Source organism: Streptomyces sp. CB01373, assembly GCF_002803075.1.
Taxonomy (GTDB): Bacteria; Actinomycetota; Actinomycetes; order Streptomycetales; family Streptomycetaceae; genus Streptomyces.
On record NZ_NNBK01000004.1, the window covers coordinates 172,012 to 228,485 of the forward strand.

53 protein-coding genes and 1 pseudogene (2 of these 54 only partly in view) are annotated in these 56,474 nt (G+C 72.9%); 34 read left to right on the forward strand and 20 right to left on the reverse strand.

All coding sequences use genetic code 11. The features are described 5' to 3' along the window. Both CG719_RS07780 and CG719_RS07785 read left to right on the forward strand, forming a co-directional pair. A protein-coding gene (locus CG719_RS07780; protein ID WP_100567775.1) for an ATP-binding cassette domain-containing protein crosses the window boundary here: on the forward strand, window positions 1-656 show its 3' portion. Its footprint begins 373 nt before the window's first position; the window shows 656 of its 1,029 coding nt (coding positions 374-1,029); its start codon lies beyond the left edge, outside the window; the stop codon is at window positions 654-656. Continuing rightward, window positions 653-1,429 (forward strand): ABC transporter permease, encoded by a 777-nt coding sequence (locus CG719_RS07785; protein ID WP_100567776.1) that lies wholly within the window; start codon window positions 653-655, stop codon window positions 1,427-1,429. Before CG719_RS07780 ends, CG719_RS07785 begins: the two co-directional genes overlap by 4 nt. 56 nt (window positions 1,430-1,485) lie before the next feature. On the opposite strand, the gene CG719_RS07790 is transcribed toward CG719_RS07785, so the two are convergent. Next, window positions 1,486-2,331: a siderophore-interacting protein gene (locus CG719_RS07790; RefSeq protein ID WP_100567777.1), complete on the reverse strand. Its 846-nt coding sequence runs from the start codon at window positions 2,329-2,331 to the stop codon at window positions 1,486-1,488. Between the two features lie 104 nt (window positions 2,332-2,435). Next, on the reverse strand, window positions 2,436-3,365 hold the full coding sequence (locus CG719_RS07795) for a 5'-3' exonuclease (RefSeq protein ID WP_234375489.1): 930 nt from the start codon (window positions 3,363-3,365) through the stop codon (window positions 2,436-2,438). Between the two features lie 204 nt (window positions 3,366-3,569). Here CG719_RS07795 and CG719_RS07800 point away from each other — a divergent pair, with 204 nt between their 5' ends. The 4 genes from CG719_RS07800 to CG719_RS07815 all read left to right on the forward strand — a co-directional run bounded on the left by CG719_RS07800 (window position 3,570) and on the right by CG719_RS07815 (window position 8,845). Then, a complete protein-coding gene (locus CG719_RS07800; protein ID WP_100567778.1) occupies window positions 3,570-4,658 on the forward strand; it encodes a quaternary amine ABC transporter ATP-binding protein in 1,089 nt (362 codons plus the stop codon). Continuing rightward, complete coding sequence (locus CG719_RS07805; RefSeq protein ID WP_100567779.1) at window positions 4,651-7,266, forward strand: ABC transporter permease/substrate binding protein; 2,616 nt, start codon at window positions 4,651-4,653, stop codon at window positions 7,264-7,266. Before CG719_RS07800 ends, CG719_RS07805 begins: the two co-directional genes overlap by 8 nt. Window positions 7,267-7,559: 293 nt before the next feature. Next, the gene (locus CG719_RS07810; RefSeq protein WP_100567780.1) at window positions 7,560-8,126 is read left to right on the forward strand and encodes a helix-turn-helix domain-containing protein; all 567 of its coding nucleotides are present in this window, start codon (window positions 7,560-7,562) and stop codon (window positions 8,124-8,126) included. Further along, the gene (locus tag CG719_RS07815; protein WP_100567781.1) at window positions 8,126-8,845 is read left to right on the forward strand and encodes a helical backbone metal receptor; all 720 of its coding nucleotides are present in this window, start codon (window positions 8,126-8,128) and stop codon (window positions 8,843-8,845) included. The genes CG719_RS07810 and CG719_RS07815 overlap by 1 nt, the downstream gene beginning before the upstream one ends. Here the strand turns inward: CG719_RS07815 and CG719_RS07820 are convergent. Further along, a complete protein-coding gene (locus tag CG719_RS07820; protein ID WP_100567782.1) occupies window positions 8,757-9,929 on the reverse strand; it encodes a TDT family transporter in 1,173 nt (390 codons plus the stop codon). The genes CG719_RS07815 and CG719_RS07820 overlap by 89 nt on opposite strands. Window positions 9,930-9,999: 70 nt before the next feature. Between CG719_RS07820 and CG719_RS07825 the strand changes: the two genes are divergently transcribed. Continuing rightward, the gene (locus CG719_RS07825) at window positions 10,000-10,959 is read left to right on the forward strand and encodes a LysR family transcriptional regulator (RefSeq protein WP_234375483.1); all 960 of its coding nucleotides are present in this window, start codon (window positions 10,000-10,002) and stop codon (window positions 10,957-10,959) included. Between the two features lie 116 nt (window positions 10,960-11,075). Here CG719_RS07825 and CG719_RS07830 read toward each other — a convergent pair whose 3' ends face one another. Continuing rightward, on the reverse strand, window positions 11,076-12,278 hold the full coding sequence (locus tag CG719_RS07830) for an amino acid deaminase/aldolase (RefSeq protein ID WP_100567783.1): 1,203 nt from the start codon (window positions 12,276-12,278) through the stop codon (window positions 11,076-11,078). A gap of 1,382 nt (window positions 12,279-13,660) precedes the next feature. On the opposite strand from CG719_RS07830, the gene CG719_RS07835 reads away from it, so the two are divergent. Both CG719_RS07835 and mycP read left to right on the forward strand, forming a co-directional pair. Next, complete coding sequence (locus tag CG719_RS07835) at window positions 13,661-14,491, forward strand: hypothetical protein (protein ID WP_234375484.1); 831 nt, start codon at window positions 13,661-13,663, stop codon at window positions 14,489-14,491. After that, window positions 14,488-15,699, forward strand: a complete 1,212-nt coding sequence (gene mycP, locus CG719_RS07840; protein ID WP_100567784.1) for a type VII secretion-associated serine protease mycosin — start codon at window positions 14,488-14,490, stop codon at window positions 15,697-15,699. Before CG719_RS07835 ends, mycP begins: the two co-directional genes overlap by 4 nt. Window positions 15,700-15,728: 29 nt before the next feature. Here mycP and CG719_RS07845 read toward each other — a convergent pair whose 3' ends face one another. Continuing rightward, window positions 15,729-16,430 carry a hypothetical protein gene (locus tag CG719_RS07845; RefSeq protein ID WP_100567785.1) on the reverse strand — a complete coding sequence of 234 codons (702 nt, stop codon included), beginning with the start codon at window positions 16,428-16,430 and terminating at the stop codon, window positions 15,729-15,731. 168 nt (window positions 16,431-16,598) lie between these two features. On the opposite strand from CG719_RS07845, the gene CG719_RS07850 reads away from it, so the two are divergent. Further along, window positions 16,599-17,351 carry an SseB family protein gene (locus tag CG719_RS07850; RefSeq protein ID WP_100567786.1) on the forward strand — a complete coding sequence of 251 codons (753 nt, stop codon included), beginning with the start codon at window positions 16,599-16,601 and terminating at the stop codon, window positions 17,349-17,351. Window positions 17,352-17,398: 47 nt separating this feature from the next. On the opposite strand, the gene CG719_RS07855 is transcribed toward CG719_RS07850, so the two are convergent. After that, entirely contained in the window at window positions 17,399-17,767 is a 369-nt protein-coding gene (locus CG719_RS07855) for a DUF1844 domain-containing protein (RefSeq protein WP_100567787.1), read from the reverse strand. 379 nt (window positions 17,768-18,146) lie between these two features. Here CG719_RS07855 and infC point away from each other — a divergent pair. The 9 genes and pseudogenes from infC (at window position 18,147) to CG719_RS07900 (ending at window position 27,997) form a co-directional block, all read left to right on the forward strand. After that, window positions 18,147-18,864, forward strand: a pseudogene (gene infC / locus CG719_RS07860) (translation initiation factor IF-3). A 108-nt stretch (window positions 18,865-18,972) separates the two neighbouring features. Beyond that, a complete protein-coding gene (gene rpmI, locus CG719_RS07865) occupies window positions 18,973-19,167 on the forward strand; it encodes a 50S ribosomal protein L35 (protein WP_007829094.1) in 195 nt (64 codons plus the stop codon). Window positions 19,168-19,281: 114 nt separating this feature from the next. Beyond that, complete coding sequence (rplT, locus tag CG719_RS07870) at window positions 19,282-19,665, forward strand: 50S ribosomal protein L20 (protein ID WP_004002577.1); 384 nt, start codon at window positions 19,282-19,284, stop codon at window positions 19,663-19,665. A 162-nt stretch (window positions 19,666-19,827) separates the two neighbouring features. Beyond that, on the forward strand, window positions 19,828-20,691 hold the full coding sequence (locus tag CG719_RS07875; RefSeq protein WP_100567789.1) for a TrmH family RNA methyltransferase: 864 nt from the start codon (window positions 19,828-19,830) through the stop codon (window positions 20,689-20,691). 50 nt (window positions 20,692-20,741) lie between these two features. After that, window positions 20,742-21,887, forward strand: coding sequence for a sensor histidine kinase (locus CG719_RS07880; RefSeq protein ID WP_100567790.1), 1,146 nt, complete (start codon window positions 20,742-20,744; stop codon window positions 21,885-21,887). A 158-nt stretch (window positions 21,888-22,045) separates the two neighbouring features. After that, window positions 22,046-23,167: a phenylalanine--tRNA ligase subunit alpha gene (gene pheS, locus CG719_RS07885; RefSeq protein WP_100567791.1), complete on the forward strand. Its 1,122-nt coding sequence runs from the start codon at window positions 22,046-22,048 to the stop codon at window positions 23,165-23,167. Then, complete coding sequence (pheT, locus tag CG719_RS07890; protein ID WP_100567792.1) at window positions 23,167-25,680, forward strand: phenylalanine--tRNA ligase subunit beta; 2,514 nt, start codon at window positions 23,167-23,169, stop codon at window positions 25,678-25,680. The genes pheS and pheT overlap by 1 nt, the downstream gene beginning before the upstream one ends. A gap of 335 nt (window positions 25,681-26,015) precedes the next feature. Next, complete coding sequence (locus tag CG719_RS07895) at window positions 26,016-27,356, forward strand: transcriptional regulator (RefSeq protein WP_100567793.1); 1,341 nt, start codon at window positions 26,016-26,018, stop codon at window positions 27,354-27,356. Between the two features lie 95 nt (window positions 27,357-27,451). Next, window positions 27,452-27,997, forward strand: coding sequence for an NUDIX domain-containing protein (locus CG719_RS07900; protein WP_100567794.1), 546 nt, complete (start codon window positions 27,452-27,454; stop codon window positions 27,995-27,997). An 18-nt stretch (window positions 27,998-28,015) separates the two neighbouring features. Here CG719_RS07900 and CG719_RS07905 read toward each other — a convergent pair whose 3' ends face one another. Beyond that, entirely contained in the window at window positions 28,016-28,273 is a 258-nt protein-coding gene (locus CG719_RS07905) for a hypothetical protein (RefSeq protein WP_100567795.1), read from the reverse strand. A gap of 182 nt (window positions 28,274-28,455) precedes the next feature. Further along, the gene (locus CG719_RS07910; RefSeq protein WP_100567796.1) at window positions 28,456-29,328 is read right to left on the reverse strand and encodes a 3-hydroxybutyryl-CoA dehydrogenase; all 873 of its coding nucleotides are present in this window, start codon (window positions 29,326-29,328) and stop codon (window positions 28,456-28,458) included. A 171-nt stretch (window positions 29,329-29,499) separates the two neighbouring features. On the opposite strand from CG719_RS07910, the gene CG719_RS07915 reads away from it, so the two are divergent. Continuing rightward, window positions 29,500-30,744 carry a glycoside hydrolase family 10 protein gene (locus CG719_RS07915; protein WP_100567797.1) on the forward strand — a complete coding sequence of 415 codons (1,245 nt, stop codon included), beginning with the start codon at window positions 29,500-29,502 and terminating at the stop codon, window positions 30,742-30,744. A gap of 1 nt (window position 30,745) precedes the next feature. Here CG719_RS07915 and CG719_RS07920 read toward each other — a convergent pair whose 3' ends face one another. Together CG719_RS07920 and CG719_RS07925 are read right to left on the reverse strand one after the other, a co-directional pair. Continuing rightward, window positions 30,746-30,946, reverse strand: coding sequence for a DUF1918 domain-containing protein (locus CG719_RS07920; RefSeq protein ID WP_100567798.1), 201 nt, complete (start codon window positions 30,944-30,946; stop codon window positions 30,746-30,748). A gap of 143 nt (window positions 30,947-31,089) precedes the next feature. Then, on the reverse strand, window positions 31,090-32,004 hold the full coding sequence (locus tag CG719_RS07925) for a DMT family transporter (RefSeq protein ID WP_100567799.1): 915 nt from the start codon (window positions 32,002-32,004) through the stop codon (window positions 31,090-31,092). On the opposite strand from CG719_RS07925, the gene CG719_RS07930 reads away from it, so the two are divergent. Further along, window positions 32,003-33,448: an aminotransferase-like domain-containing protein gene (locus CG719_RS07930; protein WP_100567800.1), complete on the forward strand. Its 1,446-nt coding sequence runs from the start codon at window positions 32,003-32,005 to the stop codon at window positions 33,446-33,448. The two genes, CG719_RS07925 and CG719_RS07930, sit on opposite strands and share 2 nt — an antisense overlap. A 43-nt stretch (window positions 33,449-33,491) precedes the next feature. Here the strand turns inward: CG719_RS07930 and CG719_RS07935 are convergent, their stop codons facing one another. Then, entirely contained in the window at window positions 33,492-33,953 is a 462-nt protein-coding gene (locus tag CG719_RS07935; RefSeq protein ID WP_100567801.1) for a DUF6314 family protein, read from the reverse strand. A gap of 91 nt (window positions 33,954-34,044) precedes the next feature. Here CG719_RS07935 and argC point away from each other — a divergent pair, with 91 nt between their 5' ends. Genes argC through CG719_RS07960 form a run of 5 tightly spaced genes read left to right on the forward strand, consistent with a single transcriptional unit; the run spans window position 34,045 to window position 38,890 of the window. Beyond that, window positions 34,045-35,073 (forward strand): N-acetyl-gamma-glutamyl-phosphate reductase, encoded by a 1,029-nt coding sequence (gene argC / locus CG719_RS07940; protein WP_100567802.1) that lies wholly within the window; start codon window positions 34,045-34,047, stop codon window positions 35,071-35,073. Then, window positions 35,070-36,221: a bifunctional glutamate N-acetyltransferase/amino-acid acetyltransferase ArgJ gene (gene argJ, locus CG719_RS07945; protein ID WP_100567803.1), complete on the forward strand. Its 1,152-nt coding sequence runs from the start codon at window positions 35,070-35,072 to the stop codon at window positions 36,219-36,221. Before argC ends, argJ begins: the two co-directional genes overlap by 4 nt. Further along, entirely contained in the window at window positions 36,218-37,126 is a 909-nt protein-coding gene (argB, locus tag CG719_RS07950; protein ID WP_100567804.1) for an acetylglutamate kinase, read from the forward strand. Before argJ ends, argB begins: the two co-directional genes overlap by 4 nt. Before the next feature lie 20 nt (window positions 37,127-37,146). After that, the gene (locus tag CG719_RS07955) at window positions 37,147-38,331 is read left to right on the forward strand and encodes an acetylornithine transaminase (RefSeq protein WP_100567973.1); all 1,185 of its coding nucleotides are present in this window, start codon (window positions 37,147-37,149) and stop codon (window positions 38,329-38,331) included. 19 nt (window positions 38,332-38,350) lie between these two features. Further along, on the forward strand, window positions 38,351-38,890 hold the full coding sequence (locus tag CG719_RS07960; protein ID WP_100567805.1) for an arginine repressor: 540 nt from the start codon (window positions 38,351-38,353) through the stop codon (window positions 38,888-38,890). A gap of 24 nt (window positions 38,891-38,914) precedes the next feature. Here the strand turns inward: CG719_RS07960 and CG719_RS07965 are convergent, their stop codons facing one another. The 5 genes from CG719_RS07965 to CG719_RS07985 form a co-directional block, all read right to left on the reverse strand. Further along, the gene (locus tag CG719_RS07965) at window positions 38,915-39,652 is read right to left on the reverse strand and encodes an FAD:protein FMN transferase (RefSeq protein WP_100567974.1); all 738 of its coding nucleotides are present in this window, start codon (window positions 39,650-39,652) and stop codon (window positions 38,915-38,917) included. Between the two features lie 55 nt (window positions 39,653-39,707). Then, window positions 39,708-40,544, reverse strand: a complete 837-nt coding sequence (locus CG719_RS07970; protein WP_199836557.1) for an FMN-binding protein — start codon at window positions 40,542-40,544, stop codon at window positions 39,708-39,710. A gap of 73 nt (window positions 40,545-40,617) precedes the next feature. Then, the gene (locus CG719_RS07975; RefSeq protein WP_199836558.1) at window positions 40,618-42,000 is read right to left on the reverse strand and encodes a ferredoxin reductase family protein; all 1,383 of its coding nucleotides are present in this window, start codon (window positions 41,998-42,000) and stop codon (window positions 40,618-40,620) included. A 73-nt stretch (window positions 42,001-42,073) separates the two neighbouring features. Beyond that, the gene (locus CG719_RS07980) at window positions 42,074-42,541 is read right to left on the reverse strand and encodes an FMN-binding protein (RefSeq protein ID WP_100567806.1); all 468 of its coding nucleotides are present in this window, start codon (window positions 42,539-42,541) and stop codon (window positions 42,074-42,076) included. Between the two features lie 7 nt (window positions 42,542-42,548). Continuing rightward, a complete protein-coding gene (locus CG719_RS07985; RefSeq protein WP_100567807.1) occupies window positions 42,549-43,901 on the reverse strand; it encodes a ferredoxin reductase family protein in 1,353 nt (450 codons plus the stop codon). 155 nt (window positions 43,902-44,056) lie between these two features. Between CG719_RS07985 and CG719_RS07990 the strand changes: the two genes are divergently transcribed. After that, entirely contained in the window at window positions 44,057-44,806 is a 750-nt protein-coding gene (locus CG719_RS07990; protein WP_100567808.1) for a response regulator transcription factor, read from the forward strand. 2 nt (window positions 44,807-44,808) lie between these two features. Next, window positions 44,809-46,347: a sensor histidine kinase gene (locus CG719_RS07995; RefSeq protein WP_234375485.1), complete on the forward strand. Its 1,539-nt coding sequence runs from the start codon at window positions 44,809-44,811 to the stop codon at window positions 46,345-46,347. On the opposite strand, the gene CG719_RS08000 is transcribed toward CG719_RS07995, so the two are convergent. From CG719_RS08000 to CG719_RS08010, 3 genes are all read right to left on the reverse strand, one after another. Then, complete coding sequence (locus CG719_RS08000) at window positions 46,334-47,032, reverse strand: L,D-transpeptidase family protein (protein ID WP_100567809.1); 699 nt, start codon at window positions 47,030-47,032, stop codon at window positions 46,334-46,336. The two genes, CG719_RS07995 and CG719_RS08000, sit on opposite strands and share 14 nt — an antisense overlap. Before the next feature lie 3 nt (window positions 47,033-47,035). Next, entirely contained in the window at window positions 47,036-47,623 is a 588-nt protein-coding gene (locus tag CG719_RS08005; RefSeq protein WP_100567810.1) for a pyridoxamine 5'-phosphate oxidase family protein, read from the reverse strand. Window positions 47,624-47,740: 117 nt separating this feature from the next. Continuing rightward, complete coding sequence (locus tag CG719_RS08010) at window positions 47,741-48,610, reverse strand: hypothetical protein (protein ID WP_100567811.1); 870 nt, start codon at window positions 48,608-48,610, stop codon at window positions 47,741-47,743. Window positions 48,611-48,836: 226 nt separating this feature from the next. Between CG719_RS08010 and CG719_RS08015 the strand changes: the two genes are divergently transcribed. The 5 genes from CG719_RS08015 (at window position 48,837) to CG719_RS08035 (ending at window position 54,779) form a co-directional block, all read left to right on the forward strand. Beyond that, window positions 48,837-50,030, forward strand: coding sequence for an argininosuccinate synthase (locus CG719_RS08015; protein ID WP_100567812.1), 1,194 nt, complete (start codon window positions 48,837-48,839; stop codon window positions 50,028-50,030). Between the two features lie 109 nt (window positions 50,031-50,139). Next, the gene (argH, locus tag CG719_RS08020; protein WP_100567813.1) at window positions 50,140-51,567 is read left to right on the forward strand and encodes an argininosuccinate lyase; all 1,428 of its coding nucleotides are present in this window, start codon (window positions 50,140-50,142) and stop codon (window positions 51,565-51,567) included. 73 nt (window positions 51,568-51,640) lie between these two features. Then, window positions 51,641-52,612, forward strand: coding sequence for an aldo/keto reductase (locus CG719_RS08025; protein ID WP_100567814.1), 972 nt, complete (start codon window positions 51,641-51,643; stop codon window positions 52,610-52,612). A gap of 92 nt (window positions 52,613-52,704) precedes the next feature. Then, complete coding sequence (locus CG719_RS08030) at window positions 52,705-53,271, forward strand: TetR/AcrR family transcriptional regulator (protein WP_100567815.1); 567 nt, start codon at window positions 52,705-52,707, stop codon at window positions 53,269-53,271. Further along, window positions 53,268-54,779 (forward strand): MFS transporter, encoded by a 1,512-nt coding sequence (locus tag CG719_RS08035; RefSeq protein ID WP_100567816.1) that lies wholly within the window; start codon window positions 53,268-53,270, stop codon window positions 54,777-54,779. The genes CG719_RS08030 and CG719_RS08035 overlap by 4 nt, the downstream gene beginning before the upstream one ends. A 40-nt stretch (window positions 54,780-54,819) precedes the next feature. Here the strand turns inward: CG719_RS08035 and CG719_RS08040 are convergent, their stop codons facing one another. After that, entirely contained in the window at window positions 54,820-55,491 is a 672-nt protein-coding gene (locus CG719_RS08040) for a lysophospholipid acyltransferase family protein (protein ID WP_100567817.1), read from the reverse strand. Between the two features lie 494 nt (window positions 55,492-55,985). Here CG719_RS08040 and CG719_RS08045 point away from each other — a divergent pair, with 494 nt between their 5' ends. Then, window positions 55,986-56,474, forward strand: partial view of a glycerophosphodiester phosphodiesterase gene (locus tag CG719_RS08045; RefSeq protein WP_100567818.1) — the start only. 702 nt of this gene lie beyond the right edge of the window; 489 of the gene's 1,191 nt are visible here — the first part of the coding sequence; its start codon is at window positions 55,986-55,988; its stop codon lies off the right edge, out of view.

Genomic DNA, 56,474 nt, shown 5'->3' on the forward strand with positions numbered 1-56,474 from the left:
TGGAGCGGTTCAGCCTCGCCGACGCCGCCCGCCGCCCGGTCAAGGGCTACTCCGGCGGTATGCGGCGGCGCCTGGACGTCGCTCTCGGACTGGTGCATCGGCCCGAGGTCCTCTTCCTCGACGAGCCCACCACCGGCCTCGACCCGGAGGCCCGTACGGCGATGTGGGACGAGATCGGCCGCCTGGCAGGCGAGGAGGGACTGACCATCCTGCTCACCACGCACTACCTGGAGGAGGCCGACCGGCTCGCCGAGCGCATCGCCATCGTCGACCGCGGCCGGGTCGTCGTCGAGGGCACCCCGGACTCCCTCAAGGGCGAACTGCGCGGCGACGCGGTCCACATGGAACTGCGGGAGGCGGTCGGCGAGGCCGGGCGCACGCTGCTCGCCGGCACCTTGGGCTCCCTGCCCGGCGTGCACGAGGTGCTGATCGACGGGCGCCGGATCAGCGCCCGCGCCGACGACGGAGCCGCCGCGATCCCCGCGCTTCTCGCGGGCCTGGAGCGCGCCGGAGTCACCGTGACCGCGGCGACCGTGGCCCGCCCCTCCCTCGACGACGTCTACCTCCGTTACGCGGGCCGCCGTTACGCCGAGGCGGAGGCCGAGAGCCGAGCCGCCGGCGCCGAGGCCCTCGCCCTCGCCGGAGGTGCCCGATGAGCACCGCGATCTCCCAGACCTGGTACATGACCCAGCGTCAGATGATGGTGTTCGCGCGCCAGCCCGCCTACGCGGTCATCACCCTGATCCAGCCCGTGATCTGGCTGTTCCTGTTCGGCAACCTCTTCAGGAAGGTCGTCGAACTCGGCGGCTTCGGCACCACCTCATACCTGGACTACTTGGTACCGGGCGTGGTCGTGATGAGCGCGCTCAGCTCCAACATGTGGGCCGGCATGGGCATGTTGGAGGAGATCCAGCGCGGCACCCTCAACCGGTTCCTGACCACACCGGTCAGCCGGGCCGCCCTGATGAACGGCAACGTGGTCCACAACGGCCTCGTCACCGCCCTTCAGTCGGTCGTCATCGTGCTGCTCGGCCTGCTGGGCGGGGCCGACTACCCCGGCGGCGTCGGCGGCGTCCTGATCCTGGTGCTCGCCTCGGTGCTGCTCGGCACGGTCTTCGGGGCGCTGTCCAACGCGCTCGGCATGCTGGTGCAGGAGCGGGAGTCCATCATCGGCATCAACACCTCCCTGCTGCTGCCGCTGACGTTCCTGTCCTCTGCCTTCATGGCCCCCGCACAGATGCCCGGCTGGATGCGCCACATCGCCGACTTCAACCCGCTCAACTGGGCGATGGTGGCGGGCCGTTCCGCGATGTCCGCGCATCCCGACTGGAGCGTCGTGGGAAGCCGGGGCGGCGCGCTGCTGGCCCTCGCGGTGGCCGCGGTGTGGCTGTCCATACGGACGTTCCACTCCTACCAGCGGTCGGTCTGAGCCACGCGAAAGCGGCGGCGGTACCGACCCGGTACCGCCGCCGCTTCGTGCGTGGCTCACGCGGCCGGCGCCGCGCCCTCCTGCTCCGCCTCGACCCGGGCGTTCCAGTCCCGCTTGGAGGCCTGCCAGCCGTCCTCGTCATGGCCGAGCCGCCAGTACCCGGAGATCGACAGGCTCTCGCGGGGAACGGAGTGCTCGACCCGCAGCAGCCGGCGCAGCTCCTTCACGAACCCGGCCTCGCCGTGCACGAACGCGTGCACCCGGCCCTCGGGGAACGGCAGCGCCCGTACGGCCTCCACCAGCGCCCGGCCGACCGGCCGCTCGCCGCGGTGCAGCCAGACCACCTCCACGTCGGAGTCGATCTTCTGCTCCTCCTCGGGGCCGGCGACCTCGATGAAGGCGTGGGCCGTCGCGCCCTCGGGCAGTGCCTCCAGTGAGCGCGCGATCGCCGGCAGGGCGCTCTCGTCACCGGCCAGCAGATGCCAGTCGGCGCTCGCGTCCGGGGCGTAGGCGCCGCCGGGACCCAGGAAGTGCACGGTCTCGCCCGGTCGCGCCAGCAGCGCCCAGGGGCCGGCCAGCCCCTCGTCGCCGTGGATGACGAAGTCCAGGGTCAGCTCGCGGTGGCCGGGGTTCCAGGCGCGCACCGTGTACGTCCGGGTCACCGGCCACTGCTCGCGCGGCAGCTCCTCGCGGATCCGCTGGAGGTCGAAGGGCTCGGGACAGGAGACGCCGTCGGGCGGGAACAGAAGCTTGACGTAGTGGTCCGTGCAGCTGTCCGCCGAGAAGTCGGCCAGGCCGTCCCCGCCGAGCACCACGCGCTGCATGTGCGGGGTCAGCCGTTCGGTCCGGACGACCTGCGCGGAGTGGGTCCTGCGCTGCTTGCGCGCCGGACGTTCTGCCATGACGGCCTCCCAGTTCCCCTTGCTTAGGTTTACCTAAGTTAGCACCTCTCCCCGGTGAGTACCTCTCCCTTACGGGGAGCGGCGGGCGGGCGTCGCCGCGGCCGTCACGCCCCCAGCGTGGTGAGCAGCCGCTGAAGTGAACCTCCCAGGCCCCAGCGGGCCGCCAGCTCCTCGAGCGCCGCCGGATCGCGCGGGGCGCGCGGCAGCGCCGTGTCCACGTCCGGCAGGGGGACGTCGGCGGCGACGCGCACGACCTTCGGCGCCACCGCGAGATACGGCCGCGCCTCGTCGAGCCGCCTGCGCTGCGACGGCGTGAGCTTCGCCTTCGGGTCGTCGACGGCCGCCATGATCCCGGCCAGGTCGCCGAACTCGGCGAGCAGCCTGGCCGCCGTCTTCTCACCGATGCCGGGCACGCCCGGCAGCCCGTCGCTCGGATCGCCGCGCAGCAGCGCCAGATCCGCGTACCCCGGGCCGTCGACCCCATACTTCTCCCGCAGCGCCGCCTCGTCGGTGGCCTGAAGCGTGCCGACGCCCTTGACCGGGTACAGCACCCGGATCATGCGGGCGTCGTCCACCAGCTGGTACAGGTCCCGGTCGCCGGTGACGATGTCGACCGGGCCGCTCGCCCGCGCGGTGAACGTGCCGATCACGTCGTCCGCCTCGTACCCCGCCACGCCCACCCGGGCGATGCCCACCGCGTCCAGGACCGACTCGATCACCGGGACCTGCGGGGACAGCGTGTCCGGCACCTCCTCCTCGTCCGGGCCGCCGGTGCGCTCCACGGCCACCCGGTGCGCCTTGTAGGAGGGGATCAGCTCCACCCGCCAGGCCGGACGCCAGTCCGCGTCCATGCACGCCACCAGGAGGTCGGGCCGGTGGTCCTTGACCAGCCGGTCGATGAAGTCGAGCAGCCCGCGCACGGCGTTCACCGGCGTGCCGTCCGGGGCCCTGATCGACTCCGGGACGCCGAAATAGGCGCGGAAGTACAGGGAGGCGGTGTCGAGGAGCATCAGTCGTCCGGTCACGTCCCGCATCATGCCGTACGGCACCGACAAGTCACCCGACGGCGGAAACCGTGGATTCCTGGTGGCCGTGAGGCGAGGGCATTGTGAACCAGACCACGTTTGGTTTGAGCCAAAAGGGTCTGGGCAGGCGCGCCTCGGATCGAAGTTGGTTGCTTTCTTCAACTGTTAGCGGCCCTCTGCGTCCTGTCCCTGGCCCCGAGACAAGAGGTACGCGTGTCTTCAAGACTTCAGGCCCAGCACCTGTTCAAGGTGTTCGGCCGACGACCGGACGAGGCAGTGGAAAAGCTACGGCAGGGTGCCGACCGCGAGGATCTGCGCGCCGGCGGCACCACCGCCGCCGTCATCGACGCCTCGTTCAGCGTCGATCCCGGCCAGATCTTCGTCGTCATGGGCCTGTCCGGATCCGGCAAGTCCACGCTCCTGCGGATGCTGAACGGGCTGCTGGAGCCGACCGCGGGCACCGTCAGTTTCGACGGCCAGGACCTGACCGCGCTCAGCGACCGCGAGCTGCGCGAGGTCCGCTCCAGGAAGATCAGCATGGTCTTCCAGCACTTCGCGCTCTTCCCGCACCGCAGCGTCCGCGAGAACGCCGCCTACGGTCTGGAAGTGCAGGGCGTGCCCCGCGCCGAGCGCGAACGCCGCGCCGACGAGGCGCTCGCCCTGTGCGGTCTGGCCGGCTGGGAGTCCTCCTGGCCCGACGAGCTCTCCGGCGGCATGCAGCAGCGGGTGGGCCTGGCCCGCGCCCTGGCCACCGACGCCGACCTGCTGCTGATGGACGAGTCCTTCAGCGCCCTGGACCCGCTGATCCGGCGCGACATGCAGGACCAGCTTCTCCAGCTCCAGAAGACGCTCAAGAAGACGATTGTCTTCATCACGCACGACCTCAACGAGGCCATGCGCCTGGGTGACCGGATCGCCGTCATGCGCGACGGCCGCATCGTGCAGACCGGCACCGCCGAGGACATCCTGCTGCGCCCCGCCGACGACTACGTCGCCTCCTTCACCCAGGACGTCGACCGGTCCCGGGTGCTGACCGCGGAGTCGGTCATGGACCGGGACGTGCGCGGTGACGAGGCGGACTGCGGCTGCGACACCGCGACCCCGCACACCCCGTTCACCGAGCTGTGCGCGATCAGCGCCCGCGTGCCCCACCCGGTCGCCGTGCTGGACGAGGACCACGACCTCGTCGGCATCGTCCCGCGCCGGCGGCTCGTCGGCTTCCTGGGCGACGAGCAGAGCAGCCAGGTGAGCTGCGACGCGCCGCGGGACAAGGGCGGCGACAAGGCGGTGGCCCGTGCCTAGGATCCCGCTCGGCGACTGGGTCAACTCCGCGGTCGACTGGCTGCTCGGCCACATGTCCTGGCTCTTCGACTTCTTCAAGGCCGTCTTCACCGGCACCTACGACGGCATCAACGCCGTCCTCCAGGCGCCGCAGCCGCTGCTGCTCGCGGGCATCTTCGCCGTGCTCGCCTGGTGGCTGCGCGGCTCCCTCGCCGGAGTGCTCACCTTCGTGGGGTTCGCGTTCATCGACTCCATGGAACTGTGGTCGGACGCGATGGTGACCCTGTCACTGGTCCTCGTCGCCACGATCATCGCGCTGGTCGTCTCGGTGCCGGTCGGCATCTGGGCGGCCCGCTCGGACCGGGTCAGCGCCGTCGTCCGGCCGGTCCTGGACTTCATGCAGACCCTGCCCGCGATGATCTACCTCATCCCGGCCATCCTGTTCTTCGGCACCGGCGCCTCCGCGGGCATCGTCGCCACCCTGATCTTCGCCCTCGCGCCCGGCGTCCGCATGACGGAGCTGGGCATCCGCCAGGTCGACAAGGAACTGGTGGAGGCGGCCGAGGCGTTCGGCACCACGCCTCGCAACACGCTGCTGCGCGTCCAGCTCCCGCTGGCGCTGCCCACCGTGATGGCCGGCGTCAACCAGGTGATCATGCTCGGTCTGTCCATGGCCGCGATCGCCGGCATGGTCGGCACCGGCGGCCTCGGCGGCGACGTCAACGAGGCCATCGGCCAGCTCAACGTCGGCCTCGGCTCCGAGTCCGGCATCGCCATCGTGATCCTCGCGATCTACCTCGACCGCATGACCAGCGCCCTGGGCACCGAGGTCTCGCCGCTCGGCCGGCGTGCCGCCGCCAAGGCGCGGGCCGCCAAGGGCCTGAAGATCTGGTCCTACCGGCCGCAGCCGCAGATCGCCGTGATCGGCGTGGTGGTCCTCGCCCTGGTCGCGGGCGGCATGGGCCTCTTCGCCGGCGGCGGCAGCACGACGGCCGCCGGTGACGGCAGCGACGTCGGCCGCGGCAAGAAGATCACCATCGGATACATCCCGTGGGACGAGGGCGTCGCCTCCACCTTCCTGTGGAAGGAGGTCCTCGAACAGCGCGGCTACCAGGTCGACGCCCGCCAGTTCGACGCCGGACCGCTCTACACCGCGCTCGCCCAGGGCAACGTCGACTTCGAGACGGACTCCTGGCTGCCGACGACCCACGCCCAGTACTGGAAGAAGTACGGCAGCGAGCTCGACGACCTCGGCTCCTGGTACGGGCCGACGTCCCTCGAGCTGACCGTCCCCTCGTACATGAAGGACGTGAACTCGCTCGAGGACCTCAAGGGCAAGGCGTCCACCTTCGGCGGGAAGATCACCGGCATCGAGTCCAGCGCCGGCATGATGGGCCTGCTCAAGAGCAAGGTCCTCAAGGACTACGGCCTCGACAAGGAATACAAGGTCGTCGACAGCTCCACGCCCGCCATGCTGGCCGAGCTCAAGCGCGCCTACAGCAAGAAGGAACCGATCGTCGTCACGCTCTGGTCGCCGCACTGGGCGTACAGCGACTACGACCTGAAGAAGCTGAAGGACCCCAAGGGCTCCTGGGGCAAGGGCGACGGCGTGCACACGCTGGCCCGCAAGGGCTTCGCCAACGAGGACCCGGTCGTCGGCGACTGGCTGAAGAACTTCAAGCTGACCGAGAAGCAGCTCACCAGCCTCGAGGCCGAGATCAACAAGGCGGGCAAGGGCCGCCAGCAGGACGCCGTGCGCGCCTGGCTGAAGGACAACCCGGGCGTCGTCGACAAGCTCGCCCCGCTGCCCGGGGGCTCCGACGCCAAGCCGGCCGAGGCCAGGCGCACCCTGAACGTCGCCTGGTTCCCGTGGGACGAGGACATCGCCGTCACCCACCTGTGGAAGAACGTCCTGGAGCGCCGCGGCTACCGGATGAACATGAAGCAGATGGACGTGGGCCCGGTCTACACGGGCCTCGCCGGCGGCGACATCGACCTCAACTTCGACGCCTGGCTGCCCTACGCCCAGAAGAACTACTGGGACAAGAGCAAGGACAGACTCAAGGACCTCGGCACCTGGTACGAGCCGACCTCCCTGGAGATCGCCGTGCCCTCCTACGTCAAGGACGTGAAGTCCCTGGAGGACCTCAAGGGCAAGGCGTCCACCTTCGGCGGGAAGATCATCGGCATCGAGCCGGGCACCGGCGAGATGGACCTGCTGAAGACCAAGGTCCTGCCCGGCTACGGCCTGGACAAGGAGTACAAGGTCGTCGACGGCTCCACGCCCGCCATGCTCGCCGAGCTCAAGCGCGCGTACGCCAGGAAGCAGCCCGTGGCCGTGGTGCTGTGGTCGCCGCACTGGGCGTACAGCCGCTACGACCTCACCAAGCTCGCCGACGACAAGAAGCTCTTCGGCGAGGGCAACACCGTGCGCACCATCTCCAGCGCCAAGTTCCCCGAGCAGTACCCGCAGCTCACCAAGTGGATCAAGAACTTCAGGATGAGCGAGGACGAGCTCGGCAGCCTGGAGAGCGAGATCAACCAGCGCGGTCAGGGCCACGAGGACGAGGCCGTCGCCGCCTGGCTGAAGCAGCACCCCGACGTCCCGGCGCGGATGACCCCGCAGTAGCCTCCGCTCCGGACACCGCCGAAGGGGCGGGCCGCCCCGCATCGCCCGCGATGCGCGGGACGGGCCCGCCCCGCACGCTTGTCCACAGGAGGATTCCGGCCAACCGTGCGGAGCCACCCCCACGCACCCCGGACCCGCGCGATCCTTACAGGCATGTGACGGGCGACAGGAAACTGTTTGCCGGACATGCGTAGGGTGCAGAGAACTCATCAGAAGGAGTGCGCCCGGAACCGGGCCCGCGGGCAGCGGCCCCACGAACAGCGGACCGACGAGCGAAGGAGGGAGCCGGAGCGATGGGCGACAACAAAGAGCGGCCCCTCCGGGTGGGCGCGGCCGTCCGGCGGCGCCGCCGCGCGCTGGGGCTCACCCTCGCCGTGGTCGCCGACCGCAGCGGTCTGTCGGTCCCCTTCCTGAGCCAGATCGAGAACGACCGGGCCCGGCCAAGCCAGACCTCCCTTGAGAAGGTCGCCGACGCCCTGCGCACCACCGCCGTGGAACTGCTCGCGGCGGCCGACCCGGCGTGCAGCGTGGACGTCGTACGCGCCGAGGTCACCGAGCTGGAACCCGAACCCCGGGTGCGCTCCCTGGTGCGCGGCCACCACCAGCTCCACGCCTCGGAGTTCACCGGCGACCACGACGCCGGCCGCGAATTCCAGCACCGCAACGACGAGTTGATGTACGTCGCCGACGGAGCGGTGGAGATCGAGGCGGAGGGCCGGGCCTACCGGCTGGTGCGCGGCGACACGATGTACCTCACCGGCGGGGTCCGCCACCGCTGGCGGGCGACCGTGCCCGACACCCGGGTGATCGTGGTCGCGGTCGCCGAGCACATCGAGGCGGTACAGGACCGGTCGCGCTGATGCGGGTCGTCTCGCTGGTCCCCTCGCTCACCGAGGCGGTGGCCGTGTCCCTGCCCGGCGTGCTCGTCGGCGCCACCGACTGGTGCACGCATCCGGCGGACCTCGACGTCGCCCGGGTCGGCGGCACCAAGAACCCCAAGGTGGACCGGATCGCCGCCCTCGCCCCCGACCTCGTGATCGCCAACGAGGAGGAGAACCGCAAGCCCGACCTCGACGCCCTGCGCGCGGCGGGCCTGGACGTCCTGGTGACCGAGATCAGGGACCTGCCGCAGGCCTTCTGCGAACTGGCCCGGGTGCTACGCGCGTGCGGCGGGACCGCCCGCCCCCGGTGGCTGGACGAGGCCGAGGCCGCCTGGGCTTCGCCGCCCGTGCCACCGCGCCGTACGACGGCCGTCGTACCGATCTGGCGGCGGCCCTGGATGGTGCTGGGCCGGGACACCTTCGCGGGTGACGTCCTGGCCCGCCTGGGCGTCGACCACCTCCACGCCGGGCACGCCGAACGCTATCCGCGCGTCCCGCTGGAGGAGTTGCGCGCGGCGGCCCCGGACGTCGTCGTCCTGCCGGACGAGCCGTACCGGTTCACCGCCGACGACGGTCCCGAGGCCTTCCCCGGACTGCCCTGCGCACTGGTCAGCGGGCGGCACCTGACGTGGTACGGGCCGTCGCTGGCGCGGGCTCCGCGGGTACTGGGCGAGGCGCTGCGAGCAGCGCGCCGCTGACCAGCCCGCGGGCGGTGTGCACGCCCGCGGCGGCCCAGGCCGTCACCAGGACGGCGTACAGGGCGACCGCGAGGCCGCTGTAGGCGGCGAGGTGGGTGTGCCGGGCGAGGGCCGCGGCGCCGGTCACGCAGGTGCCCACCGGGAAGGTGAACGACCACCAGGTCATCGCGAAGCCCATGCCCTGGCGGGCGGCGCGCACCACCTGGGCGGCGGCGAGGGCGAACCACATCAGCGCGAACCCCATCACCGGGACGCCGTACAGGACGGCGAGCACGCCGAAGCCGCCGGCGTACGGGGCCGGCACGACACCGGGGGCCATGTCCGCGAACGCGCCGACGGCGGTCGTGGACTGCCCGAGCGGGCCGAGGACCAGGAACAGTGTCGGGGTCAGCGCGAGCGGCAGCGGGCCCGCCGTGACCAGCCGGCCGAAGATCACCGGCAGGACGATCAGGGTGGCGAGCAGGCTGAGCCCGAACATCGCCACACACGCCAGGAGCAGGGTCGCCCGCGCCTGCCCGGCCGGCAGGTGCGGCACGAGGGCGGGCCCCAGGGCGGCGGACACCATGGGCGCGACCAGCGGCAGCAGCCACACGGGCGTCGCCTGGTGCGGCTCGATCCGGTGGTGCACGACCATCAGGTACGGCACGGCGACGGCGGCCGTGAGCCCGACGGCCGTACCGGCGGTGAACAGCACGGTGTCCAGGGCCACCGCGGCGGGAACGCCGATCCAGTCCCGCCCGACGGACAGGGCGCCGCCGCCGACCGCCAGCAGCGCCATGGACAGACAGCCGTAGAACGGCGCGGCCGCCGCGTCCAGCAGATGGGCGCGGGCCTGGTCGCGGTGGTGGATCCAGTGCAGGGAGCGCGCGGTCAGCAGGACCATGAGCCACACGAGCGAGAGGGCCCACACAGCGGCGCACACCGTTCGCAGTCCGGGGATGTGCGGCGGCAGCGCGGCGCCCGCCGTGCCGACGGCGGCGGTGCCCATGACGGAGGCGTACCAGTTGGGGCCCAGATGACGGACGGCGGGAACACGGGGCCGGGGTGCGGCCTGCCGGGGCAGGGAGTGGGCTGCGGTGACCATGACTCAAGGTTTTCCCGGTCCATACGCTCCCACCAGGGGGTTTGTGTCTATCACGACATAAGCTGGCTTTATGAGGAGCACCGAGAGCACCCAGAGGGGCGAGGCGAACGGAGGGGCCGGCGCGGGCCGGCGGCCGGGGACCTCGCTGGCGCACCGGGTGCCCGACCTGGGCGCGCTGGAACTGCTGCTGGCGGTGGCGCGGCTGGGGAGCCTCGGCGGGGCGGCGCGGGAGCTGGGCATCACCCAGCCGGCGGCGAGCAGCCGGATCCGCTCCATGGAGCGGCAGCTCGGCGTGGCGCTGGTGGACCGCTCGCCGCGCGGATCGCGGCTGACGGACGCCGGGGCCCTGGTCACCGACTGGGCGCGGCGCGTCGTGGAGGCGGCGGAGGCCTTCGACGCGGGCGCGCAGGCGCTGCGGGACCGGCGGGACTCGCGGCTGCGGGTGGCGGCGAGCATGACGATCGCGGAGTACCTGCTGCCGGGCTGGCTGATCGCGCTGCGCGCCCGGCGGCCGGACACCGCGGTGTCCCTGCTCGCCGGGAACTCGGCGGTGGTGGCGGAGCGGCTGCTGGGGGGCGGGGCGGACCTCGGCTTCGTGGAGGGAGTGTCGGTGCCGTCCGGTCTCGACTCCGTCGTGATCGGCCACGACCGCCTGCTCGTGGTGACCGCCCCGGCCCACCCGTGGGCCCGGCGGCGGCGCCCGCTGTCCGCGGAGGAGCTGGCCACCACGCCGCTGATCCTGCGCGAGAAGGGCTCCGGCACCCGGCAGGTTCTGGACGCGGCGCTCGGCGGCCTGGCCCGCCCGCTGATCGAGCTGTCCTCCACGACGGCGGTGAAGGCGTCCGCGGTCAGCGGAGCGGGCCCGGCGGTGCTCAGCGAACTCGCGGTGGGCGAGGAACTGTCCCTGCGCCGCCTCGTCCCCGTCCCCGTCGACGGCGTGACCCTCGAACGCGACCTGCGAGCAGTCTGGCCCACCGGCCACCGGCCGGCGGGCCCGGCCCGCGAGCTGCTGTCCTTGACGCGGACGTGAGGTGAGCCCGTCCCACCCGGAACGCCGGCCGGACGGCACGGTCCGGACCGGCCACCGGCGTGCCCGGGCAACCGCCCACGGGCGCGGGTCGACGCCGCCGCCCCTTGAGGCCCGGGCTACAGGAAGGTGTGCCCCTCGCCCCGGTACGTCGGCACGGCAGCCGTCACACGATCGCCCTCGACGAGGTGCAGCGTGTCGAACCGTTCGCACAACTCGCCCGCCTTGGCGTGCCGGAACCACACCTTGTCGCCGATCAGCAGGTCGTCGGCGGGGGAGCCGAGCAGCGGCGTCTGCACCTCGCCCGCTCCCTCCTGAGGGTCGTAGCGCAGCCCCTCGGGCAGGTACGGCACCGGGAGCCGGTCCGCGCCGGGCGCGCCGGAGGCCGGGTAGCCGCCGCCCAGGACCGTGACGACCCCGACCCCCGGGCGCCGGACGACGGGCAGGGCGAACAGCGCCGCCGGACGGCCCCGGAACGACGTGTAGTTGTCGAAGAGCCGCGGGACGTACAGCCCGGAGCCCGCGGCGATCTCGGTCACCGCGTCCTCCGCCGCCGTGTGCTGCACACTGCCGGTGCCGCCGCCGTTCACGAACTCCAGGTCCGGCGCCACGGCCCGGACCGCCCGCACCACGGCGGCACGCCGCTCGGCGAGTTCCCCGCGTGCCGCGGCCTGCATCAGCCGGATCGCGCGCGAGCGCAGTGGCCGTCCCGCGACCGCGTCGCCCACGCCCGCCACATGGCCCTCGTAGGCCATGATCCCCGCGAGCGCGAACCCCGGGCGGCGGGCCACCGCACGGGCCATGTCGGCGACCTGGGCGGGGGAGTGCAGCGGGGAGCGGCGCGCGCCGACCCGTACGCGCCCGCCGAGCAGCCGCAGTGAGGTGTCCAACTCCAGGCAGACCCGCACGACTTCGCCTCCGCCCCCGCGCGCGGCGTCGATCAGGTCCAGTTGCGCGGGGTCGTCCACCGTCACCGTGACGGCGCGGGCGAGTTGGGGGTCGGCGGCGAGTTCGGCGTAGGCGGCGCGGTCGGCGGACGGGTAGGCGAGCAGCACGTCGTCGAAGCCGGAGCGGGCCAGCCACAGGGACTCGGCGAGCGTGAACGACATGATGCCCGCGAAGCCGTCCTTCGCCAGGGCGCGTTCGAGCAGGGCCCGGCAGCGCACGGACTTGCTGGCGACCCGGACCGGCTTGCCGCCGGCCCGGCGGACGAGGTCCTCCGCGTTGGCGTCGAAGGCGTCCAGGTCCACGATCGCGACAGGGGCGTCGAGTTGGGCGGCGGCCCGGTCGTAACGGGCCCGGTCGGCGGCGCGCGGAGTCATGGACGCAGCCTGCCAGACCTGATTACCGCAGGGTAGGGGGATGTTCCGGGCAGATCCCCCTGGCCTCGCGGACTGGTTCCCGCCGGGGCCGGGGCAGCCCGTAGAGTGACGCGCACGCACGGCGGAACCAGGAAGTGATTCCGGCCGCAGCGTTGAGCCGGGATGGCGGTTCGCTCGTACGGGTATGCGTGTCCGGTGACGACGAGTCCGCGCCGGGCGGGGCGACGAGGACGACCGTGCCCGGTGAAACGGCACGGGCACGAGGAAACGGGGGGTGCATGAGCACGGAAGCGCGCCACGCCCCCGTCCCCCCACAACCCGTCGGGCCCACGGGCGGCGACGGCGACCCGGACGCGCCGGCCCCCGCCACCGACGGCCCGCCCAACGAGCCCACGCCCAACGCGGGCGCGACACGGCCGACGCTTGGCGGCGGTACGTCCGCGCAGGCGCGGGGTGCGTCGACGGGTCCCACGGCTTCGAGCCTGAACGCTCCCCCGCGCGGGGCTTCGGCGGGTTCCGGCGCTTCGGGCACGGGGGGCTCCTCTCCTGTTGCGGCAGGGGGAGGAGCGGCTGGTCCGGACACGAACGACCGGGCGGAGTACGGCACCGGCTTCCCGCCGCCTCGCACCGGCCCCGGCGCCGACGGCGCCCAGGCCGCCACCGACTCCCGCCCCCGTTTCCCGGACTTCCGTCCCCCCTCCCGCCGCAGCACCACGCCCACTGCGAAACCGCCCCCCGCGACACTGCCCCCTCCCGCCGCCTCGGCCCGCTTCCCGGACGCACCGCCCACGGTCGGCAACCAGACGCGACCGGGCACCGGGCCCAGGACGTCCGACCCCGCCGGGGGAAGCCGCGCCACCGTCCCCGGGGCGCCCGCCGACACCCGCGGCGGCGTCGCGGGTCGTTCCGCGGGCGCGTCGACGACGCCCGGGCCCGGCCCTTCGGGTGGGCGGGGCTCTGCCGACGACGCGTCAGGGAGCGCGGGCGCCGGGGCCGGGAGGGCCACCACTCGCTTCCCCGGTGAGCAGGCGATCCCCGGCCGGCGTGAAGACGGGAACATACCCCCGCGTCCAGGACATCGCCCCTCGACGGCGGCACGCGGCAGCGGCGTGCCCGTCGAGAGCGTGTCGGAGACGACCAGGCGTCTGCGCCCCGTCCCCGCCCAGCACCCGGCGCCGAGCGCACCGCCCCGCCCCACGACGCCTCCGTCCGCACGTGACCCCCGGCCGGACGCCGCCTTCGGTGCCTCGCCGCTCGGCGGGGCGGCTGGCACGAGCCGGGCGCGACCGACCGCTGCCTACCTGAGCGCCCCTGCCGCGACACCCCCGCGTGCCACGGGTACCGCTCCCGTACCCGACCCGGCGCTGTCCTGGAGCGCGGCCATGGCGCCGGCGACGGGACTCGGCATGGGGTTCGGGGAGCCGGAGGCGTACGACCGGAGGACCCGGGCGACCGGTGCGCTGATACGGCCGCGGGTCGCCGTCGCCGCCGCCTGCATGGTGCTGGGGCTCGGGCTCACCGGCGGCGCCGTGACCGGAAGCTGGCTCACCGGGGAGCCGGGGAAGCCCGGTGCGGCGGGCGGCTTCGCCACGGCGGGCGCCATGTGGCACAGCGTCCCCGTCGACCAGCTCTTCCCGCCCACCGTGGACGGTCACGGCGCCGGACCCGGCGGAGCCGCCCGCACCTGGACCCGCGTCGCCGTGGCCCCGGACAGCGGCTGCGCGGGCGCCTTCGACCCGCTGCTGCGCAAGGCCCTCGCCCCCGTCGGCTGCGCCCGGCTGCTGCGCGCCACCTACACGGACGCCACCCGGAGCTACGTCACCACCGTGGGCCTGCTCTTCACCAAGGCCGACGCCCCCGCCATGACCTCCCTCGCCGCCCGCTTCGAGAACGAGGGGCTCGCCCGGCGCACCGACCTCGTGCCGCGCCCGTACGCCGCCAAGGGCACCGTCGCCGCGGCCTTCGGCGACAAGCAGCGCGCGTCATGGACCGTCTCCGTACTGACCGAGGCCCCGGTGGTCGTCTACGCCGTCTCCGGCTGGGCCGACGGCCGCGCCGCCGGCCCCCCGGAGCCCGCCGCCGACGCGACACGGTCGGGAGCCACCACCGCCGCCGCCCAGGCAGGCCTCGGCAACGAGGCCCAGGGTCTCGCCGACCGCATCGGACGGGGCCTGCGCCAGACCGTCAAGTCCGCCACGGAGGAGCCCTCGTGACAGCCGCCGTGACGTCCGGGAACCGCAGGCCGCGCAGGACGCTCGCGGTCGGCGTCCCGAGCGTGTTCCTCGCCGCCTGCCTCGCCCTCGTGCCGTCCGCCGTCGCGCACGCCGACAGCATCCGGGCCCAGCAGTGGGGCCTCGAGGCCATGCACACCCAGGAGGCCTGGCGCACCACCCAGGGCAAGGGCATCACCGTCGCCGTCCTGGACACCGGCGTCGACGACGACCACCCCGATCTGCGCGGCAACGTCCTGCCAGGCAAGGACATGATCGGCTTCGGCGCGCGGCGCGGCGACCGGCCCTGGGCCCGCCACGGCACCGCCATGGCCGGCATCATCGCCGGTCACGGCCACGGCCCCGGCAACGCGGACGGCGTCCTCGGCATCGCCCCCGAGGCCAGGATCCTGCCCGTGCGGGTGATCCTGGAGGAGGACGACTCCGCCCGCGGCAAGGCCCGCAGCAGCCGGGGGAACGCCCTCGCCGAGGGCATCCGCTGGGCCACCGACCACGGCGCCGACGTCATCAACCTCTCCCTCGGCGACGACTCGGACTCGGCGCACCCCGAGCCCGCCGAGGACGAGGCCGTCCAGTACGCGCTGAGCAAGGGCGCCGTCGTCGTCGCCTCGGCCGGCAACGGCGGCGAGAAGGGCGACCACATCTCCTACCCGGCGGCCTACCCGGGCGTGATCGCCGCGACCGCCGTGGACCGCTACGGCACCCGCGCCTCCTTCTCCACCCGCCGCTGGTACGCGACGGTCAGCGCGCCCGGCGTCGACGTCGTCATCGCCGACCCCGACCAGCGGTACTACGAGGGCTGGGGCACGAGCGCCGCCTCCGCCTTCGTCTCCGGCGCCGTCGCCCTCGTCAAGGCCGCCCACCCCGGCCTGACCCCCGCCCAGATCAAGAAGCTCCTGGAGGACACGGCCCGCAACGCCCCCACCGGCGGCCGTGACGACTCCCGCGGCTTCGGCATGATCGACCCCGCCGCCGCCATCGAGGCCGCGGGCCGCCTCAAGCCCGAGGACCTGACCGCGGCGTCCTACGGCGAGCGCTACTTCGGCCCCGGCCCCGACTCCGCCGAGTCGTCCGCCGCCGCCTCGGGCTGGGCGGGCCCCCTCGCGGGCGGTGCCGGGGGAGTGATGCTGGTCGTGGCGATCGTCCTGTGGCGCGGCCGCCGTGAGGACGGAAGCGGCTTCCGGCTGTAGAACCCGGGTGTCCCGGCCACGGCCGGGGATCACGCCCTCCGGCCGTACGCCGACACCGCCGACCGGGCCGCCTCCTCCACCAGGGCGATGCCCTGCTCCTTCGTCGGGTTGCCGCTGGACAGGGCGGCCACCAGGTAGTCGTCGCCGCCGGCCGTCACCCGCCCGATGCTGTTGACGACCCACAGACCGGTCGCGTCACGCGGCATCCAGCCGTTCTTCAGGGCCCACCCGGAGCCGTCGGCGGCGGCCGACACACCCCAGTCCTGGCCCGGGACGATCCGCCCCATGAGCCCCTGAACGTACGTCCGCGAGGCCCCGCTCAGCTCCGAGCGGGCGCCGAACACCTGCTCCAGCAGCGCGAGCTGATCGGCGGCCGTGGTGCGGGTCAGACCCCACAGCGGACCGTCGCCGCCGCTGGTCCGCGTGAGTCCGAACCGCTTGTTCGCCGCGTTCAGGCCGCCGGCGCCGCCGATCTCCCGCCACAGCGCCGACGCCGAGTCGTTGCAGCTGCTCTCGATCATCGCGGCCGCGTACGTCCGCTCCCGCGCGGTCAGCCGCCGCCCCGTGTCCTGGGCCCGCAGCAGCAGGGCCGCCAGGATGTCGACCTTGACGATGCTCGCCGTGTCGAACACGGCGTCGCCGCACCCGGCGCTCACCCCGGAGCCGAGGTGGCGAACCGCCACCGCCACGGTCGCGCTCCCGGTCACCGACACCGACACCGACACCGACATCGGCCTCGGCACCGGCCCTCCGCCCACCGTCTCCACCGTCCGCCTCCCCGCACCCGGCCCGTCCGCCGCCGCCGACGATACGGGGCCCGAACGTCCCTCGACAGCCGTTCCGCACATGGGCCAGGGGACCCTGAGAGAGCGGCCACCGTCCCGGATAGGGTCGGCACCGTGGCGATGAAGAACATTCCCGACTCCGGCTTCTCCGACGACGACGGCTCCGCCGACCCCGGGCTCAGCACGGCGCTCACCGCCTGGGCCGCGGACCGCGCCGCCGTGGGGCCCGTCCTGGAGGCGCTCGGGAGCGCACGGCTGCTCGTGCCCGTGGTGGCCGTCCTCGGCGAGGTCGAGGAGGACGAGAACGGGCTGCGCCGGGAGAAGACCAGCGAGATGGCCGTCCCCACCCTCAAGGCCGGGCACCGCACCGCCCTGCCCGCCTTCACCTCCACCGACGCCCTGGCCCGCTGGGAGCCGGACGCCCGGCCCGTGGCCGTACGACTGCACCAGGTCCTGGAGGCCGCCGCGCACGAGAAGGCGGACACGGTGGTGCTGGACATGGCAGGCCCGGTGCCGTTCGAGCTGACCGGACCCGCCCTGCTCGCCCTCGCCGAGGGCCGTACGACGACCGACCCGCTGGCCGACCCGGCCGTCGTCACCGCGGTGCGGGAGGCCGTCGCCGCGGAGCCCGCCGTGCTGCGCGCCCACCTCGGGCGGGGGCGGGCCGACGGAACCCTGGCGCTGGTGCTCGACCCGTCCGTCCCCACCGCCCCCGCCGAGGCCGCCCGCGCCGTCGCCGAGCGGCTCGCCGCCAGCGAGACACTGAGGGCCCGCCTGGTGCGCGGCCTCGACCTGGCACTGCTGCCGGCCGGGGCGACGCCGCCCGGCGAGCCCTTGTACGTGAAGAAGCGGGGATCCGCTGCGTGACGCAGCGGTGACCGGATGAGTCAGGATCCGGGGACCGGCGGGAGCGGTCAGCCGTAGATCGGCCCGGTGTACTTCTCGCCCGGGCCCTGACCCGGCTCGTCCGGGACGACGGAGGCCTCGCGGAAGGCCAGCTGCAGCGACTTCAGGCCGTCGCGCAGCGGTGCCGCGTGGAAGGAGCTGATCTCGGTGGCGCTCGCGTCCAGCAGGCCCGCGAGCGCGCCGACCAGCTTGCGCGCCTCGTCCAGGTCCTTGTACTTGTCGCCCTCCTCGGTCAGACCGAGCTTCACGGCGGCGGCGCTCATCAGGTTGACGGCGACCGTCACGATCACCTCGACCGCCGGCACCTCCGCGATGTCGCGGGTCATGGCGTCGAAGTCGGGCTGCTCGGCGGGGCCGGAGGGGGAGGTCTCACTCATGCCCCACACGATAGGTGCAGGGCGGGGGCGTTCCGGCAGCGAGGCCCGGACAGCTTGAATTAGCCCTTCCCCATCGATCCTGCTAACCTTGTGTGACGACCGGCTGGACGTGTATGCCCAAGGTGAAAGCCAAGGCATACGGGCCCGGCCCACAAGTGGAGGCTTCGAACTCCCACCTGACCGCCCTCAGGGCGGCGGGTCACCGGTCAGACGGTCCCGTCCCAGCGGCGGTGATCCGTCCGAAGTGCGCCCCGCGGCCATCGCGGCGGTCGTTCCGGTAGTTCGAGGAGCCCCGCCTGTGATCGTCCGGGGCATTTTTCGTGCTTCGGCGCGGTTAGGTCTGTCGAACACAGAGTACGCGGCTGTCCGCCAGACCGCCGTGTGGTGCTAACCGAGGAGGATCCATCAGCGCCGAGCCCCGCATCAACGACCGGATTCGCGTTCCCGAGGTGCGACTTGTCGGTCCCAGTGGCGAGCAGGTCGGCATCGTGCCGCTCGCGAAGGCACTGGAGCTTGCGCAGGAGTACGACCTGGACCTGGTCGAGGTCGCGGCGAACGCCCGTCCGCCCGTCTGCAAGCTCATGGACTACGGGAAGTTCAAGTACGAGTCGGCCATGAAGGCCCGTGAGGCGCGCAAGAACCAGGCGCACACGGTCATCAAGGAGATGAAGCTCCGGCCGAAGATCGACCCGCACGACTACGACACCAAGAAGGGTCACGTCGTCCGGTTCCTCAAGCAGGGCGACAAGGTCAAGATCACGATCATGTTCCGTGGTCGCGAGCAGTCCCGGCCCGAGCTGGGCTACCGGCTGCTGCAGCGGCTCGCGGAGGACGTCCAGGACCTCGGCTTCGTTGAGTCGAACCCGAAGCAGGACGGCCGCAACATGATCATGGTTCTCGGTCCGCACAAGAAGAAGACCGAGGCGATGGCCGAGGCCCGCCAGGCGCAGGAGGCCCGCAAGGCCGACGCGAAGGCCAACCCGGGCCGCTCGCAGAACGCCGCGGACGCCGCGGACGCCGCGGATGCCGCGGATGCCGCGGATGCCGCGGACGTCGCGGACGCCGAGGCGCCGGCCGAGGAGCACGCCGAGGCGTGACCCCCGGGACCTCCCGGTCCCAGGACGTAACCGATACAGCGACGCTCCACCGTGCCCGGTTCTCGCGACCGGGCATCGGAGCGCCACCTACGAGGAGAGAACGGCGCTATGCCGAAGAACAAGTCGCACAGCGGTGCCAGCAAGCGCTTCAAGGTCACCGGCTCCGGCAAGGTGCTCCGTGAGCGCGCCGGCAAGCGCCACCTGCTCGAGCACAAGTCGTCCCGTCTGACGCGTCGCCTCACCGGCAACGCCGAGATGGCCCCGGGCGACGCCAAGAAGATCAAGAAGCTTCTCGGCAAGTGACACGGCGGCGCGTGATCGCCCCGCGATCCCCGCGCCCCGTACGTCAGAACCGGGACCCAATCGTTTCCGGGCCGTGTGAGGACACCCACGGCCCCGCTACAAGGAGTTAATCAAGTGGCACGCGTCAAGCGGGCAGTCAACGCCCACAAGAAGCGCCGGGCGATCCTCGAGCAGGCCTCCGGCTACCGCGGTCAGCGTTCGCGCCTGTACCGCAAGGCCAAGGAGCAGGTCACCCACTCGCTGGTCTACAACTACAACGACCGCAAGAAGCGCAAGGGCGACTTCCGTCAGCTGTGGATCCAGCGCATCAACGCCGCTGCCCGCGCCAACGGCATCACGTACAACCGCTTCATCCAGGGTCTGAAGGCCGCGAACGTCGAGGTCGACCGCAAGATCCTGGCCGAGCTGGCCGTCAACGACGCCGGCGCGTTCGCCGCGCTCGTCGAGGTCGCTCAGAAGGCCCTGCCGAGCGACGTCAACGCGCCCAAGGCAGCGTGACGCGGCGCCGGCCCGGCCGGTGCGATCCATACGGACCCGTGGGCTCTGCCTGCGGGTCCGTCGTATGTGCGCCGTGCGGTGACCGAGGCATGTCCGCACCGCCCGGGACCGCCGGCTGATCGCCGCCGCGGCGGAACGTTCCTACCGAAGGTGAAGCTCTCCATGGCCCCCGCCACCCCTGACCTGATCTCCCCCCGCTCGCCCCGCGTCTCGGCAGCGCGGCGGCTGGCCAAGCGGAACTTCCGGGGCAAGGAGCGGCTGTTCCTCGCGGAGGGGCCGCAGGCCGTTCGGGAGGCGGCGGCGCACCGGGCCGGCGACACGCCCACCCTCGTCGAACTGTTCGCCACGGTCGAGGCCGCCGAACGGTACGCCGACATCGTGGGCGAGGCCCGTGCCGCGGGAGCCCGGATCCACCTCGCCGCCGACGACGTCATCGCCGACATCTCCACCACCGTCACCCCGCAGGGACTCGTCGGCGTCTGCCGGTTCCTCGACACCCCCTTCGAGGACATCGTCGCGGCCCGCCCGAAGCTCGTCGCCGTCCTCGCCCATGTGCGCGACCCCGGAAACGCCGGCACCGTCCTGCGCTGCGCCGACGCCGCCGGAGCCGAGGCGGTCGTCCTCACGGACGCCTCCGTCGACCTCTACAACCCCAAGGCCGTCCGGGCCTCCGTCGGCTCCCTGTTCCACCTGCCCGTGGCCGTCGGCGTCCCCGTCGAGCGGGCCGTCGCCGCGCTCAGGGACGCCGGGGTGCGCATCCTCGCCGCCGACGGCGCGGGCGAGGACGACCTGGACGACGAGCTCGACCACGGCACCATGGGCGGCCCCACCGCCTGGGTGTTCGGCAACGAGGCCTGGGGCCTGCCGGAGGACACCCGCGCCCTCGCCGACGCCGTCGTACGGGTCCCGATCCACGGAAAGGCCGAGAGCCTGAACCTCGCGACCGCCGCCGCCGTATGTCTGTACGCGTCGGCCCGTGCGCAGCGCGGCTCCGGAGGATGCCGCTCCACCACCCGCAACCAGTAGGGTGACCAGCCCGGGGGCCTGCTGCACCGGCTGAGAGGTGGGGTGAGGGGATGAGTGTCGGCACCGGTCGCGCGCCCGGAGCGCGGGACGCGAGACGACCACCCGCGTCCCGGCAGGACGATCCCGCCGGCCTCGGCATCGACCCCGACGACCTGCCCGACGGACTGGTGATCGCCGACGAGCACGGGCGGATCATCTGCTTCAACGCCGCCGCCGCCCGGATCAGCGCCGTACCCGCCGATCAGGCCCTGGGGCAGCCCCTGGAGGAGGCCCTGCCCCTGGAGGACCTGGAGGGGCGCCGCTGGTGGCAGCTCACGGACCCCTACGGAGGCCTGGCCATCCGGGTGGGCCAGCCCGAGCGCAACCTCCTGCTGCACGGCGGCCGGGAGGTCCTCGTCTGCGTGAAGTACGTCCGCGCCCACCCCACCGGCCCGGTCCGCCGCGTCGTCGTCTCCCTGCGCGACACCGAGGCCCGCCGCCGCACCGAGCGCAGTCACGCCGAGCTGATCGCCACCGTCGCGCACGAGCTGCGCTCGCCGCTGACCTCCGTCAAGGGCTTCACGGCGACCCTGCTCGCCAAGTGGGAGCGGTTCACCGACGACCAGAAGCGGCTGATGCTGGAGACTGTCGACGCCGACGCCGACCGCGTCACCCGGCTCATCGCCGAACTGCTCGACATATCCCGCATCGACTCCGGCCGGCTCGAGGTGCGCCGCCAGCCCGTCGACATGGGCGCCGCCGTCGGACGGCACGTCCAGGCGTACGTCGCCGCCGGCCAGCCGGCCGACCGGTTCCTGGTGCGGATCGAGAAGCCGCTGCCCGAGCTGTGGGCCGACCCCGACAAGATCGACCAGGTGCTGAGCAACCTCGTGGAAAATGCCGTGCGGCACGGTGAGGGATCCGTCACCATCGATGTCACACCGGCGCCGTCCCCACGGGAGGGGGACGACGCGGGGAACACCGCCACGTCGGTCACGGTGAGCGACGAGGGGCCCGGCATCCCGGAGGAGTCCATGAACCGTGTCTTCACCCGCTTCTGGCGGGGCAGCAAGCGCGGCGGCACCGGTCTCGGGCTCTACATCGTCAAGGGCATCGTCGAGGCGCACGGCGGCACCATCGCGGTCGGCCGCGCCCGAGGGGGCGGCGCGGAGATCCGATTCACCTTGCCCGTGGGCACCCCGGCGCACCTGCTCTGAGCACCCGCCGAGGCCCCACGGGCGCATTCGCTTTCCCCGGCCCCGTTAGACTCGGCCTTTGGCACCTTTGTGTCCCGAGAACCGTGACGATCTGTCCGCGAGTCGGTGCGAGTCGGTGTCGGGGACCTCCAGTCAGCCAATCGGAAGCACGGGAAGAGATGTCGGCACCCAATAAGTCGTACGACCCTGTCGAGGTCGAGGCGTTGAAACCGGAAGAGATCGAGCGCATGCGGGACGAGGCGCTCGCCGCCTTCGCCGCCGCGGACTCCCTCGACGCGCTCCACGAGGCAAAGGTCGCCCACACCGGCCCCGCCTCCCCGCTCTCCCTCGCCAACCGCGAGATCGGCGCCCTGCCCCCGCACGCCAAGGCGGACGCCGGCAAGCGGGTGGGCATGGCCCGCGGCGCGGTGAACAAGGCCCTCGCCGGCCGCCAGAGCGAGCTCGAGGCGGAGCGTGACGCCCGCGTGCTGGTCGAGGAGGACGTCGACGTCACACTGCCGTACGCTCGCGTACCGGCCGGCGCCCGCCACCCGCTGACCACGCTCTCGGAGCGCATCGAGGACGTCTTCGTGGCCATGGGCTACGAGGTCGCCGAGGGACCGCAGGCCGAGGCCGAGTGGTTCAACTTCGACGCCCTGAACATCGGCCCGGACCACCCGGCCCGCGGCGAGCAGGACACCTTCTTCGTGAAGGGCCCCGACGGCGGCAGCGAGTCCGGTGTCGTCCTGCGCACCCACACCTCGCCCGTGCAGATCCGCTCCCTGCTCGAACGCGAGCTGCCGGTCTACGTGATCTGCCCCGGCCGCGTCTACCGCACCGACGAGCTGGACGCCACCCACACGCCCGTCTTCCACCAGGTCGAGCTGCTCGCCGTGGACGAGGGCCTGACCATGGCCGACCTCAAGGGCACCCTGGACCACATGGTGCAGTCCCTGTTCGGCGAGGGCATGAAGACCCGGCTGCGGCCGAACTTCTTCCCCTTCACCGAGCCGTCCGCCGAGATGGACATGGTGTGCTACGTCTGCCGCGGCGAGTCGGTGGGCAACCCCGACCGTCCCTGCCGCACCTGCTCCTCCGAGGGCTGGATCGAGCTGGGCGGCTGCGGCATGGTCAACCCCAAGGTGCTGACCGCCTGCGGCGTCGACCCGGAGAAGTACAGCGGGTTCGCCTTCGGGTTCGGCATCGAGCGGATGGCGATGTTCCGCCACAACGTCGAGGACATGCGAGACATGGTCGAAGGTGACGTCCGGTTCACCCGGCCGTTCGGGATGGAGATCTGATGCGGATCCCGCTTTCTTGGCTGCGGGAGTACGTCGACCTGCCGGCGACGGAGACCGGGCGCGACGTCCAGGCCAAGCTCATTTCGGCCGGCCTGGAGGTCGAGACAGTCGAACAGCTCGGCGCCGACCTCAAGGGGCCGCTCGTCGTCGGCCAGGTGCTGACCATCGAGGAGCTGGAGGGCTTCAAGAAGCCGATCCGCTTCTGCACCGTCGACGTCGGGCAGGCCAACGGGACCGGCGAGCCGCAGGAGATCGTCTGCGGCGCCCGCAACTTCGCCGTCGGCGACAAGGTCGTCGTGGTGCTGCCCGGCGCCACGCTGCCCGGCGGCTTCTCCATCGCCGCCCGCAAGACCTACGGCAAGACCTCGCACGGCATGATCTGCTCCAGCGACGAGCTGGGCATGGGCGACGACGGCACCAAGGGCATCATCGTGCTGCCGCCGGAGACCGAGGTCGGCAAGGACGCCATCGAGCTGCTCGAGCTGGTCGACGAGGTCCTCGACATCGCCGTCACCGCCAACCGCGGCGACTGCCTGTCCCTGCGCGGTGTCGCCCGCGAGACCGCCATCGCCTACGGCCTGCCGCTGCGCGATCCCGCCCTGCTCGACGTACCGGCGCCGAACGCGTTCGGCTACGCCGTGCGGATCGACGAGCCGCACGGCTGCGACCGCTTCACCGCGCGCACCGTCTCCGGTCTCGACCCCGAGGCGCGCTCCCCGATCTGGCTCCAGCGCCGCCTCCAGAAGGCCGGGATGCGCCCCATCTCGCTCGCCGTCGACATCACCAACTACGTGATGCTGGAACTCGGCCAGCCGCTGCACGCCTACGACCGCAAGCTGGTCCAGGGCACGATCGGCGTGCGCCGGGCCGAGGAGGGCGAGAAGTTCACGACCCTCGACGGCGCCAAGCGCACGCTGCACGCCGAGGACCTGGTCATCACCGACGAGCGCGGCCCCATCGGCCTCGCCGGTGTGATGGGCGGCGCCAACACCGAGATCGCGGATCACGCGGACACCGAGAACGCGACCACCGAGGTCGTCATCGAGGCCGCGCACTTCGACCAGGTCTCCGTCGCGCGCACCGCCCGCCGCCACAAGCTGTCCTCGGAGGCCTCCCGCCGCTTCGAGCGGGGCGTCGACCCGCAGGCCGCCTCCGCCGCGGCCCAGCGCACGGTGGACCTGCTGGTCCTGCTCGCGGGCGGCACCGCCGACGCCGGTGTCACCGAGGTCGCCGCGCCCGCGGCTCCGCGCACGATCACCGTGCCGGCCGACCACCCCGACAAGGTCGCCGGAGTCGTCTACGGCCGCGAGGCCGTCGTCCGCCGGCTCCAGCAGATCGGCTGCCAGGTGGAGGGCCAGGACGAGCTATCCGTCACCGTCCCGTCCTGGCGGCCCGACCTGACGGACCCCAACGACCTGGCCGAAGAGGTCATCCGCCTGGAGGGCTACGAGAACCTGCCCTCCACGCTGCCCCGGCTCCCCTCGGCCCGCGGCCTCACCCACCGCCAGCGGGTGCACCGCCGGGTCGGCCGCGCGCTGGCCGGCGCGGGCTACGTCGAGGCGCCGACCTACCCGTTCGTCGGCGAGCAGGTCTTCGACCAGCTCGGCCTGGAGCCCGGCGACCCCGCTCGCCGCGTGGTCCGGCTGGTCAACCCGCTCAACGACGAGGAGCCCGCGCTGCGCACCACGCTGCTGCCGGGCCTGCTCGTCGCGCTGCGCCGCAACGACGGCCGCGGCAGCCACGACCTCGCCCTCTTCGAGACCGGCCTGGTCTTCCACCCGCGCGCGGAGCAGCGGGTCGCCGCCCAGCCGCCCGTCGACCGTCGTCCCACGGACGAGGAGATCGCCGAGCTGAACGCGGCGCTGCCCGAACAGCCGCGCCATGTGGCCGTGGTCCTCGCGGGCGCCCGTGAGCAGACCGGCTGGTGGGGCAGGGGCCGCCCGGCCGACTGGGCCGACGCGGTCGAGGCCGCGCGGACCGTGGCCCGTGAGACTGGTGCCGAACTCGTCGTCCGCAAGGGCCAGTACGGCCCGTGGCACCCGGGCCGCTGCGCCGAGCTCGCGGTCGTCGTGGACGGCACCGAGCGGGTCGTGGGCCACGCGGGCGAACTGCACCCGCGCGTGGTCAAGGCGCTCGGCCTGCCCGAGCGCGCCTGCGCGATGGAGCTGAACCTGGACGTGCTGGAGCAGGCCGGCGACGACACCCCGCGGGCGCCGGGCATCTCCACGTTCCCGGTCGCCACGCAGGACGTCGCCCTCGTCGTCGACAGGCCGGTCCCGGCCGCCGACGTCGAGGCCGCGCTGCGCGAGGGTGCCGGTGAACTCCTCGAGTCCATCCGGCTGTTCGACCTCTACGAGAACGCCGAGCAGCTCGGTGAGGGCCGCAAGTCCCTCGCCTACGCGCTGCGCTTCCGCGCGCCGGACCGCACGCTGACCGTGGACGAGGCGTCCGCGGCCCGCGACGCGGCGGTGGCGCTGGCCGCTGAGCGCACGGGGGCGGAGCTGCGAAGCTAGCCGCTCACGCGTTTCAAGCGCGGGGGACTGTGAGTCCGTTGCCGGCCGCGGGTGGTCGGTGGCCGGTCGCGCAGTTCCCCGCGCCCCTTTGTGCGTCGGCCTCAGTCGGCAGGCCGGCCTTGCGCCGCTCGTGGTGATGCGGCGCCGTGCCGGGCCGCCGTGCTGTTCGAGGGGGAGCCGGCGGCCCGGACGGCCTCTTGGAGGAGGCGGTTCAGTCAACCGGCCGGGGACTTGGCGCGACAGCGCGCGTACGGCCCGGATGCGCGTGCTCCGTTCACACCCCGTGTGAAGGCGAACGCACTACGCTGTCGCCACCGAGCCACCGGGGGGCACCCATGCAGCCCAACACACTGCTCGACGCGATCCTGGACGAGGCCGGGATCTCGCACGCGGGCCTGGCAGCGCACGTCAACCAGGAGGGGCGCGCCCGCGGACTCGCCCTCCGGTACGAACACACCGCCGTGGCCCGGTGGTTGAAGGGCCAGCGGCCGCGCGGCCAGGTGCCCGACCTGATCTGCGAAGTGCTGGCGAGCCGGCTGCGACGGCCGGTCACGCTGGACGACATCGGCCTCGGCGTGCCCGGCGAGCCCTCCGCGCCGCACGCCACCTCGCTGTCCGGGTTCGTCGAGCGCGCCACCGCCCTGTGGCGCTCCGACGAGCAGCAGCGCCCGCACCTCCTCGGAGCCCCCGCCGTGACCGGCACGCCCGCCGTCATGCCGGTGTGGGAGTGGGAGAACCCGCCCGAGGACGTCGACGTCTCCCGCGGTGGCCGGCACCGGGTCACCCTCTCCGACATCGAGATGCTGCGCGCCGCCCGCGCGCACTACGAGCAGATGTACCGCAAGACCGGCGGCGTCGCGACCCGCGGCCGTGTCGTGGGCTTCCTCAACGCCGAGGCCGCCCCGCTGCTGCGCGGCAGCTACACCGACGCCACCGGCCGCCAACTGCACCGCGCCACCGGGGCGTTGGTGGCGATCGTGGGCATCTGCGCCTACGACTCCGACGCGCACGGTCTGGCCCAGCGCTACTTCCACCAGGCGCTCCGGCTCGCCAAGGCCAGCGGGGACCGCGGACTTGGTGCGTATGTGATCGCGCTGCTGGTCAACCAGTCACTGTTCATGCGGGAGTTCCGTCAGGCCGTCGCCTTCGCCGAGGCCGCGTTGCGCACCGCCGGCCAGCACATCACCCCCGCGCTCGCCTCCGACCTGTACGCGATGCAGGCCAAGGCCTATGCCCACCTCGGCGACGGCACGAGCGCCCTGGCCTGCATCCGGCGCGCGGAGTCCGCCGCCGAGCGCATCAGACGCGGACACGAACCCGACGAGACGGGCTACGTCCAGCCCGGCCTGGTCAACGTACAGGTGGCGGAGGCCCTGCTCAGTCTCGGCGACCTGGCCGCCGCCGAGGAGCACGCCGCGGCCGCCGTGGACAACCCCGCGCACGACCGTGGCCGGGTGCACCGGCTGGCCATGCTGAGCACGGTCGAACTGCGCCGGGGCAACGCCGACAAGGCGGTGGACACCGCGGTGCGGATGGCCGAGCAGGCCCGCGGAATGGAGTCGCAGCGGCTGCGGGACAGACTGCGCGCGGTGCGCGAGCACCTGGTGCGCAGCGGCTGCGCCGGCACGGCGGAGGCGGCCGAACTGATCGACGGGGCCCTGCGCGTACCGCTGTGACCGCGGCGCGGTGCTCCCGGAGGCTCTTCGTGCGCCTGCTGCCGGCGTGCTCCGGCTGCGATATTGCCACTGACCCGACGGAAGGTGGCAGAACCGTGCAATGGACGAAACAGAACGAACAAACTGTGTACGCAAATCGCTGGTTCACCGTCAACCTCGCGGATGTCGAGCTCCCTGACGGCCGGCATCTCGACCACTTCCTGATACGGCTGCGGCCCGTCGCCGTGGCCACGGTGGTGAACGAGGCGGCCGAGGTCCTCCTCCTGTGGCGCCACCGCTTCATCACCGACAGCTGGGGCTGGGAGCTCGCGGCGGGTGTCGTGGAGGACGGCGAGGACATCGCGGCCGCCGCGGCCAGGGAACTGGAGGAGGAGACCGGCTGGCGGCCGGGACCTCTGCACCACCTCATGAGCGTGGAGCCGTCCAACGGACTCACCGATGCCCGGCACCACATCTACTGGTCGGACGAGGGTGAGTACGTCGGACACCCCGTGGACGACTTCGAGTCGGATCGCCGGGAGTGGGTCCCCCTCAAGCTCGTACCCGACCTGGTCGCCCGCGGCGAGGTCCCGGCCGCCAACATGGCGGCCGCGCTACTGCTCCTGCACCACCTCAGGCCGGGCCAGGACACCCGGCCCTGACCGCCGGTGGTCGCGGCACTAGCGTCCGAGGGACTGCCAGACCGCCACGACGAGGGAACCGAGAGCGGTGAGGGCGGCGACCGCGGGCAGCGGCCAGCGCGAGTGTTCCAGTGCGACGAGCCGTGTGCTCACCTCGTCCAGCTCCTTGGCGGTCTCCTCGGTGCGGTGGCTGAGCAGCGCCAGTCCGCCTTCGACGCGGGCGTAGGCCACGTCCAGCCGCCGTCGTAACTCTGCGAGTTCTCCGGGAACGGCGGGATGCTCGGGATCAGTGGTCACAGGTCCGCTCCTTTCCGTAGTCGTCTCACATCCCTTGCATGCGCATCAGGAGTCAACTCCCCTGGTGGTCCCGTGGGGAGCGTGTGTGAGCGGCATATGCGGGCCCGGAGTGCACACGGCGTGTGAATGCCGCGGGCCCGGCACCGTCTCGGTGCCGGGCCCGCGGCCGTCGCTCTGCGTGGTCAGCCGTAGGCGTAGAAGCCCGAGCCGGACTTCCGGCCCAGCCGGCCGGCGTCCACCATGCGCTGGAGCAGCGGGGGAGCGGCGTACAGCGGCTCCTTGTACTCCTCGTACATCGAGTGGGCGACCGAGGCCACCGTGTCCAGGCCGATCAGGTCCGACAGCCTCAGCGGGCCCATCGGGTGGGCACAGCCCATCTCCATGCCGTTGTCGATGTCCTCGCGGCTGGCGATGCCCGACTCGAACATCCGGATCGCCGAGAGCAGGTACGGGATCAGCAGCGCGTTCACCACGAAGCCCGAGCGGTCCTGGGCGCGGATCGCGTGCTTGCCGAGCACCTTCTCGGTGAACAGCTGCGCCCGGCTCAGCGTGCCCTCGGAGGTGGTGAGCGCCGGGATCAGCTCGACGAGCTGCTGCACCGGGGCGGGGTTGAAGAAGTGGATGCCGATCACCTGGTCGGGCCGCGCGGTGGCGACGGCCAGCCTCACCAGAGGGATGGAGGAGGTGTTGGAGGCCAGGATCGCGTCCGGCCGGGTCACCACCTGGTCCAGGACCTGGAAGATCTCGGTCTTGACCTGCTCGTTCTCCACCACGGCCTCGATCACCAGATCGCGGTCGGAGAACTCTCCGAGGTCGGTGGTGAAGCTCAGCCGGGCCTGCGTGGCGTCCCGCTCCGCCTCGCTGATCTTGCCGCGCTCGGCCGCCTTGGCCAGGGAGTTGAACAGCCGGGTACGGCCGATCTCCAGGGCCTCGCCGGTGGTCTCGGCGACCTTCACCTCCAGGCCGGCCCGGGCGCACACCTCGGCGATGCCCGCACCCATCTGGCCGCAGCCCACCACTCCGACGCGTGCAATGTCTCCCGAAATGCCGGTCACATCGTCCCTTTCGCAGTTCCTACGGCTGTGGCAGGCGGCCCGTTGTGCGGTGCCTGCTCCGATCGTGCACGTTACCCCCGTGGTGGCCGTGATCGGTCGTCCGGGTCGTGCATGCTGACCCGGAGAACGATCCGTGACCACGCGGATCCACGGCGTACGGGGAGTGCCCGGATGGCCCGAGTGACACGGCGGTCGTTCACCGTGGCGGCGCTGTCGACCCTGGCGGTGACCGGTGACGCGGCCACCGCGACGGTCGGCACCGGCACCGACGGGCAGGGCCGTGCCACGGTCACCGGGATGCGCGGCATGTGGCTGGCGACCGTGCGCAACCGCGACTGGCCCTCACGCCCCGGGCTGAGCGTGGCCCGCCAGCGCGGCGAGCTGACCGCGCTGCTCGACGTGGCCGTGCGGCGCCGGCTCAACACGGTGATCCTCCAGGTGCGCCCGGCGGCCGACGCGCTGTGGCCCTCGCCCCACGAGCCGTGGTCCCAGTACCTCACCGGCACACAGGGCAGGGACCCCGGCTGGGATCCGCTGGGCACGGCGGTGGCGGAGGCGCACGCCCGGGGGCTGCGGCTGCACGCCTGGTTCAACCCCTACCGGGTCGCCCTGCACGACGACCTGTCCCTGCTGGCCGCCGCGCATCCGGCCCGCAGGAATCCCGGCTGGGTGGTCCGCTACGGCGGGGGCCTCTACTACAACCCCGGGCTGCCCGAGGTCCGGGCCTTCGTGCTGCGGGCGATGCTCGACGCGGTGTCCAGTTACCCGGTGGACGGCGTCCACTTCGACGACTACTTCTACCCCTATCCGGTGGCGGGCCGGACCTTCGACGACGACGACGCCTTCCAGCGGTACGGCGGCTCCTTCGCGAGCCGGGCCGACTGGCGGCGCGACAACATCGACCGGCTGGTCCGCGAGGCTGCCGAGGGCGTCGCCGCGGCCCGCCCCGGCACACCGTTCGGGATCAGCCCGTTCGGGGTGTGGCGCAACGCCTCCGCCGACCCGCGCGGCTCGGACACCCGGGCCGGCGTGCAGGCGTACGACGACCTGTACGCGGACACGCGCAAGTGGGTCACCGAGGGCTGGATCGACTACGTGGTGCCCCAGCTGTACTGGAACATCGGCTTCACCACCGCGGACTACGCCGTCCTGCTGCCCTGGTGGGCCGAGGCGGCGCGGGGCAGCCGTACGCAGCTGTACGTGGGCGAGGCACTCGACAGGGCCGGCGATCCCACGCAGGACGCCGCCTGGCAGGACCCGGACGAACTGTCCCGCCATCTCAGCCTCGCGGCCGGGCACCCGGAAGTGCGCGGGCACGTCTTCTTCGCCGCGAAGGAGGTCGCGGCCGACCCGTCCGGAGCGATGGCGCGGGTCGTCGCCGACCACTACCGCAGGCCGGCGCGACCCCCGCGCTGACTCAGTGGTGTTCGTAGTCCTTCCTGTGGCGGACCTGGCAGTCGGGGCCGGGTGACATCACGGCCTCGTGCCCGTCCGGGAAGCGGACGCGGTACGGCGGGTTGCCCTCCGTGCCCATGACCTCGACGATTTCGCTGATCTGGTCGTGCTGGCCGACCACCCTGCCGTGCTGGACGAGCTGGTCGCCCACGGTTGCGCGCATCTGCGGGGCCTCCTCACCATGTGCGGGAGCGGCGGTCCTCGACTTCCGAGTCCGGTCCTCGACTTCCGAGTCTACGGTGCGGAGCGCGGCCGGAACCGGTGAGCGCCGGGCCGGTGTGCGGTCGGCACCGGATGAGCGCCGGTTCAGCCGCGCGCCCGCTGGGTGACGGCGATGCAGACGAGCACGGCGACGGCCGTCACGGGGGCGGCCGCTGTGAGGTGCTCGCCGAGCAGCAGCACCGACCACACCAGTGTGAGCAGGGGTTGGGCGAGCTGCAACTGGCTCGCCTTGGGGATGCCGACGGCGGCCATGCCCCGGTACCAGACGACCAGCCCGAGGAACTGCGAGCCCGCCGCCACCCAGAGCAGCCCGGCCACGCTGTGGACGCCCAGCCGCACGGGCTCGTGCGCCAGCGCGAGCGCGGCGGCGGGCACGGTGAGCGGCAGGCACAGCACCAGCGCCCAGCCGATGACCTGCCAGCCCGGCATGACGCGGGCCAGCCGGCCGCCCTCGGTGTAGCCGGCGGCGCACACCAGCAGGGCGCCGAACAGGTAGCCGTCCGCGGTGGTCAGCGCGCCGCCGCTCTGCTGCACGGTGAAGGCCACCACGGCCGCCGCGCCCGCCAGCGCCGCCGCCCAGAACGTGCGCGAGGGGCGGATGCCGAACCGCAGCGCGGAGAGCAGCGCCGTGGTGAGCGGCAGCAGGCCCACGACGACGGCGGCGTGCGCGGTGGTGGAGGTCTCCAGGGCGAGCGTGGTGAGCAGCGGGAAGCCGAGGACCACTCCGGCGGCCACGACCGCGAGGCCGGGCCAGTGCCGGCGGGCGGGCGGCGGTACGCGCAGCGCCAGCAGGCAGCCGCCCGCGAGGACGGCGGCGAGCACACTGCGCACGGCCACCAGGGACCAGGGTCCGAAGCCCTCGAGGCCCCAGGCGGTGGCCGGGAAGGTCAGGGAGAAGGCGACCACGCCGAGGGCCGCCTGCAGGGTGCCGGCGCGCGGCTGGGCCGGGGCGTCCACCGCTATCGGTGTTGCGGCGGTAGCGCTACTCTGTGCTCTCATGCAACAGCGTAGCAGCGTCGCCGAACTCGCAGAACGGCTGCGACGGGAGCTGGACCGCTACTCACCCGGTGGAAAGCTCCCGTCGAGCCGGGCCCTCGTCGAGCGGTACCGGGTCAGTCCGGTGACCGTCTCGCGGGCTCTGTCGCAACTGGCGGCCGAGGGCCTGGTGGTCACCCGTCCCGGCGCCGGTGCCTTCCGCGCGGCGGCGCGCGAGGCGGCCGCTCCCGCCGGGGACACCTCCTGGCAGGAGGTCGCGCTCAGCGCGGACGGCGCCGCCGATCTCGTGCCGCGCACGGTGGACGCCTCCGGCGTCACGGTGTCGCTGGCCGCCCCGCCGCCGGGCGTGATCGAGTTCAACGGGGGCTATCTGCACCCCTCGTTGCAGCCCGAGCGGGCCATGGCCGCCGCGCTGTCAAGGGCCGGCCGCCGTCCCGGGGCGTGGGGGCGGCCGCCGCTCGAGGGGCTGCCGGAACTGCGCGAGTGGTTCGCGCGGGACATCGGCGGACCGGGTGGGACGGTCACCGCCGCCGAGGTCCTGATCACCGCGGGCGGCCAGTCCGCGCTGACCACCGCCCTGCGCGCCCTGGCCCCGCCCGGCGCGCCGGTGCTGGTCGAGTCGCCCACCTACCCCGGCATGCTGGCCATCGCCCGGTCCTCCGGGCTGCGGCCGGTACCCGTGCCCGTCGACGCGGACGGGGTGAGACCGGAACTGCTCGCCGACGCGTTCCGGGCCACCGGTGCCCGCGTGTTCGTCTGCCAGCCCCTGTTCCAGAACCCCACCGGCGCCGTCCTCGCCCCCGACCGGCGCGCACGGGTGCTGCGGACGGCCCGCGAGGCCGGCGCCTTCGTCGTCGAGGACGACTTCGTACGGCGGCTCGCGCACGAGGACGCCGGTACGCTGCCGCCCCCGCTCGTCGCCGACGACCCGGACGGGGTCGTGGTGCACGTCGGCTCGCTGACCAAGGCCACCGCGCCCAGCTTCCGGGTGAGCGCGCTGATCGCGCGCGGCCCGGTGCTGGAACGGCTGCGCGCCATCCAGGTCGTCGACACGTTCTTCGTGCCCCGGCCGTTGCAGGAGGCCGCCCTGGAACTGGTCGGCTCACCCGCCTGGCCGCGCCATCTGCGCACGCTCGCCGCGGAGTTGAGGAGCCGCCGGGAGGCGCTGGCCGGCGCGCTGCGGCAGCACCTTCCCGAACTCGCCCTGCCCTGCGTCCCGTCCGGCGGCTACCACCTGTGGCCGCGCCTGCCCGACGGCGCGGACGAGGCCGCCGTGACCGCCGCCGCCCTGCGCGCGGGTGTCGCGCTCACCCCCGGACGCCCGTACTTCAGCGCCGAACCCCCGGCCGCCCACGTGCGGTTGAGCTTCGCCGCGGTCGGCGGCACGGCGGAGATCGCCGAGGGCGTGCGCCGCCTGCGGACGGCCTGCGCGGAGGCGCTGCCCTGACGGACACACCGCCGGGGCACGGACCGCTGGGTCAACGGGGGTCTCAGTCCTCGCGCGCGTAGTCCGTCGTCAGCACCAGGTCCTTCGCCGGGCCGCCCACGCGCCACACCGTGCGCCAGTGCCCGGCGTCCCGGACGGTGAACTCGCCCCGGTAGAGATCCGCCGCGCACGGATGCCCGGCCAGGTGCCGCCCGGAGCGCAGGTCCAGGTCGTGGAAGGGCCGCCCGTCCGCGAAGCGCACGTCGGCCGTGCCCGGCACGCCCCCGGGCAGGAAGCGCAGTGTCCGCTCGGCGGGCCGGGCCACCCCCTGCCAGACGAACGTGCCGGACTCCCGGTGCAGCAGCCCGCCGCCGTCCAGGGCGCCGAACACCGTCGTGCCGGTGAACTCCCCGGTCCCGCCGCCCGCCAGATCCCGCACCGACCGCCGCACCCGCCAGGTCCCGGCCAGGTACGCCAGCACGTCAGGCACCGGCAGAAACCCGCCCCGCGCCGCTCGCTCGCCCATGTCCACCCGCTCACGGTACGACGGCCGCCCTCGATTCCGTTGCATAAACGTGCAGCAATACGTATAGTCATGCCATCGAGGAGGAGGGTTCATGGCTGTACGTGTGGCGGTCGCCGGAGCGAGTGGGTACGCGGGCGGAGAAGCTCTGCGTCTGCTCCTGGCGCACCCCGAGACCGAGATCGGCGCCCTGACCGGGAACTCCAACGCCGGAGAGCGGCTCGGTGCCCTGCAGCCGCATCTGCTGCCCCTCGCCGACCGCGTCCTGGAGGAGACCACCGCCGAGGTCCTCGCCGGGCACGACGTCGTCTTCCTCGCCCTGCCGCACGGCCGGTCCGCCGCCGTCGCCGAGCAACTGGGCCCCGATGTCCTCGTCATCGACATGGGCGCCGACTTCCGGCTGAAGGATCCCGCCGACTGGGAGCGCTTCTACGGCTCCCCGCACGCCGGGACCTGGCCCTACGGCCTCCCCGAACTCCCCGGTGGCCGCGCCGCGCTGGCCGGTGCCCGGCGCATCGCGGTGCCCGGCTGCTATCCGACCGCCGCCTCCCTCGCCCTCTTCCCCGCCTACGAGGCCGGACTCGCCGAGAACGAGGCGGTGATCGTCGCCGCCTCCGGCACCTCCGGCGCCGGCAAGGCGGCCAAGCCGCACCTGCTCGGCTCCGAGGTCATGGGGTCCATGTCCCCCTACGGGGTCGGCGGCCTGCACCGGCACACCCCGGAGATGATCCAGAACCTCAGCGCGGCGGCGGGGGAGCACGTCATCGTGTCCTTCACCCCCACCCTCGCGCCGATGCCCCGCGGCATCCTCGCCACGTGCAGCGCCAAGGCCCGGCCCGGGGTCACCGCCGACTCCGTGCGCGCCGCGTACGAGAAGGCCTACGCCGACGAGCCCTTCGTCCACCTCCTCCCCGAGGGGCGCTGGCCCGCCACCGCCTCCGTGTACGGCTCCAACGCCGTGCAGATCCAGGTGGCGTACGACCCCGCCGCGCACCGCGTCGTCGCGATCAGCGCCATCGACAACCTGACCAAGGGCACCGCGGGCGGCGCGGTGCAGAGCATGAACATCGCCCTCGGGCTTCCCGAGGACCTCGGACTTTCCACGATCGGAGTCGCACCGTGAGTGTCACGGCAGCCAAGGGGTTCCAGGCGGCGGGTATCGCCGCCGGGATCAAGGAGAACGGCAACCCGGACCTGGCCCTCGTGGTCAACACCGGGCCCCGCCGCGCCGCCGCGGGCGTCTTCACCTCCAACCGCGTCAAGGCCGCCCCGGTGCAGTGGTCCGAGCAGGTCCTCAAGGACGGCAGGCTCTCCGCGGTCGTCCTCAACTCCGGCGGCGCCAACGCCTGCACAGGCCCCAAGGGCTTCCAGGACACCCACGCCACCGCCGAGAAGGCCGCCGACGTGCTCGGCGTCGGCGCCATCGACGTCGCCGTCTGCTCCACCGGCCTGATCGGCGTCCTGCTGCCCATGGACAAGCTGCTGCCCGGCGTCGAGGCGGCCGCCGCCCGGCTCTCCGAGCACGGCGGCGAGAAGGCCGCCATCGCCATCAAGACCACCGACACCGTCCACAAGACGTCCGTGGTGACCAAGGACGGCTGGACCGTCGGCGGCATGGCCAAGGGCGCCGGCATGCTCGCCCCGGGCCTCGCCACCATGCTCGTCGTGCTCACCACGGACGCCGACCTGGAGGCCGACGCACTCGACAAGGCACTGCGCGCCGCCACCAGGGTCACCTTCGACCGGGTCGACTCCGACGGCTGCATGTCCACCAACGACACCGTGCTGCTGCTCGCCTCAGGCGCCTCCGGGGTCGGCCCGGACCACGAGGAGTTCGCGGAGGCCGTACGGGCCGTGTGCGACGACCTCGGGCAGCAGCTGATCCGGGACGCCGAGGGCGCAAGCAAGGACATCAAGGTCGAGGTGGTGGGCGCCGCGACCGAGGAGGACGCCGTGGAGGTGGGCCGCTCCATCGCCCGCAACAACCTCCTCAAGTGCGCCATCCACGGCGAGGACCCCAACTGGGGCCGCGTCCTGTCCGCCATCGGCACCACCGGGGCCGCCTTCGAGCCGGACCGGCTGAACGTCGCCATCAACGGCGTCTGGGTCTGCAAGAACGGCGGCGTCGGCGAGGACCGCGAGAAGGTCGACATGCGCTACCGCGAGGTCCACATCGTGGCCGACCTCGCCGCCGGCACCGAGACCGCCACCATCTGGACCAACGACCTCACCGCCGACTACGTCCACGAGAACAGCGCCTACTCCTCATGAGCTCCGGAACCACTCGCAAGCACACCGCGCTTCCGAAGGCGCAGATCCTCATCGAGGCGCTGCCCTGGCTGACCCGGCACCACGGCAAGACCGTCGTCATCAAGTTCGGCGGCAACGCCATGGTGGACGAGGAGCTGAAGGCGGCCTTCGCCCAGGACGTCGTGTTCCTGCGGCACGCCGGCCTGAGGCCCGTCGTCGTGCACGGCGGCGGCCCCCAGATCAGCCGGGCACTGGACAAGCACGGCATCGTCAGCGAGTTCAAGGCGGGTCTGCGGGTCACCACCGAAGAGGCCATGGACGTCGTACGGATGGTGCTGGCCGGGCAGGTGCAGCGGGAGCTCGTGGGCCTGCTCAACCAGCACGGGCCGTTCGCCGTCGGCCTCACCGGCGAGGACGCGCACACCATCACCGCCACCAAGCACACCCCGGAGATCGACGGCGAGCCGGTCGACATCGGGCGGGTGGGCGAGATCACCCGTATCGACACCGGCGCGATCGAGGCGCTGCTCGCCGACGGCCGTATCCCGGTCGTCTCCTCGATCGCCCGCTCCGAGGACGACGGGCATGTCTACAACGTCAATGCTGATACGGCGGCTGCGGCACTCGCTGCGGCACTGGGCGCCGAGACCCTCATGGTCCTCACCGACGTCGAGGGCCTCTACGAGGACTGGCCGCACTCCGACGAGGTGATCAGCCGCCTGACCGCGAGCGAGCTGGAGAAGCTGCTGCCGGAGCTGTCCTCCGGGATGGTGCCGAAGATGCGGGGCTGCCTGCACGCGGTGCGCGGCGGAGTGACCACCGCCCGCGTCATCGACGGCCGGGTCCAGCACTCGATCCTGCTGGAGATCTTCACCGACGAGGGCATCGGCACGATGGTCGTGCCGGACGAACAGGGGGAGTCGTGAGCAACGAGGGCAACCAGGACGTGAGCAACCAGGCACTGGCCGCGCGCTGGCAGGGCGCGCTCATGAACAACTACGGCACCCCGCGGCTCGCCCTCGTCCGCGGCGAGGGCGCGAGGCTGTGGGACGCCGACGGCCGGGAGTACGTCGACTTCGTCGGCGGCATCGCGGTCAACGCGCTCGGCCACGCCCACCCCGCCGTCGTCGAGGCCGTCGGCCGGCAGATCGCCTCTCTCGGCCACGTCTCCAACCTGTTCATCGCCGAACCGCCCGTCGCCCTGGCCGAACGGCTGCTCCAGCTCTTCGGCCGGGACGGCAAGGTGTTCTTCTGCAACTCCGGCGCCGAGGCCAACGAGGGCGCCTTCAAGATCGGCCGGCTGACGGGCCGCCCGCACATGGTCGCCACCGAGGGCGGCTTCCACGGCCGCACGATGGGCGCCCTCGCGCTCACCGGCCAGCCCGGCAAGCAGGAGCCGTTCCTGCCGCTGCCCGGCGAGGTCACCCACGTGCCCTACGGGGACGCGCGGGCCCTGGCCGCCGCGGTCACCGAGGAGACCGCCCTCGTCGTCATCGAGCCCGTCCAGGGCGAGAACGGGGTCGTGGTGCCCCCGCCCGGCTATCTGAAGGCCGCCAGGGCGATCACGGCGGCCACCGGCTCGCTGCTGGTCCTCGACGAGGTGCAGACCGGCATCGGGCGCACCGGGCACTGGTTCGAGTACCAGGCCCACGAGGGCGTCCTGCCGGACATCGTCACGCTCGCCAAGGGCCTGGGCGGAGGGCTGCCGCTCGGCGCCACCGTCGCCTTCGGGCGCGCCGCCGACCTGCTCCGGCCCGGTCAGCACGGTACGACCTTCGGCGGCAACCCGGTCGCCTGCGCCGCCGGACTCGCGGTCCTCGACACGATCGCGGGCGAGGGACTGCTGGAGAACGTCAAGCGGCAGAGCGAGAAGCTGCGCGACGGGATCGAGTCACTGGACCACCCACTGGTCGCCCACGTCAGGGGCGCGGGCCTGCTGCTGGGTATCGTGCTCACCGAGCCGCGCGCCCCCCAGGCGCAGCAGGCGGCTCAGGAGGCCGGATTCCTGGTGAACGCGCCCGCCCCCGACGTCGTACGGCTGATGCCGCCGCTGAACCTCGGCGACGACGAGGTGGACGCCTTCCTCGGAGCGCTGCCCGGCGTCCTGGACGTGGCAAACGGGGACGGATGATCCGGAGAATGGGACGACGATGAGCCAGGCGCAGAACGGTCAGACCGAGGCCGGGCCGGCGGTGCCGCAGACCCGCACCGCACGCCACCGCCGGATCGTGGACATCCTCAACCGGCAACCGGTGCGCTCGCAGAGCCAGTTGGCGAAGCTGCTGGCCGACGACGGACTGAGCGTCACCCAGGCGACGCTCTCCCGCGACCTGGACGAGCTGAACGCGGTGAAGATCCGCAACACCGACGGCGACCTCATCTACGCGGTGCCCAGCGAGGGCGGTTTCCGCACTCCGCGCGCACCGCTGGGGGAGTCGGTGAAGGAGGAGCGGATGCGGCGGCTCTCGCAGGAGCTGCTGATCTCGGCGGAGGCCTCCGCGAACCTCGTGGTCCTGCGCACGCCTCCGGGTGCGGCGCAGTTCCTCGCCTCGGCCATCGACCAGGCCGAGCTGCACGACATCCTGGGGACCATCGCCGGCGACGACACGCTGCTGCTGATCAGCCGGGACCCCACGGGGGGACAGGCGCTGGCGGACCACCTGCTGAGGCTGGCCCAGAACGGCCAGTGAGCCCGGCGCGGGTCCCGCCGGTCCTCAGCCGAGACGGGCGGCGAGGCCGTGCGTGCACCTGACCTCGTCGCCCGCCGTGATCAGCAGCGCCTCCACGTCCGGCAGCGACTCCAGCCAGGCCAGGCCCTCGCGGGAGCCCATGGCGAACGCGGCCGTCGCCCAGCAGTCCGCCCAGGTCAGGCTAGGGGCGACCACGGTGACCGCGACCAGGTCGGTGACCGCCGACCTGCCGGTGCGCGGATCGACGATGTGCGCACCGCGCTCGGCCGTGCCCGACGTCGCCACCGCCAGCTCGCTGGTGCCCGCGGCGGAGACCACCGCCGCGAGTCCACCGGGGCGCAGCGGGTCCGAGACACCCACGCGCCACGGCCGGTGCGCCTCGGGCGAGCCGAGCAACTGCACGTCCCCGCCGCCGTTGACGCTGACCCCGCTCACCCCCGCCGCCGCGATCCGCCGGGCGGCCCGTTCGGCGGCCCAGCCCTTGACGATCCCGGTCGGATCCAGGCTGCCCTCGTAGCGCAGGCTGAACCAGCCCTCGCTGACGCGTTCGGCCTCGGCGCCCAGTTCGAGCACCTCGGCGACGTCGGGGTCGCACTCCGCGACGGTGAGCTCGCCGCGCGCCAGGCGGGAGAGCTGGCTGTCGTCGCGGTAGGTGCTGAACACCTCGTCGGCGCGGTGCAGTTCGGCGACCGCCTCGTCCAGTGCCGCCGCCACCGCGTCGGACCGGCCGCCGCGTACGTCGAAGGAGAAGACGGTCCCCATGACCTCCTCCGCGTGCCGCACGGCGGCGGGACTCCCGGCCGGCCCGGACGCGGCCTCAGCCACCGGCCTTGTCCAGTGCCGACTGGAGCGACTTCTTGTAGCCGCCGCTGGTGTACGTGGCTCCGGAGACGGTGTCGATGTTCGCGCTCTGCGCGGTCACGGCCTCCTGGTTGAGCTTGGGCACGGCCAGTTCGCTCTTCTGGCCGCTGAGCCCGCCCTGCGGTGCCTGTACGGCCTCGGCCTTGGTGATCCTGCCGTCGGTGACCGTGATCCGGACCTGCACCGGGCCGTAATCGGTCTGGGCGGTCTCGCCCGTGACGGTACGGGCCTGGGCGGCTCCCGAACCGGCGGCCCCCGAGGAGGACGAACCTGACGGCGCACCGGACGAGGAACCGGACGGCGCGCCGGAGGACGAGCCGGACGGCGCACCGCTCGCCGTCATCCTGTCCAGTGCCGACTGGAGCGACTTCTTGTAGCCGCCGCTGGTGTACGTGGCTCCGGAGACGGTGTCGATGTTCGCGCTCTGCGCGGTCACGGCCTCCTGGTTGAGCTTGGGCACGGCCAGTTCGCTCTTCTGGCCGCTGACCCCGCCCTGCGGCGCCCGCACGGCCTCGGCCTTGGTGATCCTGCCGTCGCTGACGGTCAGCCGTACCTGCACGTCGCCGTACTCGGTCCGGGCCACGTCGCCCGTGACGGACTGCGTGCCCGTCCGCTGTGCGCCGCTGCCGCCCTGCGGTGCCTCCTGGGCCGCCGCGGTCTGCTGCGGCGCCGCGCCGGCCGCCGAGGCGGAGGCGGGGTCCGAGGCCGGCTTCAGTGACAGCAGCAGCACGATGCCGGACACGGTCGCGGCGCCGGCCAGCACGGCACGTCGGATGGGATGGCTCTTCCTCATCGCCGATGAGCTCCTGAATTCCGTGAGTCCCGTAAGTCCTGTGGTGTCCGCGGACGTTCCGCGGGCCCGTCGCTCACATCTCGAACGACTCGTGATGGATACGGCGGGCGGGGACTCCCGCGCCGCGCAGTGCCTCGTACACCGACTGCGCGAACCCGGGCGGGCCGCACATGAAGACGTCGTGGCGGTCGATGTCGGCGATCTTGCGGCGCAGCGACTCGGCGGAGATGTCGGGGCGTTCCCCGTCCGGGCTGTTCACCGCGTACATCAGCCGGGCGCCGCGCTCGTCGGCGATCTTCGCCAACTCGCCCCACAGGGCCAGCTCCTGGGTGCTGTTGGCCCGGTACAGCAGGGTGATGTCACCGGCCGCGCCGGGCAGCGTCTCGAACAGCGCCCGCATCGGCGTGATGCCCACCCCGCCCGCCACCAGCAGCACCTTGCCGCGGCTGCGCCGGGACGCGGTGAGCGCGCCGTACGGTCCCTCCGCCCACACCCGGGTGCCGGGGGTGAGTTCGCGCAGCCCGGCGCTGTGGTCGCCGATCGCCTTGACGGTGATGCGCAGCAGGCCGGGGCGGGGCGCCGCCGACAGCGAGTACGGGTGGGAGGAGAACCGCATGCCCGGCGCCAGGAACCGCCAGCGGAAGAACTGCCCGGCCTCCGCGCCCATCCGGTGCAGCTTGTGGCCGGCGATCAGCACCGACACGATGCCCGGCGCCTCCTCGATGACCGCCTCCACCCGCATGCGGTGGCGCAGGTTCAGCCGGATCGGGGTGATGATCCGGTACCAGAGCACCAGCGCGGTCACCACGCCGTACAGGCCGTACCAGGAGGTCCTGGCGACCGGCTCCACGGCGAAGTCGTTGCCGGTGGTGATCTGGTGCCAGAACGTCAGGAACACCGCGGCGTAGGTGAACAGGTGCACGTGGTACCACGTGTCGTACGGCATCCGGCGGCGCACCGGGCCGATCGAGACCAGTCCGATGACCACCAGCAGACCGGTGCCGATCGCGGCCTTGCCCATGTCGGGCAGCTGCTCCACGGACTCCACGGTCTGCCCCACGATGTCGCCGAGGGACTTGCCGCCGAGCAGCGCGTACCCCCACATGGTGAGGAAGACGTGCGCGAGGACCAGGCAGAGCGTGTACCGGCCGGTCATGGCGTGCCAGCGCGCGACCCGGTCGGAGCCCACCCGCCGCTCCAGGGCGGGCACCCGCGCCATCTGGAGCACGACCAGCGCCATCAGGTAACCGGCGAGCAGGCCGGTGATCCGGCCCGCGTTCAGTACCCTCCCGGCGGTGCCGTCGATGGACGGGGTGTTCGTCCACCACAGCCAGATGACGCCGGCCGCGCCCGCCCAGACGGCGGCCAGCAGCAGGACGGCGGGGGAGCGGCGCGGCCGGATGCGGCGCATCGTCTGGCGCCGGGCGGCGCGGCCGCCTGCGAGCGTGGTGGTCACGGTTCCTCCGTGGACGGAATCAAGGGGGGCATGGTCCCTTGGCCCTGGAATACGTGCCACGACGGCCCCGCGTTCAGCGTCCGGACGAGGTTCGGCGCCCGGCCGTGTCCAGCGCGGACTGGAGCGAGCGGCGGTATCCGTCACTGGTGTACGTCGCCCCCGAGACGGTGTCGATGTCCGCGCTCTGCGCCGTCAGCGCCTCCCCGCGCAGCCGCGGGATGGCGTAGCCGCTGATCTCACGGTCCCGGGAGTTGCCGGAGGGCCGGGCGAGCGCGGTCACGTCGGTGATCCGGCCGTCGACGAGCGTGACCCGCACCTGGACCGGACCCCACCGGGTCCGCACCGTCTCACCGGTGACGGCCCTCGTACCGCCGGCCGCGCCGGACGAGCTCGAACCGCCGGACGGGGCCGGCGCGGGGTCCGCGGCGATCCGCGGCGGCGTGTGCGGCTTGAGCGACAGCAGCATCACCAGCCCGGAGACGGTGGCGGCGCCCGCCAGCACGACGCGGCGCAGCGGACGGTTCTTCCTCAACGCGTGCAACGGGGCCTCACAGTTCGAACGACTCGTGGTGGATACGGCGGTCCGGCACCCCGGCGGCGCGCAGCACCTCGTACACGTCCCGGGCGAAGGCGTGCGGGCCGCAGATGTAGACGTCGTGGCCGGCCAGGCCGGAGACGGCCGCGCGCAGTGACTCCGGGGTGAGGCGGGGGCGTTCGCCGCGCGGGCCGTTGAGCGCGTACAGCACCCGGCCGCCGCGCCACCGCGCTATCGCCTCCAACTCGCCGCCCAGGGCCAGGTCCTCGGCCGTGCGCGCCCGGTACAGCAGGGTGACGTCGCCGGGCAGCGTCTCGAACAGGGCGCGCAGCGGCGTGATGCCGACCCCGGCGGCGATCAGCAGGGACCGGTGCGAGGTGCGCCGGTCGGCGGTCATCGCCCCGTAGGGACCCTCCGCCCACACCCGGGTGCCCGGCCGCAGCAGCGGCACGGCCGCGCTGTGGTCGCCGAGGGCCTTCACCGTGATGCGCAGCAGGCCCGGACGGGGCGGAGCCGACAGGGAGTACGGCGTCGAGGTCCAGCCCATGCCCTCGGCGAGGAACCGCCAGCGGAAGAACTGGCCCGGCCGCGCGCCCAGTTCGTCCAGCCGGTGGCCGCGCACGACGACGGAGTACACGCCCGGCGCCTCCTTGTGCACCGCCTCGACGCGCATCCCGTGGCGCAGGTTGAGCCGCACCGGGACCAGGATCCGGAACCACACCACCAGGGCCGCGACGCCCAGGTACAGCGCGTACCAGAAGGCCGTGGCCAGGGCGTGGCCGGTGAACTCGGAGCCCAGCGCCACCTGGTGGCCGAAGGCCAGGAACACGGCGGCGTAGGTGAGCAGGTGCGTGTAGTACCAGAACTCGTGGCTGGTCCGGCGGCGCACCGCGCGCGCCGAGGTGACACCGACCGCGAACAGGATCACGGTCCCGGCGCCGGCCTTCAGCATCTCCGGGTAGTCCAGCACCACCGTGACCGCCTCGCGCAGGACGGAGGAGCCGTCCTGCGCGGCGTACCCGGCGAGGATCAGCACCACGTGCACGACCAGCAGGCACACCGTGTAGCGGCCGGCCATCGCGTGCCAGCGCGCCACCCGGTCCGAGCCGATCCGGCGCTCCAGCAGCGGCACCCGCGCCATCAGGCCCACCAGCACCGCGCACGCGTACCCGCACAGCAGGCCGGCGATCCGTCCGGCGCCGGTCAGCAGGCCCGCCGTCCCCACGACGGAGTCCGTGTCCTGCCACCACAGGAGGAGCACCGCGGCGGCTCCCGCCCACAGCAGCGCCAGCACCGCGCCCGCGGGGGAGCGCCGGCGCGCCACCGGCACCGGCGGTGCCGCCCGCCGCTCGTACACCGTGGTCATCCGCTCTCCCGTCCCTTCGCCGGTCCAGGACGCCACTGTGCGGGGCGAACCTCTGAGGCAGCTCTGAGCCGCGGGCGGTGTGGCCCCACTCACAGGAAACTCAGAGGGGGCCTCCCTCGCCGCACGGGCCGGTGACCGGCGATGCTGGAGGGGCCATGGACACCTCCCGCCCGAGCCCTCCCGGCCTGCCCGCCCTCACCCGCCTCGACGGCACCCCCGTGCGCGTCCTCGTCGTCGACGACGACCCCGACCTCGCCGAAGTGCTGTGCGGAGCCCTGCGTTACCAGGGCTGGGAGGTGCACGCCGCGGGCGACGGGGCCTCGGCCGTCGCCGCGGCCCGCGAGGCGCAGCCGGACGCCGTCGTGCTCGACGTGATGCTCCCGGACACCGACGGTTTCGCCGTGCTGCGCGAACTGCACACCGTGCAGCCGGACGTCTGTGTGCTCTTCCTCACGGCGCGGGACGCGGTGGAGGACCGTATCGCGGGGATCACCGCGGGCGGCGACGACTACGTGACCAAGCCGTTCAGCCTGGAGGAGGTGGTCGCCCGGCTGCGCGGACTGCTGCGCCGCGCCGGCATGGCCCGGCAGCCGGCCGACGGCCCGCGGCTGACCGTGGGCGACCTGGCCATGGACGAGGACGCCCGCGAGGTCACCCGGGCCGGAGAGCTGATCGAACTGTCCCCGACCGAGTTCGAGCTGCTGCGCTTCCTCATGCACAACCCGCGCCGGGTGCTGAGCAAGGCGCAGATCCTCGACCGTGTGTGGTCCTACGACTTCGGCGGCCGGGCCCATGTGGTGGAGCTGTACATCTCCTATCTGCGCAAGAAGGTGGACGCCGGACGCGCACCCATGATCCACACGGTGCGCGGGGCCGGGTACGTCCTGAAGCCGGCGGCACGGTGACCGTGACACGGAGCGGAACGACACCGCGGATACGGCGGCTGCCCCGGCCGCGCACCCTGCGGGCCCGGCTCACCTTCGGCCTGGTGGTGCTGCTGGCCGTCGCCTGCGCCGCCGTCGGCGTGGCCGCGGTCCTCGAACTGAACGGCTTCCTCACCGGCCGGATCGACCAGCAGCTCCAGCAGACCGGGCCGGGCTTCCCGGAGAGCCTGGAGCACGGCACCGCCACGCCGGCCAAGCCCTCCGACCACGACGGCGACGAGCGCGGCGACACCCGCCGCCAGGCCGCCGGCACCTTCGGCGCCCGGCTCCTCGGCGGCACGGTGACCCACGCCGCCGTCGTCCCCTCCGGGTCCCGCCCCGGTTTCGGCGTCACCCTCACCGCCGCCGACCGCGGCGCGCTGGCCGCGCTCCCGGTGGACCGCGGCGGACACACCGTGCGCCTGTCCGACCTGGGCGAGTACCGGCTGGCGGCCTGGCCGGGCCGGGACGGCGACGTGCTGGTCACCGGGCTGCCGATGGCGCCGGTGCGGGCCGCGGTCCACCGGCTCGAACTGGTCGCCGGGACTGTCTCGGGGCTCGCCCTGGCCGCCGCCGGGGTCGCCGGCGCCCTCTGGGTGCGCTGGTCGCTGCGCCCGCTGACAAGGGTCGCGGAGACCGCCGCCCGGGTCAGCGAGCTGCCGCTCGCCAGCGGCGAGGTCGCGCTGCCGCCCCGCGCGCCGCGCGCCGACCCGCGCAGCGAGGTCGGGCGGGTCGGCGCCGCCTTCAACCGGATGCTCCACCACGTCGAGGACGCGCTGACCAAACGGCACGCCAGTGAGGAACGGCTGCGCGGCTTCGCCGCCGACGCCAGCCACGAGCTGCGCACCCCGGTCGCCACGGTGCGCGGCCACGCCGAACTCGCCCTGCTGCACCCGGGACCGGTGCCGCCCGAGGTCACCCGGGCCCTGGAACGCATCGCCGCCGAGTCCGCTCGCATGGGCGAGATGGTCGACGAGATGCTGCTCCTGGCCCGGCTGGACGCCGGGCGCCCCCTGGAGCGCCGCCCGGTCGATTTGACCCGCCTGGTCCTGGATGCGGTGACGGACGCCAGGGCGGCGGGTCCGGAGCATCGCTGGACGCTCGAGCTGCCGGAGGAACCGGTGACGGTGACCGGTGACGCCCACCGGCTCCAGCAGGTGCTGGCCAACCTGCTGGCCAACGCGCGTGCGCACACACCCGCGGGCACCGGGGTGACGGTGTCCCTGGACCTGGAATCCGGAGGTGAGCCGGCCCCGGAGGGAGCCGCCGTGGCCGTCCTGCGGGTGCACGACGACGGGCCCGGCGTCCCCGAGGAGGTCCAGCCCGGTGTCTTCGAGCGCTTCACCCGGGCCGACCGCCGCCGCACCGACTCCTTCGGCGGCGCCGGGGCGGGCCTCGGCCTGTCGATCGTGGCGGCCGTGACGGAGGCCCACGGCGGCGGTGTCGGGCTGGACAGCCGCCCCGGCTCCACGGCCTTCACCGTCCGGCTGCCGGCGGACGGCGGCGGGGTCAGTAACGGCTGATCGCGGTCGCCCCGCCCGCCGTGCCGATCGCGATGTGCGGCCGGCGCGCGGGATCCGCCCACGCCAGGATCCGCCGCATGGCCTCCCGCGGCACCGACACACAGCCGGCCGTCGCCCCGCGCCCGTTGGCGTGCAGGAAGATCCCCGCTCCCCGGCCGCGCACCGGACGGGAGTAGTTGAAGCCGACGACGAGCGCGTGCGCGTACTGCGTGGGGTACTCCACCAGGTGCTCGGACGCGGCGGCCCGGCAGTCGGCGGGACGCGGCCGGGTCCACCGGTTGTAGGAGCGTGAGTCGTTGTCCTGGCACCACCAGGAGTCCGGGCCCACCCGCCGGTACCGCAGCCGGGTCCCGCCCGGTGCGGCGTCGGTCCCGAAGGCGAACGGCAGGCGGTACAGCCCGGTCGGCGTCGTGTTCGTGTCCTGCCGCCGTGCCGTCCCCTCGACGAGGCCCTTCGCGCCGAATCTGGCCGGTGCCGAACCGGCCCGCACCCAGTGCCCGCCGCGCAGGTCCCACCAGGTGACCGTGCCCGTGGTGGCGCCGGTGCCGGCCGCCTGAGCGGTGATCAGCTGGGTGCCGCCGCCGGTGTCGCGCAGCCGGGCCGGCAGCGGCACCTCGCCCGCGGGCGCGGCACCGAGCGAGAGCAGGGACAGGGCGGCGAGGATCGCGGCGGCACCGGGGCGCATGGATCAGACCGTAGACGGCGGCAGCGGCAACGGCAGCCCGGGCAGTCCGTCCAGGCTGGTGGCCACGTGCTCCTTCCGGGTGAAGTAGTCGCTCAGCGAGGCGTCGTCCTCGCGCGCGAAGCGCCTGACGTGCAGATCGCGGTCCGCCTCGTACGCCATGAAGGGCACCGCGTACCCGCAGGTGTCCCGTACGAGTTCGGCGTGCACGACGATGATCGCGCGCAGTCCGTGCCGTGCCGGGTCGATGTCGGGGAAACGGGTGAGGAGTTCGCCGAAGCGCGGGTCGTCGCGGAAGACGGGCTCGCCCCGGCCGTGGACGCGCACGATGCTGGGCGGGCCCTGGAAGGCGCACCACATCAGGGTGATCCGGCCGTTCTCACGCAGGTGGGCGATGGTCTCCGCGTTGGACCCGGCGAAGTCCAGGTAGGCCACGGTGCGCTCGTCGAGCACCGCGAAGGAGCCCGTGAGGCCCTTGGGGGACAGGTTGACCGTGCCGTCGCCGGAGAGCGGGGCGGTCGCGGTGAAGAACAGGGGCTGCTGCTCGATGAACGTACGCAGCCTGCCGTCTATGCGCTCATACGTCTTTCCCATGTCCAACGATTATCGGGGGAAGTTCTTTCGCTTGTCTAAGGAATTGCGGCCTCCGCTCGCCCCACCGTGGCCGCCCCGGCCGGCGCTTCCTCGGGGCGGCCACGGCTGCCTGTCACCTCACTTGGTGAGGGTGCAGGCGGCCAGGGAGTCCAGTCCCTGCGGCTTGGCCGCGGTACGTCCGATGGAGATGGCGATCCGGTTGATGGTGGCCACGCGCTTGTCCTTGAGCGGGCCGAGGATGGCGTTCTGCACGAAGTCGGGCCCGCCCTGGCCGGCGGTGTCGACCAGGCGCTTGTCGGCCTCCTGGATCTGGGTGTCCAGCAGAGCGAGGTTGCGGTCGATCTCGGCCTGGGCGGAGGCGGGGACCGCGGGGAGCTGCGACCTCACGTCCGGGCAGGTGATGGTTCCCGCCGCCGTGCCGGCGCCGGCGTTGCCCGTGTTGCCGCCTGTGTTACCGGCGTTGCCTGTGTTGCTGTTGTTTCCTGTCGCCGCGCCCGCCGCGTTGCCGTCGTTGCCGCCGACGGTGCCCGTCACGCCGCCCTGGTTCAGGGTGCAGGGCGCGAGCGCGTCCAGGCCCTGCGGCCTGGCCGCCGTACGGCCGATCGCCGTGGCCATCCGGTTGATGGTGGCCACGCGCTTGTCCTTGAGCGGGCCGAGGATGGCGTTCTGCACGAAGTCGGGCCCGCCCTGGCCGACGGTGTCGACCAGGCGCTTGTCGGCCTCCTGGATCTGGGTGTCCAGCAGGGCGAGGTTGCGGTCGATCTCGGCCTGGGCGGAGGCGGGGACCGCGGGGAGCTGCGACCTCACGTCCGGGCAGGTGATCGTGCCGGGGCTCGCCAGGGTCCGGGCGTTCTGGGCGCCGCCCTGCCCGGACGTCTCCCCGGCCAGCGCGGAACCGGCGATGACCGCGCCGGAGAGCACCACTGCGGCCGCGCCGCCGATGAACGCGACGCGGCGCTTGTCGTACTTCGGAAGAGCCCTGGACATGGGGGTGCCTCACTCGGGTCGGGGATGTCGGTCGTGGCAAACGCGGCGCCTGCGTTCGAACGAGAGATACGGGAAAGCGGTTGCCCTTGTTCAAGGAGTGACGAGGGAATTCTGAAAACACCTTTCGAAACTCCCTGACGCCAGGACACGTCCGCCGGAGATTGACGAACCATGCAGAGTTCTGCATACTCATGCATGTCAGCGAATGCAGTGTGAGGAGAATCCCGTGACCGAGCGCGTCGTACTCGCCTACTCGGGCGGTCTGGACACCTCCGTCGCCATCGGCTGGATCGCCGAGGAGACGGGCGCCGAGGTCATCGCCGTTGCGGTCGACGTCGGCCAGGGCGGCGAGGACCTGGACGTCATCCGCAAGCGCGCGCTCGCCTGCGGTGCCGTCGAGGCCGAGGTCGCCGACGCCAAGGACGAGTTCGCCGACGAGTACTGCCTCCCGGCGATCAAGGCCAACGCCCTCTACATGGACCGCTACCCGCTGGTCTCCGCGCTGTCGAGGCCGACGATCGTCAAGCACCTGGTCGCCGCCGCCAACAAGCACGGCGCCGGCATCGTCGCCCACGGCTGCACCGGCAAGGGCAACGACCAGGTCCGCTTCGAGGCCGGCATCGTCGCCCTCGCCCCCGGCCTGAAGTGCATCGCCCCGGTCCGCGACTACGCGATGACCCGGGACAAGGCCATCGCGTTCTGCGAGGAGAAGGACCTCCCGATCGCGACCACCAAGAAGTCCCCGTACTCCATCGACCAGAACGTCTTCGGCCGCGCGGTGGAGACCGGCTTCCTCGAGGACATCTGGAACGCGCCGATCGAGGACATCTACGAGTACACCCAGAACCCGGCCGTCGCCCGCGAGGCCGACGAGGTGATCATCACCTTCAAGGAGGGCGTCCCGGTCGCCATCGACGGCAGGCCCGTCTCCGTCCTCCAGGCCATCCAGCAGCTCAACGAGCGCGCCGGCGCCCAGGGCATCGGCCGGATCGACATGGTCGAGGACCGCCTCGTCGGCATCAAGTCCCGCGAGGTGTACGAGGCTCCGGGCGCCATCGCCCTGATCACCGCCCACCAGGAGCTGGAGAACGTCACCGTCGAGCGCGAACTCGCCCGCTACAAGCGGCAGGTCGAGCAGCGCTGGGGCGAACTGGTCTACGACGGCCAGTGGTTCTCCCCGCTCAAGCGCGCCCTGGACGGCTTCATCAACGAGGCCAACCAGCACGTCTCCGGCGACGTCCGCATGACCCTGCACGGCGGCCGCGCGGTCGTCACCGGCCGGCGCTCCCAGGAGTCGCTGTACGACTTCAACCTCGCCACCTACGACACCGGCGACACCTTCGACCAGGCCGCCGCCAAGGGCTTCATCGACATCTACAGCCTGTCGTCGAAGATCGCCGCCAAGCGCGACCTCGTCTGAGCGGGTAAGCGCGTAGGGGTCCCCTCATACGCATCACCCTGACAGCCGCCTCCTCACCTGCAAGGGTGGGGAGGCGGTCGCACAGAGACACTTCCGAGGAGCAACGCAAGTGAGCAGCAACAGCGGTGACGTACGGCTCTGGGGCGGCCGTTTCGCCGACGGTCCCGCCGAGGCCCTGGCGAAGCTGTCCGCGTCCGTCCACTTCGACTGGCGCCTCGCGCCCTACGACATCGCCGGCTCCCGCGCCCACGCGCGCGTGCTGCACAAGGCCGGGCTGCTCGACGACGACGAACTGCGGCGCATGCTGGCCGGCCTCGACCGGCTGGAGGCGGACGTCGCCGACGGCTCCTTCACCGGCACCATCGCCGACGAGGACGTGCACACCGCCCTGGAGCGCGGCCTGCTGGAGCGCCTCGGCGCCGACCTCGGCGGCAAGCTGCGCGCCGGCCGGTCCCGCAACGACCAGGTCGCCACCCTCTTCCGGATGTACCTGCGCGACCACGCCCGGATCATCGGCGCTCTGATCGCCGACCTCCAGGACGCGCTCATCGGCCTGGCCGAGGCCCACCCGGACGTGGCCATGCCCGGCCGCACCCACCTCCAGCACGCCCAGCCGGTCCTGTTCGCCCACCACGTCCTCGCGCACGTCCAGTCCCTGTCGCGGGACGCCGAGCGGCTGCGCCAGTGGGACGAGCGCACGGCCGTGTCGCCGTACGGCTCCGGCGCCCTGGCCGGTTCCTCCCTCGGCCTGGACCCGGAGGCGGTGGCGCGGGACCTCGGCTTCGAGCGCGGCAGCGCCGGCAACTCCATCGACGGCACCGCCTCCCGGGACTTCGTCGCGGAGTTCGCCTTCGTCACCGCGATGATCGGTGTGAACCTCTCCCGGATCGCCGAGGAGGTCATCATCTGGAACACGAAGGAGTTCTCCTTCGTGACCCTGCACGACGCCTTCTCCACCGGCTCGTCGATCATGCCGCAGAAGAAGAACCCGGACATCGCCGAGCTGGCACGCGGCAAGTCCGGCCGGCTGATCGGCAACCTGACCGGCCTGCTCGCCACCCTCAAGGCACTGCCGCTCGCGTACAACCGCGACCTCCAGGAGGACAAGGAGCCCGTCTTCGACTCCTGCGACCAGCTGGAGGTCCTGCTGCCGGCCTTCACCGGCATGATGGCCACCCTCACCGTGCACCGCGAGCGCATGGAGGAGCTGGCCCCGGCCGGCTTCTCGCTGGCCACCGACATCGCCGAGTGGCTGGTCAAGCAGGGCGTGCCCTTCCGCGTGGCGCACGAGGTCGCCGGCGAGTGCGTGAAGGCCGCCGAGGCCGAGGGCAAGGAGCTCGACGAGCTGACCGACGAGCAGTTCGCCAAGATCTCCGCCCATCTGACGCCCGAGGTGCGCAGCGTCCTCAACGTTCCCGGCGCCCTCGCCTCCCGCAACGGGCGCGGCGGCACCGCCCCGAGCGCGGTCGCCGTGCAGCTCGCCGAGGTCAAGGCGGACGTGGCGGCGCAACACCAGTGGGCGGACGCCAGGAAGTAGTCCGCCCGCCTCCGGGGGCCTCGCGGGTTACGTTGGTCCACAGCCGTAAGGAAGCGACCGGACGGAGCCCACGATGCCCTTCGCCAGACTGGCCTCGGCCACGACCCCCACGTGCCACATCGGTCTGGGGCTGGCCGCCGTCGGGCGTCCGGGGTACATCAACCTCGGCCGCGAGAAGGACCTCCCGGCCGACCGCACCGTGGACGCCCTGCGCGAGCGCACCCGTGAACTCCTGGACGCCGCCTACGCGCAGGGCGTCCGCTACGTCGACGCCGCCCGCTCCTACGGCCGTGCCGAGGAGTTCCTCGCCGACTGGCTCAGGTCCCGCCCCGACGCCGACGACGTCGTCGTCGGCAGCAAATGGGGCTACACCTACACCGCCGGCTGGACCACCGACGCCGACCGGCACGAGGTCAAGGACCACAGCCTCGCCACCTACGAACGGCAGCGCGCCGAGACCGCCGGACTGCTCGGCGACCGGCTCGACCTCCACCAGATCCACTCGCTGACCCCGGACAGCCCCGCGCTCACCGACAAGGAACTCCACGCCAGGCTGGCCGAGGCCGCCGCGGGCGGCCTCACGATCGGCTTCTCCACCAGCGGACCCGCACAGGCCGACACCGTCCGCGCCGCGCTCGCCGTGACGGTCGACGGCGCCCCGCTCTTCCGTACCGTCCAGTCGACGTACAACGCCCTGGAGACCTCCGCCGGTCCCGCCCTCGCCGAGGCGCACGACGCCGGACTGACGGTGATCGTCAAGGAGGGCATGGCCAACGGGCGGCTCGCCGAGTCGAACGCCCCCGAGCCGCTCAAGGCAGTCGCCCGCGAGACGGGCCTGGGCTGCGACGCGGTCGCCCTCGCCCTGATCCTGCGCCGGCCGTGGGCCGGTGTGGTCCTGTCCGGCGCCGCCACGCCGGGCCAGCTCGCCTCCAACCTGCACGCTCCGGCCGTCGACCTCGACGAGGACCAGCTCGCCCGCCTCGGCGCTCTGCCCGAGGAACCCCGGGCCTACTGGGAGCGGCGCGGGCGGCTTCCCTGGCACTGAGCGCCCCGGCGACACCCTCTTCCAGCAGGCACCGGTGAGACGCGCATGCCTATTGTGAGACATCGATGTCTCATGTGGGGTAATGTTGTCTCATGGCTGTCGATCGTGACCACGTGCTGCGCAGCGCAGCGACCCTGCTCGCCCACAAGTCCACCGCCACCATGGACGAGGTCGCCAAGGCGGCCGGGATCAGCCGGGCGACGCTGCACCGCCAGTTCGCCGGACGCGACTCGCTCGTCAGGGCGCTGGAGGCGCTCGGCATCGCCGAGTGCGACGCCGCCCTCGACGCGGCCCGCCTCGGGGAGGGGCCGGCCGGGGACGCCGTACGGCGCCTGGTCCGTGAGATCGAACCGGCGGCCGGGCTGCTCTCCTTCCTCTACACGGAGAACCAGCTGTTCGAGGGCGAGGAGCAGAACGAGGGCTGGGCCCGGCTCGACGAGCGCATCTCCGAGGTCTTCCGGCGCGGCCAGCTCAACGGCGAGTTCCGTATCGACCTCACCCCCGCCTGGCTCACCGAGGCACTCTTCGGGCTCATCGCCTCCGGCGCCTATGTCGTGCTGAGCGGCAAGGTCGCCCCCAAGGACTTCCACCACATGATCACCGAGCTGCTGCTCGGCGGCGCACTGCGCACGGACACATCACGGAACGAGGAATCATGACCAGCACCCTGCAGCCGGCTCGCGCGGCGGAGGTGGAGCAGCGGCCGGGCCGCTGGCTCGCGCTCTCCGTCCTCGTGCTCGCCGTGCTGCTGGTGGCCGTCGACGCGACCGTCCTCGGTCTCGCGACCCCCTTCATCAGTGAGGACCTCAGGCCCTCGGGCACCCAGCTGCTGTGGATCGGCGACGTCTACTCGTTCGTCATCGCCGGTCTGCTCGTCTCCATGGGCAGCCTGGGCGACCGCATCGGCCGCAAGCGCATCCTGCTCGGCGGCGCCACCGCGTTCGGCGCGATCTCCGTGCTCAACGCCTACGCCGCCACACCGGAACTGATGATCCTGGCCCGGGCGCTGCTCGGCGTCGCGGGCGCCACCCTGATGCCGGCCACGCTCGCCCTGATCCGCAACCTCTTCCACGACCCGCGCGAGCGCAGCCTCGCCGTCGGCATCTGGGGCGCCACCGCCTCCGGCGGCACGGCCGTCGGCCCGATCGTGGGCGGCCTGCTGCTCGAACACTTCTGGTGGGGCTCGGTCTTCCTCATCAACCTGCCCGTGATGGCCGTCCTCGTCCTGGTCGGCATCAGGACCCTGCCCGAGTCCCGCAACCCCGACCCGGGCCCGTGGGACCTGGTGAGCGTCGTGCTGTCGCTGGCCGGCGTCGTCGGCGTCGTCTACGCGGTCAAGGAGGCCGCCGCAGGAGGGTTCACCTGGCCGGTCCTGGTCACGGGAGCGCTGGGCGCGGCCGCGCTGTACGGCTTCGTCCGCCGCCAGCTCACGCTGCCGAAGCCGCTCCTTGACATGCGGCTCTTCCGCAGCCGGGGGTTCTCCGGCGCCGTCCTCGCCGACCTGCTGACCGTGCTCGGCATGTCCGGCCTGGTGTTCTTCCTGTCCCAGTACCTGCAACTCGTCCAGGGCAGGCGTCCGTTCGAGGCGGGCCTGGCCGAACTGCCCGCCGCCGCGGGCGCGGTGGTGGCCGGGCTGCTCGCCGGGCGGGCGGCCCGGCGCTTCTCGGTGCGGAGCGTGGTCTCCGGCTCGCTGGCCGCCATCGGGCTGGGGCTGGCCGTGCTGACGACGATCGGGGAGACCACCGGCTACCCGCTGCTGGGCGCGGCCCTGCTGGTGGTCGGCGTCGGCGCCGGCTTCTCCTTCACGGTGACCGCCGACGTGATCCTGTCCAGTGTGCCCAAGGAGCAGGCGGGCGCCGCCTCGGCGGTCTCCGAGACGGCGTACGAACTGGGCGCGGCCCTCGGCATCGCGCTGCTGGGCTCCATCGTGACCGGCGTCTACCGCGGCTTCACCGGCCCGGCGGGCACGCCGACGGCCGCCCACGAGTCGCTGGGCGGCGCGGTCGAGGCGGCGGCCGGCCTGCCGGCGCGCACCTCGGAGGCCCTGCTCCACGCGGCCAGGGAGTCCTTCGTGCACGGCCTGCACCTGGCGTCGGGAGCGGGAGCGGCCGTACTGCTGGCGACGGCGGTCGCGGCGTGGTTCCTCCTGAAGGGCCAGAAGCTCTGAACGCGGCCCACCGCCGGAACCCGGCCCGGCCGGCGACGGCCTACGCGGCCTTCGCCTTGGTCGCGTAGATGTCGACGTACTCCTGCCCGGACAGGCGCATGACCTCCGCCATCACCGAGTCGGTCACGGCCCGCAGGACGTAGCGGTCCCGGTCCATGCCCTCGTACCGGGAGAACTCCATCGGCTCGCCGAAGCGGACGGTGACGCGGCCCGGCCGGGGCAGGCCCGTGCCGCCCGGCTGGAGCTTGTCGGTGCCGATCATGGCGAACGGGACCACGGGGGCCCCGGTCATCAGGGTGAGCCGGGCGATGCCGGTGCGGCCCCGGTACAGGCGGCCGTCGGGGGAGCGGGTGCCCTCGGGGTAGATGCCGAACATCCGGCCCTCCTCCAGGACCCGGCGACCGGTCATCAGTGCGGCCACCCCGCCCCGGCCGCCGTCACGGTCGACGGGGATCATGCCGACGCCGGTGAAGAACCAGGCCATCAGCCGGCCCTTGAAGCCCTTCCCGGTGACGTACTCGTCCTTGCCGATGAAGCAGACCTGACGGTCGCAGACCAGCGGCAGGATCATCGAGTCGATGAAGGTCAGGTGGTTGCCGGCGAGGATCACCGGGCCGTCGCCCGGAATACGCTCCGCGCCCTCCACCTGGGGGCGGAACATCAGGCGCATGATCGGACCGAGCACTGCCTTGATGAGCACGAAGCGGGACAACGGGCCCTCCGGTGTCTGGAGATGTCGAGGGATTGTTCATGAGTCTGTGCAGGTGAGGACGATACTCGCGGCCCCGGGCCGAATGCACATCGGGCTCACCGGCTCTTACGCACTGTTGACATACGTTTACCTGCGACGAAGGTGTGTTTCGCCCCGGTCACCCGAACGGAGCGATGTGATGGAGGTCGCTCGCCGTCCGGGAGAGGGAACGGATGTCCGACGTGTCCGCCTCCGGCGGGCCGGCCGCGCCGCGGGACCGCGCCCCCGCACCCGAGTACGCCTTCCCGGGACGGGACGTGACATGCCGACGGATCGTCACCCGTTCGGCCCACGGCGCCCGTTGTGTCCCGTACGGCCTCCCGTATCCCGTGCGGCCTCCGGCGACACCCGGCGACACCCGGCGTCACGCGGGTGTTCGCCACGTGGTCTCCCGTCCGTCATCGGTGCCCACCTACGATCGGCGCGCACGGACGACACGAGACCAGGAGGCGGTCATGGGTACGCGGGAGTCGGACGAGCAGGGACGCGGGACGGGACGCCGGGCCGTGCTCGGGGCCGTGGTGCTGGGCGCGGGCGGAGCGGTCCTCGGACTGCCCGGCGCGGCCGGAGCCGCCCAGGGTGAGGGCGGCGGCTACAAGGGCGGCGGGCTGAAGAGCCTGCCCGTGCCGACGATCGTCGGCCACCGGGGCGCCGGCGGCTACCGGCCCGAGCACACCTTCGGCTCCTACGAGCTGGCCCTCGACCTCGGCGCCCATGTCGTCGAGGCCGGTGACCTGGTACCGACGAAGGACGGTCACCTCGTGTGCCGGCACGAGCCGGAGATCGGCGGCACCACGGACGTCGCCGACCACCCCGAGTTCGCCGCCCGCAGGACCACCAAGACCCTCGACGGGGTGCCCACCACCGGCTGGTTCACCGAGGACTTCACCCTCGCCGAGCTGAAGAGGCTGCGCGCGGTCGAGCGCATCCCGGCCAACCGCCCC

Bases quoted from the DNA above. Each gene is read 5' to 3' on its own strand.
- CG719_RS07785 (WP_100567776.1), top strand. From the start codon at position 653: ATGAGCACCGCGATCTCCCAGACCTGGTACATGACCCAGCGTCAGATG.
- CG719_RS07790 (WP_100567777.1), bottom strand. From the start codon at position 2,331: ATGGCAGAACGTCCGGCGCGCAAGCAGCGCAGGACCCACTCCGCGCAG.
- CG719_RS07795 (WP_234375489.1), bottom strand. From the start codon at position 3,365: ATGCGGGACGTGACCGGACGACTGATGCTCCTCGACACCGCCTCCCTG.
- CG719_RS07810 (WP_100567780.1), top strand. From the start codon at position 7,560: ATGGGCGACAACAAAGAGCGGCCCCTCCGGGTGGGCGCGGCCGTCCGG.
- CG719_RS07815 (WP_100567781.1), top strand. From the start codon at position 8,126: ATGCGGGTCGTCTCGCTGGTCCCCTCGCTCACCGAGGCGGTGGCCGTG.
- CG719_RS07820 (WP_100567782.1), bottom strand. From the start codon at position 9,929: ATGGTCACCGCAGCCCACTCCCTGCCCCGGCAGGCCGCACCCCGGCCC.
- CG719_RS07825 (WP_234375483.1), top strand. From the start codon at position 10,000: ATGAGGAGCACCGAGAGCACCCAGAGGGGCGAGGCGAACGGAGGGGCC.
- CG719_RS07830 (WP_100567783.1), bottom strand. From the start codon at position 12,278: ATGACTCCGCGCGCCGCCGACCGGGCCCGTTACGACCGGGCCGCCGCC.
- CG719_RS07835 (WP_234375484.1), top strand. From the start codon at position 13,661: ATGGCGCCGGCGACGGGACTCGGCATGGGGTTCGGGGAGCCGGAGGCG.
- CG719_RS07845 (WP_100567785.1), bottom strand. From the start codon at position 16,430: ATGTCGGTGTCGGTGTCGGTGTCGGTGACCGGGAGCGCGACCGTGGCG.
- CG719_RS07855 (WP_100567787.1), bottom strand. From the start codon at position 17,767: ATGAGTGAGACCTCCCCCTCCGGCCCCGCCGAGCAGCCCGACTTCGAC.
- rpmI (WP_007829094.1), top strand. From the start codon at position 18,973: ATGCCGAAGAACAAGTCGCACAGCGGTGCCAGCAAGCGCTTCAAGGTC.
- CG719_RS07875 (WP_100567789.1), top strand. From the start codon at position 19,828: ATGGCCCCCGCCACCCCTGACCTGATCTCCCCCCGCTCGCCCCGCGTC.
- CG719_RS07880 (WP_100567790.1), top strand. From the start codon at position 20,742: ATGAGTGTCGGCACCGGTCGCGCGCCCGGAGCGCGGGACGCGAGACGA.
- pheS (WP_100567791.1), top strand. From the start codon at position 22,046: ATGTCGGCACCCAATAAGTCGTACGACCCTGTCGAGGTCGAGGCGTTG.
- pheT (WP_100567792.1), top strand. From the start codon at position 23,167: ATGCGGATCCCGCTTTCTTGGCTGCGGGAGTACGTCGACCTGCCGGCG.
- CG719_RS07895 (WP_100567793.1), top strand. From the start codon at position 26,016: ATGCAGCCCAACACACTGCTCGACGCGATCCTGGACGAGGCCGGGATC.
- CG719_RS07915 (WP_100567797.1), top strand. From the start codon at position 29,500: ATGGCCCGAGTGACACGGCGGTCGTTCACCGTGGCGGCGCTGTCGACC.
- CG719_RS07920 (WP_100567798.1), bottom strand. From the start codon at position 30,946: ATGCGCGCAACCGTGGGCGACCAGCTCGTCCAGCACGGCAGGGTGGTC.
- CG719_RS07930 (WP_100567800.1), top strand. From the start codon at position 32,003: ATGCAACAGCGTAGCAGCGTCGCCGAACTCGCAGAACGGCTGCGACGG.
- CG719_RS07925 (WP_100567799.1), bottom strand. From the start codon at position 32,004: ATGAGAGCACAGAGTAGCGCTACCGCCGCAACACCGATAGCGGTGGAC.
- CG719_RS07935 (WP_100567801.1), bottom strand. From the start codon at position 33,953: ATGGGCGAGCGAGCGGCGCGGGGCGGGTTTCTGCCGGTGCCTGACGTG.
- argC (WP_100567802.1), top strand. From the start codon at position 34,045: ATGGCTGTACGTGTGGCGGTCGCCGGAGCGAGTGGGTACGCGGGCGGA.
- argB (WP_100567804.1), top strand. From the start codon at position 36,218: ATGAGCTCCGGAACCACTCGCAAGCACACCGCGCTTCCGAAGGCGCAG.
- CG719_RS07960 (WP_100567805.1), top strand. From the start codon at position 38,351: ATGAGCCAGGCGCAGAACGGTCAGACCGAGGCCGGGCCGGCGGTGCCG.
- CG719_RS07965 (WP_100567974.1), bottom strand. From the start codon at position 39,652: ATGGGGACCGTCTTCTCCTTCGACGTACGCGGCGGCCGGTCCGACGCG.
- CG719_RS07970 (WP_199836557.1), bottom strand. From the start codon at position 40,544: ATGAGGAAGAGCCATCCCATCCGACGTGCCGTGCTGGCCGGCGCCGCG.
- CG719_RS07985 (WP_100567807.1), bottom strand. From the start codon at position 43,901: ATGACCACGGTGTACGAGCGGCGGGCGGCACCGCCGGTGCCGGTGGCG.
- CG719_RS07990 (WP_100567808.1), top strand. From the start codon at position 44,057: ATGGACACCTCCCGCCCGAGCCCTCCCGGCCTGCCCGCCCTCACCCGC.
- CG719_RS08000 (WP_100567809.1), bottom strand. From the start codon at position 47,032: ATGCGCCCCGGTGCCGCCGCGATCCTCGCCGCCCTGTCCCTGCTCTCG.
- CG719_RS08005 (WP_100567810.1), bottom strand. From the start codon at position 47,623: ATGGGAAAGACGTATGAGCGCATAGACGGCAGGCTGCGTACGTTCATC.
- CG719_RS08010 (WP_100567811.1), bottom strand. From the start codon at position 48,610: ATGTCCAGGGCTCTTCCGAAGTACGACAAGCGCCGCGTCGCGTTCATC.
- CG719_RS08025 (WP_100567814.1), top strand. From the start codon at position 51,641: ATGCCCTTCGCCAGACTGGCCTCGGCCACGACCCCCACGTGCCACATC.
- CG719_RS08030 (WP_100567815.1), top strand. From the start codon at position 52,705: ATGGCTGTCGATCGTGACCACGTGCTGCGCAGCGCAGCGACCCTGCTC.
- CG719_RS08035 (WP_100567816.1), top strand. From the start codon at position 53,268: ATGACCAGCACCCTGCAGCCGGCTCGCGCGGCGGAGGTGGAGCAGCGG.